The sequence below is a fragment of the Alteromonas sp. KS69 genome, assembly GCF_003989595.1.
GTDB classification, from domain to species: domain Bacteria; phylum Pseudomonadota; class Gammaproteobacteria; order Enterobacterales; family Alteromonadaceae; genus Alteromonas; species Alteromonas naphthalenivorans.
This window is the reverse complement of sequence record NZ_PYHU01000015.1, coordinates 1-57,671: the sequence shown is the minus strand read 5'-3', so window position 1 is coordinate 57,671 and position 57,671 is coordinate 1. Positions and strand designations below refer to the sequence as shown.

Here is a 57,671-nt window from a genome sequence, read left to right as displayed (position 1 = left end):
GTTTTACAAACAAGTTTTGGTCGCGAATGAAAGAAATGTAATTTCCTTTAGGAGAAAGCTTAATATCAGTCTCGAATACGTCGGTATCAAGAAGTTGCTTTGCCCCTTTTTCGCCGAGCTTGTGGTAATACACGTCGCCACCTAGCGGGAAAAGAAGCGCTTTTCCGTCTGCAGACCACTGATAGCTTACAATGCCCGAGCCAGATAAGCGCATACGTTCGCGACGGGCTTTCTCTTCGTCGCTTAACACTTCTTCGCCACTTTGAAGGTCATTAGAGTCAAATAGAAGGCGGGTTTCGCCACTGTCTATATGGTATTCCCATAAATCGAGACGTTCATAATCGGTCTGTTTTCCTTTTAGAAACGTAACTCTTTCTCCATCAGGAGAAACTTTAAGTGCACGAGGCGCATTGCCATCAAGGGAAGGAGAAGCGAAAATACGCTCAATATCGAGCGGTTCGGCCTGTACAGCGGTAGAGAGCATAGCGGCTCCTATTAAAAGGGCTTTTTTCATTTTTATCTGCATATTTTTAACTGTCGAATAGTTGATTGTAGAGAAACTGTCTTAGGATACAAGGTACTAAGTATGAAAACCGCAATGGTGCTAGGAGCGACCGGATTAGTGGGACGAACGTTGGTAAATATACTTTTACAGGACCGTCGCTATAGCGAAGTGACCTGTTTGGTAAGAAAGCCGCTGCAGTCTAATCAATTCGGCGATCCGTATAAAAGGTTGAAACCCGTGGTTATCGATTTTGATAACCTGCAAGACTACCAAGGGTATTTTGGTGTCGATCACGTGTATTGCTGTTTAGGTACCACACTTAAGCAAGCCGGCTCTAAATCGGCGTTTAGACGGGTTGATTTTGAATACGTGCATATTGCCGCTCAACTGACTCGAGCACAGCGAACTGGCAGTTTTGTATGGATCTCGTCGGTTGGGGCTGATGCGAAAAGCAGTAACTTTTATTTACGGGTGAAAGGCGAGTTGGAAAACGCGATAATGCGCATGCCTCAGCTTCCACATGCGGCAGCAGTACGTCCCTCACTGTTATTAGGTGCGCGAAGCGAATCTCGCACTCTTGAAGATGTGGCACAAAAAACTGCACCTGCTTGGAAAATGCTGATGCAAGGGCCGTTGAAAAAATACCGCCCAGTGCATGCTGCCGATGTAGCAAGAAACATGATGACAAGGCAAAAGTGGTAGCGTTAGAGCATCACGTTCTAGAAAACACAAACAAAAACATAAAGAGAACCACCATGTTTCGCTGCAAGCAATTTGTTGTTAATCAAACCAATTGTGCCATGAAGGTAAATACCGACAGTATGATTTTAGGTAGTTGGGCTAAGCCTAATCAAAGTGCGCATATTCTTGATATAGGCACTGGCACGGGCATTCTCGCGCTAATGATGGCGCAACAGTCTTTAGCATCGGCAAAAATCACCGCTATCGATATCGACGAAGGCGCAGCACTGCAAGCAAGCGCAAACGTAGGGGCTTCGCCCTGGCCAACAAAAATAACGGTGCAGCACACCAAGTTGTCCGACTTAGCAGCGGATAACACTTTCGATTTTATCGTGTCTAATCCGCCCTATTTCGAGCAGGTAAAAGGCCATAGTCATGCCTACAATTCGCAAAGTGACACTAGAGAACAGGCTAGGCAAACGGTTTCACTTACTCCAGCGCATCTATTTTCATTTGTCATTGAGCACCTTACCAGTACGGGTGAGTTCTATTGCCTTTATCCTTTTACTCGGGAGAGCGAAATTACAGACTTAGCTGCTGAAATAGGCTTAGCCACAAATCGTATATTAAAAGTGCAGCACAATGACCAACACTCCCCTTATGTGACGGTATTTTGTATGAGTAAACAACACAAAAAAAGCGTCATTGAGAATCTGGTAATTAGAGATGAAACCGGAGATTACTCAAGTCATTTTAAAGCGCTTTGCCGCGATTTTTATTTACGTTTTTAACGCAGGTAGTAAGACATGTTGATTGTAGCTGAAGCGTTCGGTGCTATTGCCGTCGTACTCAATTTTATAGGTTATAGACAAAATAGAGTTGAGCGCTATTTGTTTATCTCTGCCTTTGCTTTGCTGAGCTTAAGCGTGCACTTCTTTATGCTTGATGCCATGGCTGCCGGCGTGGGTACATGCTTAGCGGGGTTACGTAATTTCATTGCTATTAAAAATCGTAGTCGATGGGTTCTGTTTATCTTCGTGGCCGCCAATATCCTATTCTTGCTGTATGAGTGGTTTATTCTGCACCATGACTGGAATGTTTTTATCGCCTATGCGTCATCTCTCATTTTTACGATAGGCTCAATTGTCTTACGTGAAACAGGCAAAATCAGACGATATTTTTTGCTCGCAGAAACACTAGGGCTTATGTACGCCCTCTCAGTAGGCAGTATTTTTGGTACCGTTTTTAATATCAGTAACTTATTTAGTATTGTGACAAAGATGATTAGTGATAAAAAGAAGGTAAACCATTAGTCTAAAGTGGCTGCGCGAGGTTTTTAAAAAGCCTTTTAAAACATTGCTTTATGCTTTCTACTTTATGCTAATAAGCCAAAGTTGAATTTAATCACACCACTTCAATGGGTATAAAGAATCATCTGAGGGTATCAGGCCTCAGATTTTTACCTTGCAAGAGTATTTGTAAACTCTTCCGTAGTCTGAGAAGTGGTGTATTTTATGAATGTAGTGAACTTGCACGCTCATCGAGTGACATCGCTTGCCGATAGTCATATTGATGAAGCAGCCGAGCCCTGTGCGAAGCTGATTGGTGGTCAGTCTAAAGAAGAGACTGAACAGCTGTGGAAAAAACGTCTTAACTTATATGTTAGCGCAGAAAAAAAGTTGTTAAAAATTAAACGACTGCGTAAAGTGACAGGGGTTATTACCTTAGCCTGTATGGGAGCATTATTTTTCTCTTTGTACATGGCTCCTATTCTTACCCCTTTCGTGTTTTTAAGTATGGTAGTGGTAATGGCTTTGGGCGTGGCAACGTACCCTGCTTGGTTCTTATTGGGTCGTAGTAGCCAGAAAACGCGCGACAGCATTTCTCGAATGTTTTACCAGAGTAACCACGAGCTCGAAATTGCAGACGGTAAGGTTACGTTAATCAATAGAGCGAGCTATGCTAACGTGACTCACGTTAATATTATGGATAGTAACCTTGGGCAATTCGTTAACTAACAAGCACCACACTCGTTATCTTTTAATTGCCCTGCTTATTGCATCCACGCTCCTAGGATTATTGCTTCTAGCCCCTATGGACGCAGCAGGTCAACTGGTCTCTTCTTCCATTGTTTTGGTTATCATCTCAATATGTAGCCGTGAAGCCAATTTCGCACAACGGTTTCAATATTTCTTTAGAACACTCGCACTGGTACTCGGCGTCGCTATAACCTTGCGCTATTTATTCTGGCGGGGCTTATATACTCTTTCTGCCACTGATGTATTTTCATTTATTGCCATATGGCTTCTTTTTTTAGCTGAAATTTATGCTGGAATTACTTCAATTCTGGGGTGTATTGTCAATGTGTTCCCACTTAGTCGCCCCCAGCTTTCTCTTGATGATATAGATAGAACGCAGTTGCCCACTGTCGATGTCATGATCCCCACGTACAACGAATCACAAGATATTTTAGAAATCACTATTCGAGCAGCCAAAGTGATGGATTATCCTGCTGACAAAGTCAGTATTCATCTTTTGGATGACGGCGGTACCGACGAAAAAATAAATCAAACAGATGCAAAGAAAGCGCAACTAGCCGTGGAGCGCCGCGCAGAGCTGAAGGCGCTTTGTGAAAGGCTGGGTGTAACCTACCATACACGAGCGCAGAACCTTTACGCAAAAGCAGGTAATGTTAACAGCGCCATTAATAATACTTCGGGTGAGCTCATTGTTATTTTAGATGCAGACCACGTGCCCACTAGCGACTTTTTAAGCCGAACTGTGCCTTGGATGGTTAAGAAAGAAAAAGTGTTTTTGGTACAAACCCCTCACTTTATGGCGAACCCAGACCCCGTTGAGCGAAACTATTTCTCGGCGTTTACCCGTATGCCTTCTGAAAACGACATGTTTTACGGCACTATTCAAAAAGGCTTAGATTACTGGTCTAGTTCGTTTTTTTGTGGGTCGGCTGCGTTAATGCGCAGGGCACATTTAGAGTTAGTTGGGGGGATCTCGGGAGAGTCTATTACAGAGGATGCAGAGACTGCCTTAGACTTACATAAAATGGGCTATGAGTCAGTGTATGTTGACCGCCCGATGGTAAGTGGATTAGCGCCAGAAACCTTTGATGCTTTCATACAGCAACGGATGCGCTGGGCACAGGGAATGACCCAAATATTATTGCTGAAAAAACCCTATAACGCGAAGGGATTGTCTTGGTATCAACGCGTTGGCTACATGAGTTCTATAATGTTTTGGCTGTTTCCCTTCGCACGGGTTGTCTTTCTGCTTATGCCGCTTGCTTATTTGGTGTTTGGACTACAGGTTTACCATGCCTCAATGATGGAAATTCTGGCTTTTACCATGCCCCATGTTATTGCAACCTACATGATTTCTACCATGCTATTTGGGCGAACCCGATGGCCGCTGGTTTCTGAGTTATACGAAATTTTACAGTGCGCATTCACACTGATGGCGCTCATCAAGGTATTTTTAAAACCTCGCGCGCCCTCATTTGTGGTTACCCCGAAAGGGGAGAGTTTAGATAAGAACTTTGTTTCGCCACTTTCTAACGTGTTCTACTGGATAACCGCATTGCTTTCGTTTGCCATGATCATCGGCATTTATAAATTCATTAATGAACCGCTTACCCGAGAGCTCACGCTCGTTGTGCTGCTATGGAATGGTTTCAATTTATTGCTTTTGTTCAGCGCTATGAGTGTATTGCTTGAGCGTAAACAACTGAGAAGCCAATCACGACTACCCGCCACCGATAACGTGGTGATTAGAACGCACGAAGGGCAAGCTTGGGTAGGAGAGCTAAACGACTTGTCTTCTAGCGGGGTAAAGGTACAAATTAGGGGGGATTTATCGATAATTCCATCTAATGTGGTATTAACTTCTTGGGCAGAAGCGCTAAAATCTAATGTAGATTTAAATATGAAAGTCGTCGAATTTGATAGCGATAAGAAGACGTTACGTGCAACCTTCAATCCACAAAGTGATGTGGAACGAAATAACGTTGTGGCCTATTGTTTATGTGACAGTAGACGTTGGCAATCGTTTCAACGACGCCGAACTCGCCCGATTTCATATTGGTTTGGTATGCGACATGTTCTAAATGTAGGACTAGGCCCTATATTTGCTCATTTGTTTTTCTTACTAAAAAAGCTGCTTCTACGAATTAAAATGCGTTCTGGGGTATTGAAGGAATAATAATGATAAAACCTTACTTCTTACTGATGTTTAGCTTGTTTTTCTCTGTAAGCATCATGGCTGAAACACACACTTTTCGACTTAGTGATTTTTATGCTGGTGACAGTATTGCCCGATTAGAAGGGAAATCTAGTAGCGTGGATATCGCAATACCGCTAAGTGCTATTAGTGATATATCGAAAGCCTCTCTTAGAATAGAAATTGTGAGTTCACAGGCGCTCGTTGAGAAACGTTCACAAATGTATGTGCGATTTAACAATGCCACCATTGGGCAAATAGCTTACTCCCCAAACCAACCCACTATTATCTCAACCATTGATATTCCTTCCCAGCTTTGGCGCGAGGGGTTTAATAATTTAACCTTGGCAGTTAGCCAGCACTACGCCATGCAATGCGTAAACGGTAGCGCTCCGGAATTATGGAGCGAGGTGAACCTTTATACTTCTTCGCTTACAGTAGATGCTGATATTGACGTGGATAATTTTGGTATTAAAGATTTATCGGGATTTTTTAGTGCAGGTATAGGCGGGCAACGCAGTGTTCAATTACTTACTGCTGAGGATGCCGATAGCGAGATTATCGAAAAAACGTTGCCGTTAGTGGCTCAAGCGTTAGCCCTTAGAAACCAATATCAACCTCTTAGCATCATGCATACGCCCATTCCACAGGGGTATGTTTTACCTAAAGTTACTCAACAAGATGAGGAGTTTTGGAGTGAAAATAGAATAGGCGCGTATGAAAAAACGGCATGGTATTTAGCTGAAGGCAAAACGCGGGAGGTCCATATTCTGGTTGGGAATAAGCAGGCATTGTCTCCGGTATTATCTGATGCGGTTGTCAATGAAATTAACGGCCCCTTCTTAAAAGTGCAACGCACCGAAGCATTTGTCGCTGTCGATAAAACTTGGGTGCCAGCATCATACCGACTTATTGTTAGCGGAAATAATAACGATGAGGTTTTTGATGCAGCAAAAGCCTTGTCGGTAATGGACGATGCGCTCAACCCTGGTGCTCGTACTATCGTGCGCTCTCAAACGCAAATGGATGCAGTAGCGTTGCAACAAACTGCTGCATTGCAACCCGGTGAAAGTTACACCTTTAGCGATATTGGGGTATCTAGCGATCAATTTGTGGATGAAGGGCGCTTTGAGAAAAATGTATCATTAACGCTACCCGCTGATTTCTTTGTACCTGAAAATGCCAGCGTAGAATTCCTTCTCGATTTTGGCTATGGGGCGGGCATTGGGCCGGGCTCTTCAATGAACGTAAATGTGAACGGTGAACTCGTTCACGGCTTGTATCTTGGCGATGTGAATGGTGAATCTTTTAGGGATTATCAGCTGAAGATCCCAGCACGATTTTTTAAAGGTGGAACGAACAGTGTTAGCTTTATCATTACTATGCGCCCGCCTGTTGCAGGGCTTGCGTGTAACGATGTGCAAAGCTCTCATTTATTGTTCCAATTTAACAACAGCTCTAGCATACACCTTCCTCAAGCAGGCCATGTAGCCGTTCAGCCTGATCTAGGTTTATTTGGTGATACTGGCTATCCGTTAGCACGTTTTAATTCAGCGCCTAAAAGCCAAATATTTATACCGTCTAACGACTATTTAAACAGTGCATTGACCCTTGCTGGCAAGCTTGCTCAAGTTGCAAAAATTCCTCTGCTGAATCTATCAATCACTAAAGACGCATATGAAAATAAGGGATCATTAATTGTATTAGGAAGCCCTGAAACACTAAATAATCTTGAACAAGATAGTTTTGTCACTGCCATTGGGAATACCAAGCGTTGGCCCTACCGCGCACAAAATATGTTGTACAACCGTGTGAGAGATTTCAGCAACGATAAATCTTACCGCCAAATGCTTACCGAAGGCACTACAGTACAGGAAAGTGATTTGGGCGATAATGCGGTGTTTGTCGCGCAGCGCCACCCCAACGGCACGAATTCCGACACCCTATTTTTATTGGTTGCACAAACACCTGAAAAATTGGCCGCGAGAGTGGATGACCTGATTAGTTTATCTCTATGGGGACAAATGGCAGGCGACTTCTTTGTTTGGAATGACAACGAATCACCCTTGTTGGTTATGCAGGTTAACGATAAATATGAAATGGGTGAACCGGATGATGTTTTACTCACTCTTCGCTTGTGGTTGTCTAACAACCCTTGGTATTGGTTAGTCACCTTCATGGTATTAGTATTCTTCGTAAGCTTATTGATTTACTTGTTGCTGCGACGCCGAAACAAAAGAGCACAAGATTCATGGTAGACGGCGGTAGGGGCTGGCGGTTCATTCGACTCGTAGGCCTGTTTGGGCTGCTAGGTATATTGGCGTCATGTAGCAACCCTGAAGAGCGTGAAATACAAGAAGCGTTTCAAGCCTATAAAGCCTTGTTTATCGACAATGGTCGTATCATCGATACGGGTAATGGCGATGTATCTCATAGTGAGGGGCAAGGGTACGGTCTATTGTTCGCGGTTGCTGCTAACGACAGAACCGCTTTTGATAGTATATGGATGTGGACTCACACTGTACTTCAGCGGGACGATAAGCTATTTCATTGGCGCTACCGCCCCTGTGAAAGTAAAAATAAGCAATGTATAGACGACCCAAATAACGCCTCAGATGGCGACCTACTTATTGCTTGGGCACTTCTGCGTGCTGCTGATAAGTGGGGAGACAAAAGCTATCGGCATGATGCCCAAGTCATCATAACGGCTATCGAAGAAAAGTTGTTTATTGAAACCGAAGCGTTCCTAGTGCTATTGCCAGGAGAGTTCGGTTTTAAGAGTGATGAGAGTAATGATGAGGACATACAACTTAATTTGTCTTATTGGGTGTTTCCCGCCATTGATGCGATTACTGAGGTTTCGTCTCGGGCACTACGCTGGAAAGCATTACACCGCAGTGGCACTGCGCTTATTTACAAAGCACGTTTTTCTAAACACAAACTGCCCCCAGACTGGTTAAGAGTGAACGAAGGAGCCTTGTCTTTAACCAATACTGTGTCTCAGGAATATGGTTTTAATGCCTGTCGTATACCCCTTCACCTTGCGTGGGCAGGTATAGATGATGCCGCATTTTATTCTGATTTTGAACGCTGGTGGGACATAGAAAATACACCGGCTACCGTCAATTTACTCACAAATGAAATAGCTGAATATGCGATGACACCAGGGATGAAAGCCGTCGAGTCTGCGGTAAAACATATTATTGATGGTAGTCCACTGTCACTTCCAGCGATTGACAGAAATATGGATTATTATTCGGCGAGTTTAACCTTGCTCTCTATGGTTGCTGTTATGGATGCCAAGTCTTAATGTCATCACAATTTTATTGCAAAAAGCGCCCCACAACATTTTTTTTAGCGGTGCTATCGGCCGGTATTGTGGGCTCGTTGTTAGGCGGCGCCCAAGTCAGCGCCCAAGTTAGCGCAGAAGTCTCTACTACGTATAAAGAGCAGCAAGATAAACCGCTACAAGTAGCCGAATATGGCAAACCTGATGTTACGGGGTTGTGGTATCACATCAACCAAAAGCAAACACAACTGGCAAACCGAGAATTAGGAAGGCTTAAAAGTGCGTTTCCGCAATGGGTAGTACCTAGCGACGTTGAAACAGCATTGTATCAATTAAACAATCCTTCCAAGTCCTCTGATGTTGTTACAAATCAGAAAGCTTTAGAACAGTCTGTTTCAAATCAGGCTGCGGCGCATCCGGCAACATCAAATGCGCCTTCGCAAAACACGGTGGCGAAAGACGCCCCACTTCAAAAATTTGCGCAAAAAACATCAGCGCAACGTGTGCTTATTAGCGCACGTGAGCTTAACCAGTTATCAATGTTAGCTGACAGCCTAGCACGTTACGATTATCACATGTTATTGGGGTGGGCTGCTCTAGACAAAGGCATGCTCAGCGATGCTCAGCATCATTTCGAGCGCGCAGAAGCCTTACATGAAACCGTAGTGCAGAAAAAAGGCGTAGTTGATGGTAAGCGTGCCATTGTGAATGCGCGAATTCAGCAACTCTTGAGCAACAGCGCTAATACTAACAATAAAGATGACAGCATTACCAAAGCCAGTATTACCAGAGAGAGCGCAGCGCAGCTCAAGTCGATGTTGTTAGGGGGAGATGCTGAGCAGGTGAGTGAAACGCTATTGGGAGAGGCTTGGAAACGCTATGACGCCGAGCGCTATCACGCTGCTTATGATTTATTTGAACTGTTAGAAAATCATGAAGGGGTGTGGCTGAGTCTGCGAGGGCAGGGGAAAAATGCCCAGGCGGGCTCTTACGCATGTGAACAAGCAAGCTCGCAAAAATTCCTCACTCGCTGTGCTGACTTTTTAGCTTCCGAACAGGCCGAACATTACAACAACGAGCAATTTCAGCGAAGTGTGGATGCTGGATTAGCATTACGAAATATTCGGCGTTTAAGCGGTGATGAACAAGCACTGTTGGGGTGGAGTGCGTTACAAGCAAGCAATCGTCTTAACGATGAAAATGCGCAAATTGCCAGAGATGCTTTTTCCGCAACGCTTGCATCACAACGAACTGCAGGTGAGGCGAGTAACATCGATATCGCCAATGCGCTTATAGGGTTAGAAAATGACGAGGGGCGTGCTGCATTAGCTGAAAAATACCCTTCGGTTGCACTCATTCTAAAGCAACAAGACGCCGCCAGTGCATGGCCAAGAAAGCAATTTATCTTATCTTATAATCTTGATGATGCTAGAGCGACAACAGCGCAAACTAAAGATGCTTATACCGTGGTGGCGGGTTTGACGACGCGATCTCGAAGCGGTGATGAAGGGCTGGGCAATTTTGATGTATTCACTAGCTATATCGGCGTTGGCGGCATGGTAGACAGTTGGCAATGGCAAGTTGCGCTAGATTATCAACAATTGTATAGCGGTAAGCCTGCAACAAACAGTTGGTTTGCTGATGGGCAAGCTTCAGATGATTTTGCAGGCATTTCTGGTTTTGAAGATAAAGGGCTGCGCGCTGAAGTCATGTATCAACAAAGCGCTTTTAATTTTTACGCTAACCTAGAGTATGAATTATTCGACCAGCCTGTTGACGCAGAACTAACAGGGCAACTTTCAGCAACGTGGTTTTTACCTGAAGTCACGTTGGCGACAACGCTATTTCATTTACCTAAAACCGATAGTCTATTGAGCCAGTCCGGTACTTTTAATAGCGAACAGACCGAACGTTGGGGCTATGTTATAGCCGACGGCGTTTCGGTGTTAGCTGCACACAGCTTCAAACCGCAGTGGTCGATAGCGGGTACATTGACGTGGGCTAGTTTAAGCGGCGATGGGGTTGCCGATAATAACTATTTATCTCTTCGTACGGATGTAAACTATAACCTTGCGCCACAAATATCGCCTAGGTTGGATTACTGGCGCGTAGGACCTTTTTTCAGTTATTTAGGGTACGATGAAAATCTAAGCGGTTTTACTTACGGGCATGGTGGGTATTTCAGCCCAAATTATATGGTAAGTATTGGCGGTTATTCTGAACTGCTGACGATGGAAGCGCACCGTTGGCAATTTAAGTTAAGCACCTCATTAGGACTGTCTAGATTAGCAGAGCCTAGCGATCCTCGGTTTCCCCTATTAACAGCGAGTGATAGCAGCAACCCGCTATCAAGCTTACATCTGCCTTATAATCGTAGTACTGGCTTAAGTGGTAATATGATGTTTGAAGGCCAATATAGATTGTCTAACCATTGGATAGTAGCGGGCTACGTAGGTAAAGCCTTTGCGGTGGAATATCAGGCTTTTGAGGCGGGGATGCAAATACGTTGGCGACCAGGAAAAGGCGAGGGCGTAACCAGTGACGAGCTAATGCGCTCGTCACCACGGTTATCAGGTTTTGCGCTTTAGCTTATTGCGAATGAACACTACCGCGAAAGCGGGAAGCATAAGCAGTATTGAGCCCGGTGCAGATACTTGCGTTACGCCGAAACTATAGTTGTTTACTTGCCCTGTGGGAGCTAAATATTCAACGCCATTATCATTGGTTAGATAAACCTCTGGGGTAAATACGCTACTCGCAATAAGGTTCCCGTCAACATGGCCGTTGTAAAAAGCAATATCGGCATAAGGCGCTAATATGCTTCCTTTAACCCCTATGGACTGAATAGTCACGCTGGTGGCGTCAACAAAGTTAAATAGAATGTTATTGGTATAAGTACCGTCGTGACGGTAATTCGCATTTTGGTCGTTATCTTGATACTGTCCAGCAAACGCAGTATTGAAAAAACCGGTATTAAACAAGTCAACCGCATCACCTGTTACGTTAATGATGTTATAGCTAATGGTTGAGAAGTCGTACGTAATACTCTTGTTCGCCACAGATAACCAGTCGGCATCGATGTCATAAATATTGATGCTGTCATCACCAGAGAACACGATACCGTCTACGTTAGTGCTATCTGCACAGCTTGTATCGCCTTGGCAATAAAAAGTTGTACTGCCGTTTGCTGTCATGTCAGCGAATGCTAACGACTGCGCTTTGATTTCAGATTCTATAGCGTCAAAGTCGATATTATCTATCGATGCAGGTGTTACAGCGTCTGCAATGATGCCGTCACTGGCTGTAGAGTTCAGATCAAGGACAACCGTGCCACCGGCAGTAATGCTGCCATCGGTCACTTCAGAGCTAACTAGAGCAACACTACCAACCGAACTAATATTGCCGTTTTCTACGCTAGTATTGGTTAGCTGTACACTGCCTGCATTGATATCGCCGTCATTGACTTGTGCATTAGCTGAGGTAAAAACACCCCCCGCATTAACATCGCCGCTTAATACCGTACTTTCGGTAATAGTGGCGTTGTCAGCTGCATTAACGGCGCCTTCAAACTCAACACTGTTAGCCACAATATTGCCGCTAACGGTGGTTTGGCCGTTACGAATTTTTCCGTTCGTATAGGCGATATCGCCACCCACAAACAATGAGCTTGTGGTTAAATCTGGGGAAAGTTGCAGGCCTACATCAAAATCGTTTACAACTAGGTTACCGCCAACAGCAAGGCTACCCTCTACATCGGAGTAGTAACCGGTATAGTCTTCGAAGATGAATGCATTGTAGTCGAAGGCTTCTCTTAAGGTAATTTGAGTGGCATGAACAATACCTTGTGCACTAACCGCCAGGGTTAGCGCGCCTAGGGAACTGGCGAGTTTCGTTGAAATTGTGTGTTTACGCATAGTTGACATATTTTGCTCCAGTGAAATCAGCAACTGGAATCAATTTTCAACATGGATTTCCAGGCACACCGAATGGTACGATCAGAACAAAATGTGCGCATTACCACAAGAGATACTTTCGTATAGGGATAGATACGAAAAAGCCGCCCTAGAGGCGGCTTTTTAAAACTTTCGAAAGAACTAGCCTTTCTTAACCAGTACCGACACTTTAGCGATACCAGCTACTTTAACCTGGTTCATTACTTCTACCACTGTACCGTGTTCAGTATCTTCATCAGCTTGGATAGCTGCTGAATCAGTGTTGTTTTCCGCTAAATAAGTTTGCGTGTTTGCAACAACACGGCGGATATCAACTTCACGGCCACCCATCATGATAGTGCCATCAGCAGCTATACGAATAGATAGGGCTTTAGAAGGCTGATCATTTTTAGACTGATTGTCTTCTGGGCGGTTTGTATCTAACCCTTTTTCTTTCACGAACGAGGTCGTTACGATGAAGAAAATCAACATGATGAACACGATGTCCAACATGGGGGTCATATCAATCTGAGCCTCGTCTTCGGCCGAGGTATGCTTTTTTCTTTTCATCTCGTCTTCTTTTTTCTGTTACGTTCGAGCACATTAGTATACTGCCTGTAACAAAAATAAACAGGGTTTTGTACAAAACAGCGTGCTCGTTAACACTTGTTGCTGAAAAATTGCTCAGTTTCCATCGTAAAACAACAAACTTATGATTGTTTGTGGGAAATGGCGACGCCTAATTGGTAAAAATACAACATCAACGACTCATTGAGCGCTATACGCAAATTACCATGAGGATAAATGCCAAGTCTAGCCTCTGTTGATCTTTTTGTTCCTTGAACTAAGAATGCGTTTTTGATCGTATGGTCTTGAACGCAGGCCTCAAAGGCTCTGGCGGCCATTTCTTGGGGCATCGCATAGTAATAGATTTTTAATGCGCGATCCGCCTCTACAGATCGTACAAAATAATCGTTAGGCCGATTATTGTTGTCTAAAAACAACGAAGAGAAGCAATTACTCAGTTTTTCATTGAGCGGATGGGGATTTAGTGGAACATTATCTAGCCAAGCTTGCGAAGCGAAGCTACCAGGGCCCACGTCGGCAAACATTTTGGGCGCAATATAATGATCAAACGCATGAAACCACTCATGAGCTAATGCGCCTGCACCGGCATTCTTAGCCAGTGCGAGCTGTCTTCGTGCACTATTATAATGGGCGCTAGCGCCTTTTTGACCGCCACTACCAAAGGCTAACGACAATGTGCCGTTTAAGGACAGCACTTGTTCGTTAACGTTTAAAATGGTGGCCAGATCATACAAGGCGTCGAAGAAAAGGTTAGCCGCTATTTGTTGTTCATCAGCCGTTACCCATTTTCCAATGGTGATACTCGAAAAATTAAACAGTTTGCGAATATCTTGAAAAGTGACATCGGCACCATCCCTATGGCTAGGTCCATTGCGATAGAAGTCTTGATGTATGCGCCCTTGGGTCACAGCTAACCCGCTAACGATATAAGCAGTTGTTCACACCATGCAGCAATACGTTCTTCTGATTTGTCGTACTGGTTTTCGTCGTCTAGTGAGAGCCCTAAAAAGTGTGACTTGTCTTCAGTTAACGCTTTAGACGCTGTGAACTCATAACCCTCATTGGGCCAATAACCAATGATAGTGCAGTTGGAAGGGGCGATAGCATCGTGCAGCATACCCAAGGCATCTTGAAACCAATCAGCGTAACCAAGTTGGTCGCCCATGCCATACAAGGCTACGGTTTTACCTTCCAAATTAAGCTGGTGAGCTTCTTCCCAATGAGATTCCCAGTCTTCTTGCAGTTCACCAAAGTCCCAGGTAGAAATGCCAAAGATAATGACGTCGTAGTCGGCGGTCCTGCCTAAGCTCACATCTTTAATGTTGTGAACATCTACAATGTTTTCATCGAACAAGCTATTTAATTGTGCCTGAATTTTTTCCGCTGCCATTTCCGTATAACAGGTTGTTGAACCGTAGAATAAGCCAATCGACAGGGCATTATCACTCATGAAAACCTCTTTCCGTACACACTAATCATCTTTTATGGGCGGGAATTCTACCTCTTTACCGTTGCTCAACAAAGCTTTGCAGCCAACAACTGTACTATTTTGTGAAATTTGTAATATACCGATGGCGCAGCCGTTATAGAGCTCACCGTATCCTGATGATGGTTCTCTGGCGGTAACCGACATATTTCTGCGCCTTGTGAACACGTTAAGCACAGATTTTGGCCCGTAGAAAACACGGTTAAGCCTATCTAACCAGCGAATTAAGCCTTCGGGAAACGCATTCTTTAATCCGCTACAGGTAAATTGGGTAATGTGAGGGCTATTACGCTGAAAACGTAATCGTACATCGTATACAAACGAGTAGTGAACATCACCTGACAGAATAATAAATTCAGGGGGCGTTTTGTAATGTCGAAAAATATTCAACATAACATTCGCCGTGCCTTTGTGCGCCATCCAGTTCTCGGCATCCACAGTAAGTGCTTTGCCAAAGAAGGTGAAAGTCTTTTGGATGGCTTCAATAAACTTCACCCCGTAAATAGGGGCGGCCGACACCACTATCACCGCTTCCTTTCCAATAATGTTATGCTGAAAGTCGCATAAGGCTTCCCAGTCCATCAAGCCTGACGGCTTTTTCATACTCGATTCAGAGCGCCAACGTCGCGTTCGGGTATCGAGTACCTCAATAGGGGGCGTGGTGTCTAAGCGGTAATTCCAATGTTCAAAGTCTAACAATTGGTCAATGAGTTCATCTTGCTTGACCATGCCATTTTCGGTAAAGGTTTCACTGGCTTTAGCCATTAACGGCGTGCATTTTTGCGGCGCATTGCCCCATCCTTGGCAAAGTAGGTAACCGGTTAGGGCGTTACCAATCATACGTTTAGAAAAAGGGTGTCCATAAACTTCTTGTTCCCAACCGCGGGTTAAGTTCCAGTCGTCGGTAACATCGTGATCGTCAAAAATCATGTAAACGGGAATATGCGCCAGTGCACGGCGGACTTTGGGCAACGTTTTCACAAATCCTTCAATGGCATTTTGTTCTTTTTCAAAGGTGTCTTTGTGTTGCGTGGCTATGTCATTTACTTGAAAAGTCACATTGCGCCACAGGGCAGGCGACCACACTAAGAAATACATGGCCATTACTTCGGCGCAGCTTATTAAGTGATTTTGCGCATTCACCGAGGTGAAAATAGGTTTTCTTTTGGCACCAAAGAAGAGTGATGAAAGAGCGGTATTCGTTTGTGTTTGTGGTAGTAACTGCTCACGTTCATAAAAACCATGAGGGTGAGTAGGGAGCTCTGACGAGTTGTCTAATACCGCGCCATCAAGGGGCTCTTCAAAAAGCCCAAGTAATGCAATGACTTGGTGAATGGCTTGCAAAGTAGGGCCGGCTACATCATCGGTGTATACCTGATCGCCTGTCATCATAAGCACATCAGGGCGAGGGCTGTTTGATGTAATAGCGCTATCGAGTAGATTATCAACTTGAGCAAGGGCATCATCACCATCAAAATGAGGCTTTCGACATGAGCCATGCAATAGGGTTTCTGGTTTATTTGTCCAGCAAAAGCTTAATGCAGTTTGATTAGCATAAAGTAAGTCTGCTTGCTCTTGTTGCCACTTTTCTTGGCATTCAGTCGCTGTAAAGGTGAGTTGGTAGTAAATGGGTACATTGGCGGTAAAGCTTTCATCAACAGTGGCAGATAATAAATGAATGAAGGCGTGCTTACCGACTTGTACGCAGGTGCCTGTCACCTCTGCTTTAAGCGTTGCACCATGCTGTGTTAGTGCAAATGCTGGCGCATTAGCTTCAGGTGTTACCAACCAAACATGACACGCACTTTGTGTGACTCGCCTAACGATTGGGCCCGCAATCACCGCAGGAATATACTGCTCAGAAATAATATGCTCCTACCAAAAGCAACAAGAAGAAAAATGTACCTTACTCTTTTTTGGCTTTAAACGGTATGGTAGATATACTCGCTTACATTTTTTACCCTAATGGGCTTTACTCGTGACGGTTTTCGCCCATAAATTTGCCTTTGTCTGACTATTTACGATGTAGGTCAAAATGTAGGTCAAAGTGCAGGCGGTATCGTAGATGGGGTAGCCAATAGAATTATAGGCTGTGAACACGTTGTCGGGCTGATTTGTTGCTAGCGGTTTTTTATAAGCGTGCTGGTGCTTGCAGGTTTTGCTAGGCGTGAGTGATAGGGGCATCTTAACGTTGAAGGAAATGAAAAACATGTTGAATAATTGGCCGGTTGCCGCGTTTATTGTCGTAGCGTTAAGTGGTGTTGTGGCAGGCTGCAGCGATAACAAAGATGCCGCATTTGACGAAGAAGCGCCTAGTGCCACAACCAGTTCAGTTTTAACCTCTGTTGGGCGCTGGATATCAACCGACACCAGCGACGTAATACAAGACCCTCAAACCTCGGGGCTAATTGAAATTAATGGTCAATTAGTCACCATTGCAGATGGTAGTGCCGCGTTCGAGCAGCAAAGAAAACTGCACTTTATTGATAAAGACACGGCGACACTGACCACATCAAGCAATGCATTTAAGCTAGCTACACGCGTGCGCCGAAGTTGTTTTAGTGACTATTTAACCAATGCGCCAGATTTAGAAGCGCTTGCTAGCGATCCTCGTAATCCGAATGTGATTTACACTGTAACCGAAGATGCTACCCGCACAGGCACACTCTCTACCCGCTGTGAAAAGAAATATCAAAATACGGGCTCTACCGATTATCCCACCTTATTGGTTCGTTTAGAGCGTGATGAAGACAACACTGTGACAATGACCTATGTTCGTCCTTTGCAGTTTCCTACTGAATTTGAAGTGGGTAACTTCCCTAACGACGGTATTGAGGGCATGGCCATGGCAAAAGATGGCACCTTATACTTAGGCCTAGAAAAAGATAAAGCGGGGCAGCCGCGAATTTTCTCGTTAAACATAGCGGATGACTTTTGGCAAAGTGCGGATTTCGCTGTGGTAGATGAACCTGATTTGTCGTTACCTATGTTTGAAACGGGTAGCCACCCCATAAATGGCTTAGCACTTTATAATGCTGCTGATAGCGGTAATCGTTTTTTATTGGCCGCAGCCCGAAATGATAACGAGGTTTGGGTTATTGATGTTGCTGGTAAGGTAGAAACGAAGCGTATCTCCATGCAGTTTAATGTGAGTGCAGATAATGAGTGTGGCGAATATGTAATGGATAACGCCTCAATTGAAGGACTGGTTGTGGTAGAAGATACTTTGTGGCTAATAAACGATCCGTGGAAAGTAAACTACTTGAAGAACATCAAATGTGAAGCAGAGACACCACGTTACGAAGCCATGGCACCTTTGTTGTTCTCAGTGCCTTTAAATGACGCATGGTTTCAGTAGCTCTAGGCTTTAACAATATTCTGTTTCAGAAACCCGGGTTTCTAAATCGCTATGTTTCAGAAGCAATAAACGGCAAAAACCCAGAGATTCAAAGCACTGGCTATTTACAGAGATAAAAAATGCGGTTGCAGATATTACGCTGCAACCGCATTTTTTTGTTAGGGTCTTCAAGCCTTAATTAAGGCTTTTTATGCTTGCTTACGTAGACGTGAAGCAAATGTCTTTTTAAACTTCGCTAGTTTGGGTGCGACTACCATAGAACAGTATTGGTTCTGCGGATTATTTTTAAAGTAATCCTGATGGTAGTCTTCAGCCTGATGGTAGTTATCAATTGGCACAACTTCGGTGACAACCGGATCAGGCCAAATCTCTTCCGTAGTGATTTCTTTTATTATGGCTTCTGCAGCGTCTTTTTGCGCATCGTCATGATAGAAAACCGCACTACGGTATTGTGTGCCCACATCATTACCTTGACGGTTCAATTGCGTAGGATCGTGCAGTGCAAAGAAAATCTCTAATACCTCTCGATAACTGATGTTATCGGCATCATAGGTAACTTGAACGACTTCAGCGTGACCAGTACCGCCACCACAAACTGATTCATAAGTTGGTGAGGCATCTTCGCCGCCCGCATACCCAGATACTGCTTTTTCAACACCTTCAACAGTATTAAATGCTGACTCTATACACCAAAAACACCCGCCAGCTAGGGTGGCTACTTGTAAATTTGCCATTGTGTTACCTCAGAAAAAACGTATGACATCAGTGTGGGTGTGAGTGTACCTAAACTCAAGTCATCCAAGTGCATTTTTTTAGCGTATAAAAGCATAATAAATAAAAAGCCCAGAACACAGAAAGACAGAACACAGAAAGCACAGAAAGCTACTGCTAAGTCTGAGGTGACTACATTGATAATTTTTTACGATGGCTATTGCCCGTTGTGCAAAACAGAAATGCGCCATTTACAAAAACGGGATAAGCAAGGTGCATTAACCCTTGTTGATATTCAAACACCAGAGTTTGCTGCGCAGTACCCTGAATTAGATTGGCATGCACTCAATGCTAGAATTCACGGGTTATTACCCGATGGCACACTTATTACCGGACTAGATGTAACCCATCAGGCGTGGAAAGCTGTAGGTGTAGGTTGGCTATACGCCCCCCTGCGCTGGCCTGGTATTCGTATTATTGCCGATTGGTGTTACCTCAAATTCGCTAAACACCGTTATACCATTTCGTATTTATTGACCGGTAAAAAGCGTACTTGTGACCGATGTGTACCTGGTGACATTCAGCAAGAATCACCCAGTGATGCGAATGCTGCGCTTACTAAAAGCACCGCTGGGGCGGAACATATTAAGAATATCGAAAGCACAAAAGGCAAAGGTGGCGACAGTGGCAGATAACCCCAAAACTGAGCAAAATACGGCTGAGCAAAGCGCTAATACGGTGTCTCTCGTGATAGGGGCGTCGGGCGGAATAGGGAAGGCACTGGTTCATCTATTGGCAGGCGCTGAGCCGGATGAAGGTGAGAATCCCAATAAGGTAATCGCGCTTAGCCGCAGTGGTTATAAAGACGCCGCTTGGACTGATAATGTGACGGCGATTAGCTTGCCGGAACACAATGAACGCAGTATAGAGGCGTTTGTTAAAGACCTTCAAGCGCAAGGTACACGAGTGAAGTTAGCGATTGTCGCGACCGGCGTACTTCACAACGAATCGCAGGGGCTTCGGCCAGAAAAACGGCTTGAAGATATTAGTGAAGAAGCGCTAGCAACTTACTTTGCCGTCAACAGTACGCTGCCAGCTTTATGGATGAAGTACTTAGTGACTGTAATGGTGAAAGAAAACCCGTCTATTGTCTGCATTAGTGCGCGGGTGGGCAGTATTTCTGATAACAAACTGGGCGGCTGGTATGGATATCGCGCTTCAAAAGCCGCGCTTAATATGTTGGTAAAAACAGCCGCGGTAGAGTACACACGGCGTTTAAAAGAGCCACTTTTAGTGTGTTATCACCCAGGTACCGTCGATACAGGTTTATCAGCGCCGTTTCAAAAAAACGTAAAAGCAAAAAAACTGTTTACGCCTGAATTTACGGCTAATCAACTGCTTACTCACTTGTCGACGCTAAGGGCTTCTCGTCATTCAAACCATGACGAAAGCTGTCACTTCATTGACTGGGACGGTAAAGTGGTAACTTGGTGATACGCCAATTGCCGCTTTCTGTAAGCCCAATATCAAGACTTTTTATTACACTGCTGTTACCATGCATTTTAGGGAATGGTGCAGTGTTTTGACTCGCTTAAAAAAGGCGAGCAATACGACGTAGTCGACGCCATTAGCACGATGAAATAATCATAAGTTATCGCCATCCCAGAAAACATAAAAATAAACTCAACAAGAGGAAGGGATATGAGCGGGGCCAGAGAACAGTTCGGATCGCGCATAGGTTTTATTCTAGCAGCGGCAGGATCGGCAGTAGGTATTGGTAACCTAGTGGGCTTTCCTGTTGGCGCGGCAAAAAATGGCGGTGGTGCATTCTTATTAATGTATGCCATTTTTGTATTCGCTATTTGCTTACCTGTGATGTTAGCGGAAATGTCAGTGGGGCGTCATGCCAAAAAGGATCCATTAGGCGCATACAGCGCAATCAGTGGCAATTCAGCAAAGTGGAAAATCGCCGGTTGGTTAGCCATTGCTACGCCATTTATGATTGCCGTGTTCTACATGGTGATTACGGTGTGGATTTTCGGTTATCTTTTTGAAACCGTCAGCGGTAATTTAGACACTTTAGCCAACCCAGATACCTTTGGGTTATTTATTAATTCATCGTCTATTTTCGCTTATATGGCCGTGGTTGTTGGTGTGGTTTATCTCATTCTGCAAGGCGGTGTTAAAGAGGGTATTGAAAAAGCAGCTAAGCTGCTGATGCCAGCCCTTTTTGTTATGTTAATTGGCTTAGTGGTGTTCGTACTCACCCGCGAGAATGCTATGGCAGGGGTGAAGTTTTATATCGTTCCTGACTTCTCAAAGCTGACAGCAAGTGTGGTGAATGGTGCGCTCGCACAAGCGTTTTTCTCCCTCTCGCTAGGTATGGGGATTTTGATTACCTACGGCAGTTATATCGACAAGAGAGCGGATGTACCTACGTCGGCAAAGCTAGTGGCAATAACAGATACCGCAGTGGCCTTCACAGCAGGCTTAATGATTCTGCCTGCGATATTCTCATTCAACCCTGATATTAATCCTGATGAACTTAGTGAATCATCGGTGAGTATGATTTTCACCTATCTTCCTAATATATTTTTAGCGCTGCAAAGCTCTATTGGGTATGTGGGGGCGTCTATCGTGGCAAGCCTGTTCTTCTTATTAGTGTTCTTTGCTGCCATCACGTCTTTAGTGTCTATTTTTGAAGTGCCAGTAGCGGCGCTAATGGACGAGAAAGGGGTAAGCAGAAAGTGGGCGTTAGCATCACTTGGTAGCGTGATGCTTGTGCTAGCGGTACTGTGTACTTTGTCATTTGGTAAAGTTGATGCACTTACGCAGTTCGCCAGCTATGCAGGTGTCGATAAGTCGTTGTTCGACGTTATTATTGACGTATTTTACGAGACTATTTTGCCATTGAACGGCTTCTTGATTTGTATCTTCGTTATCTATCGTTGGAAAAGTGCAAACTTCAATGCATCCCTTGAAGAGGGGAGTTCGGGCTATCGTGGTGGATGGTTTGAAAAGTATGTCGATGTATCGCTTAAAACGTTTATCCCTGCCATCTTGTTAGTTATTTTCATCAATACCGTGGCGGTTAAATATTTCGGCTTCAGCCTGTTTGGCTAGTCGTTGTTCTCGATTGGTATTTGCACTAGGCTAGTTGATGTAAAACGTATATCAATAACAAGGCGCTCAAATGTGAGCGCCTTATTTATAACCCTATGCGTGTAACGTCATCATGTCACAACATTCTATCTCACTAAATCATGTCATCAGGGTTAGCATAGTCAGGCACTATTCCTAGTAAATCCCAACTTGCTTTTGCATCTATCACTTTGCCCGTAGGCGGTAAGTCTGACTCACTAAACGTGGGTGCAGGTATCCCTTTTTTGTTTGCAGCTTGGGTGTAGTATTCGCCTCTTTTCGGGTGCTGTAAGCTACATAAGTGATATAAGTCTGTGCTGTCAGTCTTGCTAGTTTCACTGTTGCTACTATCAGCCTTGCTACTGGCGGCTAAAATAAGAGTCTTTAAAGCGGCAACCACATCACGAATATGCACTAAGTTAATTCTTTTATTGCCTGCATTCAGGCTTCTGCCACTTAACGAATTTACTGGGTGACGATCTGGTCCTGTTAACCCCGCAAGGCGAACTATCTTAACGTCCACCTTGGCATTCGTTTTCAAATCTAATAGGTGCTGTTCTATCGCGACATGGGCTTTCGCCGACGCGGTTTCAGGTTGAGTGCTGACGTGTTCATTCAGCTCATCGTCCCTAGCGTCGCCGTATACCGAGGTGGTGCTTATAAAGATAATTCGGGCTACATTGGCCGCCACTGCGTTATCAATAAGGGCAAGCATGCTATTTGTAAAATCATCTAACTGAGTATTTCGACGGCCAGGTGGAATGTTTAGCACCAGTGTTGCATCGCTAACTTCATCACATAGCGTGATAGTGTCGTCACCCAAATTAAAAACCAAGCCTTTAATGTGCTTGTCGCTTATCTTCAACGCTTTTTCTTTGCTTCGCGTGGTGGCAATAATAGTATGGGTAGCTGACATGGCTTTGCCTAGGTAGCGACCAAGCCAACCGTAACCACATATAACTAGCTTATTATTCATAACGTCTTCTTAGATGATGATGGGGCGTGAGAGTAAAAGTATCAAAAATACGCGGTAAGGCGCAAAACGGATTGGTCTATGGGGTAAGCGAGTACACAAATGCTGGTTGTTAGGTGAACAGTAATGGGAATAAGGTGCAAAGCGCGATGTGCTAATTGATAAGGGAGAAAATCGATTACAATGGGATTAGTCAAAAAACAAAAAAACGCTAGCGGGAAAGCTAGCGTTGTAAGGTTATTAAACGTAAATTAAATGTGGTTTGAATGCAGTTTGGGAAGTCATTACACCAATAGAACCACAATTACATTTTCATTTCGCCACTGCGCATATCGATTAAGTCTAAGCCACCCAACCCAGGAATGCTGGCTTGCATTTTGTTTTCTGCATAATTAGCTTCTTGTAACACTTCACACAGGGCATCGCCTTTTTCTTCAAGTGCTGCGGCTTGAGTTTCAACACGGTGTTCAATAGATTCACCAAAGTGTTCCATTTTTGCCTCGAACGCTTCCATGTCGCCACCATTCCATAGCATTTGCGTACCAACAGCAATCAGAATGCGGCCAATTGATTCACTAACTAGCGACTCGAACTGCGCTTCAAATTCGTCTTCCCAGCTTGCGTCGAAAAAGCCTGGTTCGTCAAACTTAGTTGTATCCACTTTGATATTGCCGTTGTCGTCGTAAAAAGACGTTGCTAACTTTTCGTTAAGCGAAGCGAACATGGCATCAAAGTCTTCAGTAAGCTCATTGTCCCCGCCAAGTAGTTCACCGAATACTTCAGAAACGGCAACACTCGCAATCTCTAACCCTTCACTTGCGATATTAAGGGTCATGGGGATGGCAGTATCGATACGGTCGTAATAGGTATTTACCCATTGTTGTTGCTCGTTGTTCAGCGCAACACTGTCACCGTTAATGACTAAATGGTAAGTGTCATCAATCGACATGGTAGAACCATTTTGCATGTCGACAGTAATGAGGCCCTGGTGGTATTTAAGGTGGCCATCCAATTCGATGTCGCAGCTAGTCTCAAACGCAAACGCTGGCACGCTAAGTAAAGATGTAGTTACTAAGGCGAGTGGAAGAAATTGTTTAATTTTCATTTTTGAAATCCTATAAACCATGATACTGTCTAGCGTGAACAACTCACGCGGTTTTTATAACCTGTTATAAAAACTCCAGTTCTAATCTCAGGATTGCAACCTCAGTGCCATTTTAATAAATTACAATATTTCAATGATTTACAGTTCTACGGGTAAGCTGTGACATTCGCTATTTACCAAAAGTTAGTAATTAGCTTAACTATTTGGCATTTTTGACTAAGATCAAAGAGGTAAGAAAAAGAGCGCATTACTCGTATTTAATGCTTTTTGAGGCATGTTCATCTAGATTGATTTCATGCATAATAACGCCAGAAAAATTAATGGGTTTAGAGAATGACTGATTGGATTAACGCAATTGTATTTGGTGTTGCGCTAATTGCCTTCACTCTGGGGCTTAGCAGCATCGTAATGGGTTTCATGACAGCTGAAACTGGCGCTAAAGGCATGCAAGAAAAAATCGAGTATGGTTTCTTTGGTGTGTCTGGGCTAGTGGTTTGCTTGCTAATGGGTTATGCGTTAGCTTAAGTAATGATTTCCATAAAAAAACCGGCTTAGGCCGGTTTTTTTATGTCTAGCGTTTAAATTTCGTTGCTACACTAGCAAGCGCTAGTCTTGTTCGCTTTGGCTTATATCCATGGTACTGGATAAATAACCCAAGTGGCCGTCACGCTGGTAAGCAACTAGGTCAAACAAAGATAGCATGGCCATGACATGGTCAAAAATATCCGCTTGAACCTTTTCATATTTCACCCAATCTTTTTCAATGCTAAAACAATATAGCTCTAGTGGCAGTCCAATTTCGTTAGGGGGCAGTTGACGCACCATTAATGTCATTTCTTGGTTCACACTTGGGTGTTTACGCAAATAAGACTCTAAATACGCTCTGAAGGTGCCAATATTGGTTAACTTTCGGCTATTCAATAAATCAGACTCATCAATAGAATAGTCTCTATGGTAAGCACGCAGTTCATTTGTTTTCTTCTCGATATACTCGCTGATATAACGAATTTTAGAGAAGCGTTCTAGCATCTCGTTGTCACATAATTTAATAGAATGAACATCGATATACACAGAGCGCTTTATCCTGCGTCCACCAGATTCTTGCATGCCGCGCCAGTTTTTAACCGCTTCGGTGGTCAAATTATAGGTAGGCAGCGTTGAAATGGTTTTATCCCAGTTCTGCACTTTTACGTTGGTTAAACCTATTTCTTTAATTTCACCATCGACTTCGTATTTTTGCATGGTGATCCAGTCACCAGTGTTAAACATGCGGTTAGCAGCAATTTGAATACCCGCCACAAAACCTAATATCGTATCGCGAAAAATGAGTAACAGAACTGCGGCAATAGCGGTTAAGCCAGACACCAAGAGTAAGGGGCTTTTATCAACAATTAACGAGATGCTGAACAAAATGGTAAGAATGGCAAAACCGAGTTTGGTGACTTGAATAAAGCCAGTAATAGGTGCACGTTTAGACAGCGCAGAGGCGTTGTAAACATCTTCCACCGTACTCAAAATGGCGTAAATACCCAAAAGCCCACTGTAGAGCATGTACAACAACGCACTTTTTATTAATAAGCCATACAGCACTGAAGCTTCTTCAATAAGTACAGGAGTGGCAAGAAATATAAAAAGGGCTGGGAATAAGTGCATCAGGCGGCGGAAGAAGCCATGCTCTTGTAATGCGTTATCCCAAATGTTGGTGGTTTTTGACACCCATCTTGCTATTTCAGGGCGAACAATCAACCTTGCAAAGACATAAATGACAATCGCTATCGTCAATATGGTGCCCAATGCTAGCGCATTATATAGCGGGTCGTGCATGGTCAGTGATGGAAAAAAATCCTTCACTAGATGCATGAAGTTATCACGTACAGTTGAGCTTACTTCCACAATTACGACTCCAAAAGACGTTTGATACGGCTATCTTTATTTTTCCACATGGCATTAAGCCAATCTTGAAAAGTGGTGCGAAACTCAGGTTCACTCAATGTGGAGTGTTGCTGAAGCGCGGGCACAGGCATCACATTAACATCGATTATGATTTTGGTCATGGTGCCACTTAGCATAGCCATCATTGGGTGGCGCTTATTCTCTGGATACAACAATGAAATATCGAGCACATTAGTAAATAATTCACCCATTGCTGCCAATGTGAAAGAGACGCCTCCCGCTTTAGGCGGCAGTAAGGTTTCATAAGGGCTTCGCTTTTGATGATGTTTTTGCGTGGTAAAGCGGGTGCCTTCAACAAAATTAATAACAGTGGTGGGCACCGTACGAAACTTTTCACAAGATGCTCGTGTTGTCTCTAGATCTTTACCCTTTTTCTCAGGGTACTTTTCTAAGTAGGCCTTGGTGTATCTGTGCATAAAAGGCATATCTAACGCCCAGGCCCCTAAGCCTACAAAAGGAAGCCAAATTAACTCCTTTTTAAGAAAGAATTTAGGGGCAGGTATGCGATGAGTGGCAAATTCAATCAGTAACACAATATCAAGGTAACTAAGATGATTGGCGATAATTAAATACCATCTGTCTTTCGACAATTCGCCATGAACCGCACACTCAATATTTACTTTATTGAAGAGGCGAATAAGCAATACGCTAACGCGGCCAAAACTAAACAAGCAAGCGTGCATGACGCTATTCCACGCTTCGGTAATTCTACCTGATGGGAGTATTAGTTTAACTACGCCGAACAAGATGATCAGCCCTCCCCACAGCGCAAGGTTAGCAATTTGAAGCGCAGTGTGAACAACGAAAGTTACAGGGGAAAACAAGGTACGGATCATAGTGGCTTCTGAGTTGCGTTAATTGATTCTAATTGGTCGTTTTTATCTTGCCAGCGGCTATTTAACCAACGCTGAAATTGGCTTCTTACCTGCGGGTCTTCAAAGTAATTATCATTAAAGTAGCCATTTTCGGTAATATCCGTGATGGGGGTTACTTTAATACTCACGCGAATATCACGTACTTTGCCGCTGACGAAATCCCAAAATGAGGGAACGCCGCCAGGGTAATCAATCGTTACGTCAATTAGCTTGTGTAACTGAGACCCCATGGCAGAAAGAACAAACGCTACGCCGCCCGCTTTAGGCTTAAGCAGGTGGCTAAATGGTGAGTTCTGTCGGTCATGTTTTTCTTGGGTAAAGCGAGTGCCTTCCACAAAGTTCATGATACTTACCGGCTTGGTTTGAAACTTTTCGCATGCTTTGCGGGTAGTTTCCATATCTTTCCCTTTTAAATGCGGGTTCTTTGCTAAGAAAGATTTTGAGTATCGACTCATAAAGGGAAAGTCGAGGGCCCACCAGGCTAGCCCTAACATAGGGACGTAAATCAGCTCTTTTTTAAGGAAGAACTTTAGAAATGGGATTTTTCGGTTGAAAACGCGTTGTAAAACTAAGATGTCGACCCAAGATTGATGGTTGGCAATCACTAAGTACCAGTCATCGCGGGTAAGTTGATCAAGACCGGTCACGTCCCATTTTGTTCTACTACTTACTCGCTGATTAAGATTATTAATCGTAATCCATGCGGTTGCGCACGCGTCCAAAATGTACGATATAAATCGCCTCCATGGCGCAAGCGGAATAAGTTTGAAAAAAGACAAAATAATGATGGGCGTTGCCCATAAAACCGTATTTAAAAAATAAAAAATTACTGAAATGGTGCCAACCAGATGATGCATTAGGCTTCTTATCATCGTACTTACCTCAAAAATTAGGCACTTAGTGTAAACGAACTTGATTTAAAATCCGATAGACCCTTTACTGTTTGCTACAACAAAGTGGTTATTTTTCTAAATTTATTAGTGTACAGGAGTCATTATGGAGCTTATTAGTGAAAATCGTGCGTTTGGCGGCAGGCATTTACGCTACCGTCACGATGCAAAGAGCACCAATTGCAGTATGACATTTGCAATCTACCTACCACCGTTTGCCTCCGCTGAGAAACCAGTGCCGGTTTTATACTGGCTTTCAGGGCTTACCTGTAACGACCAAAACTTTATGCAAAAAGCAGGGGCGATGAAATTAGCTGCAGAGCTCGGCATGGCCATTGTTGCACCAGATACTAGCCCTCGTGGTGAGGGTGTTCCTGATGACGAAAACGGCGCTTATGATTTTGGGCTAGGTGCTGGATTTTATGTTGATGCAACACAAGCACCGTGGAACGCCAATTATCAAATGTACAGCTATGTCACTGAAGAGCTGCCTAGCGTTGTAGAGGAACACTTCCCCGTGACGAAAGAGCGTGCAATTAGCGGTCATTCAATGGGCGGCCATGGCGCACTTGTTGCTGGTTTACGTAATCCAAATCGCTATGTATCTGTTTCTGCTTTTAGTCCAGTGTCGAACCCTTCTGATTGCCCATGGGGCCATAAAGCATTGAGTCAGTATTTAGGAGATGATCAATCAGCATGGGATGAATACGATGCTGCAAAGATTATTGCTAGTAAGAACCACGCCATTCCATTATTGGTTGAGCAGGGTAATAGCGATGAGTTTCTGTCTGAACAATTAAAACCACTGGCACTGGTGCAAGCGGCTCAGCAATCAGATACGCAATTAACGCTGAATATGCATGAAGGCTACGATCATAGTTACTTCTTTATCGCGTCGTTTATTGAAGACCATTTAGAATTTCACGCTGGACATCTCGGCCTAATTTAAGCGCTAGGGTCCCGTATAAAGTGCGTTAGTTAGCTGCCTGACCAAGTCTAGTACGCAGCTTTCTAATGCGGTTTTCTAGCGCAGCTTTTCTACGAAGTCCCTAATCGACATTGGTTTGTCAAAGTAGTAACCCTGAGCATAAGTACAGGCGTTATCTACCAAAAACGTCTGCTGCTCTTGCGTCTCAACACCTTCAGCGATAATGCTAATATTTAAATTTTTGGCCAAGCCCAAGATAGCTTGAATAATAGCCTGATCGTCGGTATTTTCTTCTAAATCGCTCACAAACGAACGGTCTATTTTGAGTTCATCAATAGGCAGTTTTTTAAGGTAAACCAAAGAGCTAAAACCCGTTCCAAAGTCATCAATTGATATAGTAATGCCCATGGATCTAAGTTCGTTCAGCAACACAGACACCGTATCTAAACTGTCTATGAACACACTCTCGGTGAGTTCTATCGATAAATGTCTTGGGTCAATGGCTCTGCGCTTTAAAGACGATTGTATTTGATGAAGCAGCACAAGATCGGTGACTTGTCGGCCAGAGATATTAATTGCCAATCGAATATCTAAATTCGCCTCAGTAAGCTTATCGATAGCATTACACGCTTCTTCTACTAACCATTCACCAAACGGAAAAATCAGCTCCGTACGTTCTGCAAGTGGAATAAAAACATCCGGTGGAATGTAGCTTCCGTCTTCTGTCTTCCACCGCGCCAATGCTTCGCACTTAACAATTTTTCCGGTTTGTAAGTCAACAATAGGTTGTAAGAAAAGCGCTAATTGGTCGTTTTCAATAGCGGTGCGAAGTTTACTTTCTAACTCAGACATACTCTGATGTTGGCGATGCAGCATATCACTGTATTCAAGAATAACGTTTTTACCTTGAAACTTCGCAATTTGGAGCGCGATATCTGCATGACGTAGTAGTACATTCGCTTGCTCTCCATGTTCGGGATAGCACGCGATGCCAATATTAATCCCAAGGTTCGATTCAGTGCCATGAAGTGAGGTATAGGTGTTCACCAGTTTCTTCTTCATATCCTGCGCGTAATCTAATGGGTTAACACCACTGAAGGTATCGGTGCGTTTTACTATAGAAAATTCGTTGCTCCCTATTCTGGCGATAAACCCACTATTGCCAACAAAACCTTGTAATCTTGATGCAAAAGACTTGAGTATTTCGTCACCTGAATGATAACCAAGTTTTTCGTTAATCTTCTTAAACTCTCGTATATCTATGATAAACAAAGCAAAATTAACTTCCTCTTGAACCAACTTCTGAACATAGCTATTGAAAAAATTACGGTTTGCAATTTTAGTCAAAGAATCCATGCCCGTGGCAGATAATACGCTTTCTTCTTTATTTCGAATGTGACTGATATCGGTGAGAAGATATACCCAGTGGGTGAGTTCATTATCATGGATAACGGGGTGAATGGTTACCTGTAACCATACTTCATAATTTTCCGTGGGCTGCCAATAGAGCTCCCCCTGCCATGCGGAACGCTTTTCAATTAGCGTTGGAAGGAAGGTGTCTGGAACGCTAACATCTTCGAGTAAGTGTTTTAGCCTATTGGCACTATCATTTGACCGGCTACAGGAAAGCAACTGCCTAGCTGATTTATTGTCTAGCACCGTTTCACGGTCTTTATCTAAAATAACGACCCCAGTGTCAAGGTGGTGGATAGCTTGTTTTATTGGTGGGACTAGCTTTTCATAATTTTTGTTTTTAAGTAGTGTTTTATCTAGTCGCTGGCGGATGTATTCGTGCTGACCTACTATTTCGTGATGGCTTAATAGTAACTCTCTAGCGGCTTGTAGGGTTTTTTGTTTTTCTTCGTATTGGCTTTCGACATTTTTTATAACTAGGAAATGCTCACCTTTGCCGCTATTAATCGCGAGAGCTTCTAAATGGAGAGACTCGTTTTCGACTTCTTCAGTCCAAAAACCTGAAGATAGGGTAAAGACGCTGTCATTTTGCCAAATGTCATTGGCGTCAGTCATAAAATCGTTTAGAAAAATGGAAGAGAATGCGTCTGGCTTAATCTTATCGTCATCGTCCAGGGAGACGATTTTATGAAGCCACGAAACATCAGGTGTAAGACACAGAAGGCTCGTTGTACTCTTAAATATAGCGCAGTCTGTAATCCCTAGCGCATTAAGAAGATGTATATCCATATGTAACTCCTACCAAAACGCAATTGTACTGAAGAGTTCTTCAACATTTTCGCCTGTCTTCGCACTGGTTTTAGTCAGTGATGTAAACTTCTTCGCATAGGAATCAAGCTCTTCTTCGCTCCAGTGCCAGCTTGAAGGGAGGTCGGTTTTATTGACCACGAAGAAAGCCGGAATATCAGGGTAGTGTTCCCTAGCCATCTCGAGGATTTCTATACCTTCTAATAATGACTGAGAGCGAGTTTGATCGACCACGATGATATAGGCACTTGCGCCTCGCAAATAGCGTGGGTTGAACCCGCAATATCTATCAATACCTTCAAGATCCCACAGTAGCAACTGCACACCTCGGCCATCTTTGTTAACTTGTTTTTTATCGATTTTAACACCGATTGTCGTTTTATATTTTTCAGAGAAAATACTTTCGACGAACTGTTTAACAAGGCTCGTTTTACCAACACCGGTAGGGCCTAAGATGCATACCTTTTTTTGAATCACTGTGCGTCGACCTCTGAAGTCTGCGAGTCAGATAGCAAAACATTCATAAATACAGTTCGTCCCATTGAACCCTCACTTAAAGATAACTGGCCAAGCCCTATTGGAAAAAGAATGCTAGGGTCAACCTTCATGGGTAGCAGCGCTTCTTTCACGTTGTTAGCTCTTAATTTGCTTAAGGCAAGATTGCGTGCAGAGCTACCTGAATTATCACTTGCACCCAAAATAAAGACCGCAACTGACAGATTAAGCTGCTTCGCGAGTAGCTGCAACTGGAACAACTCTTGACCTAATTGTTCTATTACTTCTAATTGCTCAGAATCTAGGTTCTCTTGTGCAATTGCAAACGGTAAATGTGTTGAAGAAATTCTTGCCACAAGGTCATTTATAACCGCAGTATTAAGTTCTTCTGTATTTGCACGTACCCCATCGACAATATCAATACCAGAAAGATCAGGTTTTAACTGAGAAATACCAGGTATTGCTCGAAGATCACGTGTGAATGAACGTAATGCATCAATCGTCATCTCACCGCTCAGAAACAATACATCATTTTCACTATAAATGGCGGTGAGAGCGTTATTCGTTGTTGCCATCAAGGATGATACTTTGTCGATAACGACATTTTTTTGCAGCGACACAAAGGGCTCTTCGTAAATAGTCACTTTGCTGGTGTTGATTTCTTGGCTTTCTAACCACGCAAGGGATGATTGCATATGAGGATCGCGTAGTACGCGCACTTGCACCTTGCCATCTTTTACGGCTGTGTCAGTAAGCACTATACCAGCTGGAGGAGGTAAATCTCTTATCATGCTTTGTAGTATCGATAAATCTATTCGTAAAAATGCAAGATAAGCTAAAAGCAGCAGTACGATGCCGATAACAACACCACCAATAAGTCTTTTTTTCTTACCTTTCGCTTCACCTTTCTTCGCGCTAATTAAACAGTCGTTCAGTAAGGTTTCACAACCCGCAAAAGGCGCGCTGTCGCCTTGATACTCTTGCAATGGAACCTGATAAAACTGATGGAATTCTTCTAGTGCTTGCTGCAATCGACTTCTAATATCTGGCGGAACACTGCCAACAACTGCGGCAACTAAAATGGCCTGCGGCCCTATTTTTATAAGCAGTGTGAAATCACCGGTTTTGATTTCACCTAATTCGTTTTCGGCTTCATTCTCTTGCGACTGAAATGCATCAGCAACAAAATCATTAATGGCAACCAGCATTGATGAAATAAGATCAGCGTCTTTACTACGCTCAGGATCAGAGGAAATAGTATGCAGCAGCGTACCGGTTTCTCGATGAATGACAAAAAGCTGCTGAACTTGGTATTGATAGACTTGAGATGCGACGTAATCAGAATATCTAATACCAGATTGCCACGCTTTAAAACGCCACGAAACACTTTTAGGGCTAAGGCTGTTTTCGATAAGTGCGTTGGTTCTTTCTACGAAATCGACTAAGAATGACGATACTGCTTTACGAACCAAGGTGCCGACAAGGGGGTATAACGTGCCTACGATTTTATCGCTGTTTGCTTCAATTGAACGATGCAGTGACTTTTCAACCAGCGGCACCAGCACTTTATTCACCGAGCCGTCTTTGCTTTCCCTTTCGTGTAATGCTTCAGAAACAATACCGCCTACCACTTCTTTGGCATTGCGTTTTACTATTTCTTGAACATATTTGTCATCCTGGCCAAGTATTAATGCTCTGATTTGATCAAGAGAATTATCCTTCGATTCAGGAGATAGCTCGTTGTCTTCCATTTACAGCTACTGGTCAGTTGCTAAGTTCGAAGCCATGGTGGAAAGCAAGTTCGCCAGCGTCTTTCTATCAGTTTTCGTTTCTGATAGTTCACTTGTAACCTGCTGCAGACGCTCGAGTAGCTCTTGATGACGTTTACTAAATACATTCTCTAAGGAATCTAGTTCTTTGACCACATGTGCTTCTAGGGCATCGTTATCATTCTTGGCAGAGGTTTCGGCTATTTCAAGTTCTGATTGCAGTTTATCAGTGGTGGCTTGAAGCTGATTTTGAACATTACTGTTCGAGCTATTCGCCCCTTCAAGTCGATGTGACAAATCTTGAACTTGGTTATCGATGAGCTTTCTAATGTCGTTAAACTGAACTTCTAGCTGATTATTCAACGTAGCAAAGTTGTCATTTATGCGAGATTCTAAGCTGGCCAAATCTGCCTTGAATGCTCGATTAGTTTGACCAAAAAGTATCTCTCTTAACTGAGTAAGCTCGTTACCCGCTTGCGAATCGTCGGGTTCGGCTTCCACATTTTTAGATGGTTTATTTGCCATGCAAAAAATCTCCCTTGGGCATAAACATAACTGCGTTCACATCAAACCTCTGAACTGGGCTTAGTAAATAAGCCCATTAAATAGAAAAATAGGATGCTTTTTATTCTTTTCTCTACCATAGCGTGTAAAGGTGCGATTTGAAATAACACATTAGTTTTAAATGTGTTTTTTACTTTGGCGATAAAGCTTGCTGCTGATATGACCGAACAGCTTTAACCTTTACCATTACAGTAGTAAAATAACGGGATTCAGCGAAATGTTTATAGACTAAGTATTAGTCTCTAAAACAAGCAAACGCTACTTATCTATATAATATTGAGGTGACTTCTTGTCTTTCGCTCCACTAAATCGTAAGTTCTCCATTGCCCCAATGCTCGATTGGACTGATAGCCATTGTCGATACTTTCTTCGGCTGCTCTCAAAGCACTCATTGCTTTATACCGAAATGGTAACTACTGGCGCGATTATTTATGGCAAAGGCGACTACCTTGGATTTAACCAAGAAGAACACCCTGTAGCGCTGCAACTTGGCGGTAGTAACCCAGAGCATATGGCGAAATGTGCAGTACTTGCCCAAGAACGCGGTTACGATGAAGTGAATATCAATGTGGGTTGCCCTTCTGATAGAGTGAAAAATGGCAGCTTTGGCGCATGTTTAATGGCGCAACCTGAGGTGGTTGCTGACAATGTTAAAGCTATGCAGGCTGAAGTTGATATACCTGTTACCGTAAAATGCCGCATTGGTATTGACGACATGGACGAGTATAAAGATTTTGCTCGTTTTATTGATATCGTCGCTACCGCTGGGTGCGATACTTTTATTGTGCATGCAAGAAAAGCTTGGCTGCAAGGGTTGAGTCCAAAAGAAAACAGAGATATTCCGCCGCTAAATTACCCTAGAGTACATATGCTAAAAGAATCTCATCCAGAGCTCTCAATTAGTATAAATGGGGGGATAAAATCGCTTGCTGATGCTCAAGAGCAGTTAAAATATGTAGATGGAGTAATGATTGGAAGGGAGGTTTATGCCAATCCTTATATTCTGTCTACCGTTGATGCCGAAATTTTTGGCGATAATTCAGTTCAACCCATTAGCCGCCGCGATGTCGTATTAAAGATGCAGCAATATATAGAAAAGTGTATTGCGCGCCAAGACGACCCTTATTTCAAGCCTTGGCACGTAGCGAGGCATATGCTTGGCTTGTATCAAGGTCAAGCGGGTGGGCGTATATGGCGTCGTTATCTTAGCCAAAATGGTACCGGAAAGTCTCCAGATCCTCATTTATTAATGAATGCGCTTGAAGCTGTTGAGTCAGCGCAGCAAGAAATCAATGACTACAATGCGCAAAAAGCGGCGAATAATATTTCTTAAATGAACGGTAAGGTACTGAGTGGTCAAATACACTAAGCGAATTAATTAATTTGACCAAACCTTGGTGTTGTACGAAAAGTGGCCGAAATGTCGCGGGTGTCGTGATTTCTAATATCTTATATTAATTCAGTAGCTTACCTATAATTTTCCTAGATGGCACGAGTTTAGCTATCTATTAATCAAAGCAATAGCGAAGGGCTGTTGCAGTGATTACCATCAAGGGAAATTATGAAAACTTCACTTTTAGCAGCATCAATCGTTTCTATCACTTTATTTAGCGCTGGCGCCAATGCGCAAGAATCAATCCTTCAGTCAATATTGACGAATATGGTTGATCACGCCGTGAGTATCACTACCAACGAAGTAAAAGCAAATGTGTACCAAACGGTGGCGAATACGGCATATCACTTTGAGTTAGAAGGTGAAGCTACAACGGGTAAAGTAGAAGTTACCGATATCGCAGCAACATCAACTGCCGATACTGAAAAAGCTAGCTCTAGTGCTGAGTAAGCCATCGACGGTTCTACCCTATTTATGAAAAACGACCTAATAAGGTCGTTTTTTTTTGCCTTAATTTTTAAACGTAACGCTGATTTTGTCACTGGTTAAATTGACGAATAGTGAGTGGTTAAATTTGCTAAAAAGTTGGTTTATAGGAAAGCGGCGGAGCACCAGTTATTTTTATTTTTAAGTTTTAATTAATAAAAACAGCACCTTACTGATTTGGCACGCCAATTGTAATGTATTTGATAAGCAAAGAGATGTAAGCGACAAGATTGGTGTCAGCATAGTTAATCGCCAACCGTAGCATGGCCACTGCCTAGTCTACGTTATTAATCACACTGAAACGGAGCAATAACAATGGGTATGTTTTCAAGAATAAATGACATTGTGCAATCAAACTTAAACGCCATGCTAGATAAGGCTGAAGATCCTGAAAAAATCATTCGTCTAATTATCCAAGAAATGGAAGAGACCTTGGTTGAAGTACGCACTGATGCAGCACGTTACTTAGCCGACCAGAAAACCTTAGCTCGCCATATGGCTTCAGCAGAAAAAGATATCAACGGTTGGCAGGATAAAGCGCAGCTTGCCATGAATAACGACAAAGAAGGTTTGGCTAAAGCCGCGTTGGTAGAAAAGCAGAAATATGTTGCCAAGCTAAGTCAGCTAGAGCAACAGCAGGTACAACTGGCTGAAATTATCGAAAAGATTCAGGTTGATACAGGCCGTTTAAATAGCAAGCTAAATGAAGCGAAGCAAAAGCAAAAGTCGCTTGTTAGCCGCAAACAAACGTTAGAAACGCGCCTTAAAGTAAAAAGCGTGGATAACAGCAACAAAATCGATGATGCCATGATGCGTTTTGAGCATTACGAGCAGCGCATTGACACACTAGAAGCGCAGGTTGATGCCTACGATCTAACGAAGGATAGCGGCAGTGTTAGCTCTTTAGCCGCAGAGTTCGACGCCCTAGAAGCCGATGAAACGATAGAGAATGAACTGGCTGCGCTTAAGAAAAAAAAGGTAGCGTAAATATTAAGTGGAGTGCGGCGTAGGCTAGTACCTGCGCACTCTCACCGTACAGCCCTAAGTAAATCTGAAATGAATTGAGGAAATGAAAATGAAAATGCCATCACAAAAACGTATTTATAGAGATTTAGACAGCGCGGTTATTTCAGGTGTTTGCGCAGGCGTTGCACGGCACTTAGAGGTAGATCCAATTTGGGTTCGCGTTGGCGCAGCAACGGCGCTTATCTTTATGCCAGCTATCGCCGTAGTCTCTTATTTCGCGGCAGTCATGCTATTGCCAAGGGCAGTGTAATGAAAAACTTTCTTATCGCTATTGTGTTAGCTGTGATCTTGGTTAATTGTTTAGGCGGTGTTATTGACGACTGGTTTGGTATGCATATCGTAATGTCAGATGAATTACTTAGTCCTTGGGAAAACCTTGCTGCACTATCTGTGATAGGGGTTCTGTTAGCGGTAGTCGGTTTTGTCGTGGCAGTCAGTGTTCTTGGCACGCTATTGTTGGCTGCTGGTGCGGTGTTCTTAGCATTACTTGCTGCAGGTATTGGCGCGTTTTGGCCAATCGTTGTTTTAGCTATACTTATCTATGCATTTAAGGACAAATCCAAGCGTGATCAACACCTAAATCGCCCTGTATGATGATTATAAGTTTATTTAAGTTGTGTTATTAGGTCGTTAAATGGTGATATAACTGCAACCGTCATAAAGGTTTAGTAATTCTCGCGTATTTATAATTAGTTATACATTGCCGGTTAAGTCCGGCTTTGTGTCATTTGAAAGGAAGGTTGGCATTGATATGAGAAAATCAATTAGCACAAAACGAATAGCCATTGTCATTGCAGTGTTGTTTCTGATTTTTTGGTTAATAGGTCTGTATTGGAGCATGGCACCAGACGCCTATGACGTTAAAAAGCGGGTGGCGCAACAAGCACAAAATATTAATCCAGAAGACGTGGCCGGCTATACGCTTACTGCAACTATGATTGATGTCTCTGAAACCTTGCTAGATAAACCGGGTGGTTACCTGTCGAATGATGTAATGCCGCCGGGTGTTTTCTTAGACAATATGCCGTCTTTCGAATTTGGCGCGCTGGAAATGATTCGTGACCTTGCGCTTTCTATGCGTAAAGACTTTAGCCGTTCGCAATCTCAATCGTTAGAAAACCCTTATCTCACTAAAGCGCATCCTAAATTTAATATGGATCATAAAAGCTGGATGTTTCCGTCGTCTGAGTCTAGTTACCGAGACGGCATAGAGCTTCTTAAGCTTTATCGCGATCAGCTTGCGAACCCGCAAAATTCTGACAGCCAATTTTATACCCGTGCTGATAATTTACGTGAGTGGCTTAAGCAAGTTGAAAAGCGTTTAGGCAGCTATTCTCAACGTTTAAGTGCCAGTGTTGGTTCTGCAAGAATTAATACAGATTTAGCCGGCGATTCGAAAGCGAAACAGTCTACGTCGGTAGCGCAGCAGCGTACGGTTAAAACCAGTTGGTTCAAATTAGACAATAATTTTCATGAAGCGCGCGGCGCGACGTGGGCGCTACTACACTTTCTTAAAGCGGTAGAAGTTGAATTCTACGATGTATTAGAAGATAAAAACGCATTGGTTAGCTTGCAGCAGATAATTCGTGAGCTTGAAGCAACTCAGCAGTCTGTGTTCAGTCCTGTTATTCTAAATGGCAGTGGCTTTGGTATGCTGGCTAACCATTCTTTAGTGATGGCGAACTATATTTCTCGCGCTAACGCTGCTTTAATTGAACTTTCAGAACTTCTCAGTCAAGGATAACAAATGAAAAAGTGTCTATTGGCAACCCTAGTGGGTTGTGCTCTTTTCTCCGCATCTTCGCATGCAGACACAATTGCAGGAGTGTACGCAGGTGCACAAGTTTGGCAGACGGATACAACAGGTGGTTTCGCCGATAGTTCGTCTACTGCTGATTTCAATTTTGATGATGAAACAAATACTGCGTTATACGTTGCATTTGAGCATCCGTTGCCATTTGTGCCTAACGTGAAGATAGGGCATACCACCCTTGATAACTCGGGCACGACTACACTAAATACTAACTTTACCTTCGACGGCGATTTGTACACTGCCGATAGTCAAGTGGATACCATTGTTGAGTTAGACGCTACAGATATTATTTTGTATTACGAGCTATTCGATAACGACTTAATTAGTTTCGATGTGGGCTTGAATGCCAAGTATATCGATGGCGCGTTTTCAGTTTATGATACGGCCAGCGATACGCAAGGCTCGGGTGATTTCTCAGGTGTTGTGCCAATGGTGTACTCGAAAGTGCAAGTAGGCTTGCCGTTTACGGGGTTAGCGGCTTACGCTGAAGGTAGCTACTTGTCGTTTGACGATCACGAACTAAGCGACTACCAAGTAGCAGTGACTTACTCATTTATAGAAAGTCTCGCGGTTGATATGACCCTTCAGGTGGGCTATCGCAAAGTGACGGTGGATATTGAAGATCTTGACGATATCTATGCAGACATGGAATTTGATGGCGCGTTTGCAGGGTTAGAAGTCCACTTCTAATTGTTGCCGACATCTATCTATTAAACAAAAAAACCGACATGCGTCGGTTTTTTTGCTTTTTTATATTAGTACTATTGCACTAGTGGCCAAATTTAACTCTTATTCCTGAATTGGCAATGAAGCCATCGTTGCGAGACCATATATCAGTAGTCCACTGCCCACTAGCCGCTCGGCTAGGTAACAGTAGAGGATGTTCGTCGTGCTCTGCATGCTCGTCATGTTTTTGTTCCTCAATGTCATCTTTGTGCCGCTCTTGATTCAATGGCACATCTGAATACTCAAATGTGTCGGCATGGCTAGATGAAATTGCGCTAAGAAAGAACAGAATGATTAACGAGGTGGTTGATCTAAAAAACGGAAGTTGGGACATAATGTAGCAATTAGAAAATTTGGTTGATTACAACATATTTCCACATGCTAGTCTTTGTGAATTTAAGCATAAAGCCCTTTATTTATTAATTGCTTAGGTGCTTTTTCTTTTCCTTCAGAAAGTTATCTTATACCTAAAAATTTACTTTAAACACTTTAGGTTTGTGCTTAATTTCAGGCGCTGATATCTAAAAATTCTTTAGGGAAGCTACCTAAAATCAACTTTACTGGTAGTGTTATCATCGAAAACAGCGTGTTTATACTCCAAAACACATCCTTAATCACTTTCAGTAATAAAAAAGTCTCATTTATTCTTTTCTCTTCTTGTAGAAAGCCGTTAGCCTTATGCCCATCGAATTAAGGCTAAAGAATTATGTCACAACAATCGAACAATCCATCGGCTACTGGTGCCGTACTAAACGAACAACAGTTCAATGCAATTACCCAAGCGATATCTGGGTTAAACCGCGACCAACTGACTTGGATCAGTGGCTATGCTGCGGGTATGGCCGCTGCACAAGGCGGCGTCGTTGCGCCAACCACTGCCGGTGCAGTAGCACCAGCGCAGACTGATGCTCCCACGCTTACCATTTTATTCGGTTCACAAACCGGTAACGCGAAAGGTGTGGCTCAACAGTGTCAGGCAAAAGCGGAAGAAGCGGGCTTCAACTCAAAGTTAGTTAGCATGGCAGATTACAAGCCTCGTTCGCTTAAAGCTGAAACCCATGTTGCGCTTTTTGTTAGCACCCATGGTGAAGGCGATGCGCCAGATGATGCCATCGAGTTGCATGAGTTTGTTAGCGGTAAAAAAGCACCTAAGTTAAGCAACACTAAGTACGCGGTGTTAGGGTTAGGTGATAGTAGCTACGAATTCTTCTGCCAAACGGGCAAAGACTTCGATGAACGCTTAGGCAAGCTTGGTGGTACCGAGCTAGTGGCCCGTGCCGATTGCGATGTTGATTATGAAGCGCAAGCTGAGGCGTGGCTGAATGACTTAATCGCTTCTCTTAAAGATGACTTTACAGCGTCAGCGCCTGTTGCCCAAGCAGTGCAAACTGGCTCAGCCGTGCAAGGCGCACCTGAACAAGCGTATACCAAAAAAGCGCCGTTTACGGCAACCTTGCTTGATGCTCAAAAAATTACAGGTCGTGATTCAGTAAAAGACATTCGCCATATTGAAATTAGCCTTGAAGATTCTGGTATTACCTACAAAGCGGGTGATGCATTAGGCGTGTGGTTTAAAAACGCGCCAAGTCTTGTTGATGCGTTCATAGATACACTTTCTCTTGATGGCGATGCAGAAGTGAAGGTTGCTGATGCAACGCTGACGTTGCGAGAAGCATTAACCAGCAAGCTTGAGCTTACGCTTAGCTATCCTAACTTCATTAAAGCCTATCAAGCGGCTACCGGCTCTGAAAGCTTAGCCGCGATGATGGAAGATAAAGCAAAACTGCGCACTTATATGGCCGAGCGTCAGTTGATTGATATTGTGCGCGACCATCCGGGCAGCTTAACCGCGCAACAACTGGTAGAAGCGTTTCGACCGCTAACACCGCGCTTATACTCTATTGCGTCTAGCCAAACCGAAGTTGAAGACGAAGTTCACCTAACGGTAGCTCACGTAGACTATGAAGCCTTTGGTCATCGTCATCAAGGCGGGGCATCTGGTTTCTTGTGTGAATATTTAGAAGAAAACGGTGAAGTAGGCGTGTTTGTTGAAAACAACGATCACTTCCGTTTACCTGAAGATGGAAATACACCGGTTATCATGGTTGGCCCAGGTACGGGTATTGCCCCTTTCAGAGCCTTTATGCAAGAGCGTGATGCTCAAGAGGCTGAAGGTAAGAACTGGTTGTTCTTCGGTAACCCGCATTTCACCCAAGACTTCTTGTATCAAGTGGAATGGCAAGGTTACGTGAAAGACGGCCTACTAGATAAGATTACTTTGGCTTTCTCTCGCGACCAAGAAGAGAAAGTTTATGTGCAACACCGTTTGCTTGAGCATGGTAAAGAAGTGTACGAATGGCTTCAGCAAGGTGCACATTTTTATGTGTGTGGCGATGCAACCTATATGGCCAAAGATGTAGAAAATGCACTTATTAGTATTGTGCAACAGTACGGCGAAAAATCAGAAGCCGATGCTAAAGCGTACTTAGTTGAATTACGCAAAGCGAAACGTTACCAGAAGGATGTCTATTAATGAGCAATGAAAAATCACCATTTATCGTTGAGGGCAAACTGGCTGACAACGAGCGCTTAAAGCGTGAAAGTAATAACTTACGCGGCACTATCGAAACCGATTTAAAAGACGATTTAACCGGTGGGTTCACGGCAGATAACTTCCAACTTATCCGCTTCCACGGTATGTATCAGCAAGACGACCGTGATATTCGCGCCGAGCGTGCTAAGCAAAAACTAGAGCCATTGCACAACGTAATGCTACGTGCCCGTTTACCGGGTGGCGTGATTACCCCTGACCAATGGTTAGCTATCGACAAATTTGCCGCCGATCACACTATGTACGGCAGTATTCGTCTTACTACCCGTCAAACATTCCAGTTTCACGGTGTATTAAAGCCGAAAATCAAGTCGATGCACCAAATGCTTAATAAAGCAGGAATCGACTCTATTGCCACCGCTGGTGACGTAAACCGAAACGTACTTTGCACCTCTAATCCGGTTGAGTCTGCCTTGCACGTTGAAGCATATGCATGGGCTAAGAAGATAAGCGAGCACTTACTTCCAAAAACCCGTGCTTATGCTGAAATTTGGTTAGACGGTGAAAGAGTGGAAACCACCGAAAAGCCAGTAGAGCCAATTTTAGGCGACAATTACTTACCCCGTAAGTTTAAAACTACCGTGGTTATCCCACCGCAAAACGATGTAGATGTTCACGCGAATGATCTTAACTTTGTGGCTATTGCTGAAAACGGCAAATTGATTGGTTTTAACGTACTGGTAGGCGGCGGCCTTGCCATGACGCATGGCGATAAGAGCACTTTCCCACGTAAAGCCAGTGACTTTGGTTTTATTGGTTTGGATGACACGTTAGCCGTTGCTGCCGCAGTAGTAACGACCCAGCGCGATTGGGGTAACCGTGTTAACCGTAAGAATGCTAAAACCAAATACACCCTAGAACGTGTTGGCGTAGATAACTTTAAAGCCGAAGTAGAGAAGCGTGCAGGCGTAACCTTTGGTGAAACACGTCCTTATGAATTCACGACTCGTGGCGATAGCTTCGGTTGGGTTGAAGGTATTGACGGTAAATATCACTTAACGCTATTTATCGAAAACGGCCGAATTTTAGATTATCCAGGCAAAACCTTAAAAACAGGGTGTGCTGAAATTGCAAAAATTCATACCGGCGACTTCCGCTTAACCGCGAATCAAAACTTGATTGTTGCAGGTGTACCGGCAGAAGATAAAGAAAAAATTGAAGCCTTGGCTCGAGAGCATGGCCTTATTGCGCCAGAAACTTCAAACCAACGTCTTGATTCTATGGCCTGTGTTGCATTGCCAACTTGTCCATTAGCAATGGCAGAAGCAGAACGCTATTTGCCTGATGCGGTAACGGAACTTGAAGGCTTGCTAGCGAAGCATGGTTTAGCTGACGACAGTATTATTTTCCGCGTAACGGGCTGCCCGAATGGGTGTGGTCGTGCCATGTTGGCCGAAGTTGGTTTAGTGGGTAAAGGCCCAGGTAAATATAATTTCCATTTAGGTGGTGATCGTGAAGGTACCCGTATTCCTAAGATGTATCGTGAAAACATCAGTGAAGAAGAAATTATGGCCGAACTTGATTCATTAATTGGCAAGTGGGCGAAAGAGCGTAGCGGTAACGAATCGTTCGGTGATTATGTTATTCGCGCTGAAATTGTCGCGCCCGTTGTCGATTCAGCTAGAGACTTTTATGAGTAATTCGACGCTAATTAATAGCAGTCCGTTAGCATTTGATATCAGCAAGGAAGCCCTTGCCGATATCAATGTTGAACTAGAAGAGATGAGTGCTCAAGCCCGCGTTGCGTGGGCGCTTGAAAACTTACCTGACAGTCACATTGTGTCATCAAGCTTTGGTGCCCAATCTGCGGTTATGCTACACATGCTTACCCAAGCTAAGCCAGATATTCCCGTAGTATTAACGGATACTGGCTATTTGTTTCCTGAAACTTACAAGTTTATTGACGAGCTGAAAGACGCATTGAATCTAAACTTGCACGTGTATAACGCAGATATTTCATCTGCGTGGCAAGAAGCTCGCTTTGGTCGATTGTGGGAACAAGGTGTTGAAGGCATTGAGCAGTACAACCGAATGAACAAGGTTGAACCTATGCAGCGTGCTTTGAAAGAACTTAACGCAGGTACATGGTTTGCCGGTTTACGCCGCAGCCAATCTGATACCCGCGGCAAATTACCTGTGCTTCAAAAGGTAGGCAGTCAGTTTAAGCTCTATCCTATTATTGATTGGAGCAACAAAGATCTGCACTACTATTTGAAAGAGCATGGTCTGTCTTATCATCCTTTGTGGGATGAAGGCTATGTATCTATTGGCGATTGGCATACCACGCAATCATTGCAAGAAGGCATGAGTGAACAAGATACTCGTTTCTTCGGACTTAAGCGTGAATGTGGGTTGCACGAGTTTGGTGACGGTATTTAATCTGTCACCCCGTTCGCCTAGCTCACCGAAACAGTGGGGCTGGCGAACCATGTCTGAGTAGCCGGTCTAAAAAAGGCGGTGCTAAAATAGGTGAGGCTCAAACTGCGGGTTAATGAATATTAAAGACTTCGCTTAATACGCCCTTAAGTGCCGATAGGTAAGCTGGGTTTTGTTTTCTTGGTACGAGCTTATAAAGCTCACTACCTACTGCGGTAAACTTAAAATACACCAAGGCGACACCTGGCTGCTTACTTTCTAGTGTGAATTGCTCGGCACCACAGCGCCAACTTGTTTGTTGACCTTCGGCATACTCACCGCTTTCAATCTCACTGGCATAAAGTAGCTTCATATCTTGAAGGGCAAGTAAATCAGGATAGGAAAGACCCACAGAGGCTAAATTTAACTGTTCCGGCACCGCACGTTTGAAAAAAGACAGTATGCCTTTTTTCCTATGGAAACCGACTAATATACGAGGGATGGTATCATGTTGCCGTCTACTGGCTATACTAACCGCCTTCGCAAAGACTTTCGCATCTCTGTGAGTAAGCAATTTTAGCATTTGTAAGCTGCGAAGAGAAAAGCTGCCGGGTTTACTTACCTCAACGGCAAAAATCTTGCCCCAAAGTTCCTGCATTCCCGGGCTGTGGATCTCTTCTGCCATGTTGCTGAAGGCAAAAAACCAATCTGGATCAAGTCCATCGTTTTCAGATTCGGTTATGTTGACATTTAGTGCTATATTTAATACAGCTTGGAGGTTTGCAGCTTTTTGTAATTCTATTATCTGCTTTCTTCGTTCTAACGTGTTGCGTTGGCTTTTAGGATCTTTCGCCATTGAAGGAGAAATGCCGACACGAGAGAACCAAGAGAGTATCTTTTGCCGTACAAAATGCGTCGGTGTATCTTGTTGCACATTTTGAGTCGCACTTTGGTTTGGATTGTCGTTACGGCTAGCCGGCGTTGGTTCAGTAGGGCGCTTGGTCTTAGGAAGTGAACTAGTATAAGGATCAGGGGTTATCTTCATTTTAATATGTAGATTGCCATTCAAAGCATGAACAATAGGTTACCACTATTGCATTGCAGTATCGATTTAGCAATTCTGATAAACAGCATACAGGCAAAAAAGTATGTATGAATCAGTGACGAGGGTATAAGCAGTTATGTCGGCAACGGATTACGATAACGATGAACTTATCTTCTTAGATGATGATGGAAGTTCTGATATCGATACTACTTTTTATAAAGAATGGAATATTCTTATTGTCGATGACGATGAGGAAATTCATACCGTTACGCGACTCGCACTCTCCGACCTTATTGTTAATGATAGAAAACTTAATTTCCTTCATGCTTATTCGGCTAAAGAAGCCAAAACACTTCTGCACGATTACGGTAAAACGATAGCTATCATTTTATTGGATGTTGTCATGGAAACTGATGACGCCGGTTTCGATGTAGTGCGTTATATCCGGGAATCCATGGGGCTAACCGAACCACGTATTGTTTTAAGAACAGGGCAACCTGGTTATGCACCTGAAGAAGAGGTGATTAAGCTTTACGACATTAACGATTACAAAACAAAGACAGAGCTTACCCGCGCCAAACTGATGACGACGGTTATCTCTTCTCTGCGCTCTTATCAGCAAATAATGACAATCAATCAAAACCGTATTGGTTTAGAAAAAATCATTACATCGTCGGCCAATTTATTTGAAGAGCATTCGGTAAAAGGGTTTTGCGAAGGGGTTGTTACTCAAATTAGCTCGTTGATTGGATTAGATGCTGAGGGCCTTGTTTGTGCTAGAGCTGGTTCGGTTCTCGATAAAGACGACAACGGTGTGTATATCTTAGGGGCCGCAGGCGAATATGCTTCTTTTATTAATGAGTCTATCGATAACATTAATAACAGTGAAATTGTCGAGCAAGTAGGTCGCTGTCTTCGCCTTAAACGTCATATTTTCGAATCTGATTCATCTGTGCTGTATATAAACCGTTCTGGGTTTGAAGCGGCAGTTTACGTAAATATGGTAAGTGAAATTACTAACCTAGATAAAAGCTTGTTAGAAGTGTTTTTATCCAGTATTTCGGTAGGCTACGAAAACGTAAACTTGTTTCACCAACTAAGAAACGCAGCCTTTAGGGATTGGCTTACGAGACTTCCCAATCGTAATGAATTTATCAATATGCTCGATAAGCCGCATATTTTTGCCTGCGAAAACTGCTCAGTTGCGCTTATTGATGTAAATCATTTTTCAGACATCAACGATGGTTTAGGCCAAGAAGCTGGAAATGAGCTATTGCGTGCTATCAGTGATAGGTTTCAAGCGTGCTTCGATGACTCAGTTAAAATTGGGCGCATTGGCGCGGATGTGTTTGGGCTTATTGGCCCTTCGAGTGTGGTTAACCCCGACAATATTAATTCATTGTTTCAATCGTCGTTTAAGGTGAGCGACCACACCTTGCCTGTCAGCGTGACGATGGGGCTATGTCAACTCGATGACAAACGAAATATTGGCTTAGAAATTTTAAAGCGCATTAATATTGCCCTAAATCGCGCGAAAAAGAACATAAGCGACAACTTCGAGTATTTTGCTAAAGATATTGAAGACAAAACCACGTGGCGCCTAGAAATGATACGCCGCTTACGCAGCGACTTCATGGCACGTAAGCTAGAGTTGTGGTTCCAACCGCAAGTAGATTTGGTCAGTGAAAAAGTCGTTGGCATGGAAGGTTTGCTACGTTGGCCTGATGGGAACAACGGCTATATTTCCCCCGCGGTGTTTGTGCCTCTGGCAGAGTATTCAGGTCTTATTGTTGATATTGGTGAATGGGTTCTTGAAGAAGCCTGCCACCGATTGAGAGATTTAAAAGAGGCAAACTTCGGCGACTTAAGGGTGGCGGTAAATATATCAATGCCTCAGTTTAGAGATAGGTCGTTTGTTAATAAAGTGCTTGGCACTATTAGCACATCTAAATGCGATCCAAGTTTACTCGAGTTAGAAATAACAGAAAGCGTGGTGATGGATGAACCGCAAATTGTGATAGATGCTCTTAGAACGTTAAAAGAGCATGGTGTTGCCATAGCAATAGACGACTTCGGTACGGGGTTTTCGTCTATGAGTTACTTGCAGCAACTTCCATTAGACAGGCTTAAAGTAGATCGCTCGTTTATTCGTGATATTGAGCCCGGTAAAAGCGCTGTGCTTGCTGAGACTATTGTTACCTTAGGAAACAAACTAGGGCTACTCACTATTGCTGAAGGGATTGAAACCAAAGAGCAAGCTGAGTATATGATTGAATTAGGATGTAATGAAGCGCAAGGCTTCTTTTATGCTAAACCCATGCCATTTAATGAATTGATGGATTACCTCGTGTCCCAAAAAGACGTGAACTAACGTTTCACTCAAGTAGTGGTGTTAAGCGCTCTACCACGTGGGGTAAATATTCAGTTTCAAACCAAGGATGCTGTGCAAGCCAGCGGTTGTTTCTACCAGACGGGTGGGGCAGCACAGCAAACTTCTCGTCACAATTGTTCTTTATAGCGTCTGTTAATGTTCGGTACTTAGGTAAGTAGTATTGCTGAGCATATCTACCGACAAGTAGAATTAATTCTGGTTGAATGGCGTGTAACATCTTCTCGTGCCAAGTGGGCGCGCATTCTTTTCTAGGCGGCGCATCGGCCCCATTTTTGTAGCCTGGAAAGCAAAACCCCATAGGCATAATGGCTAATTTGTTTTCATCATAAAACGTTGTAGTATCGATGTGTAACCACTGCCTTAGCCTTTCACCACTTTTATCGCTGAAGGCTTTTGTGTTTTGATGTGCGATCAGGCCGGGCGCTTGACCAATTAGCACAACTTTTGCCTGTGGCCCAATTGAGAAAATTGGGTTCACGCCATAGGGAAGGTGTTCAATACACAATGAACACTGTTTCGCCTCTTTTACTAAATCCTCAAAAATAATTGGCAAATTTCTCATAATATTTCACTTTGTAATATTGCTGTCATATTTACGTGATCCGATTTGACATTAAAACGTATATACATTATTATTGGATCATCGCAGTAATGAACTGCTGAACAGGAGAAAAACCATGCGTAAAGTAGTACTAGGATTAACCTTAATGTCCGTCTTTGGTATTGCGCATGCGGGCTCTGGCGAAAACCAGCTTTTCGATTGTATGGACGCAAAATCGTTCGAATTGAATAATGAATGTATAGCTGAGAACATCAACAACAACATTCATTTCCGTGATGCACAAACTGATTTGGTCAACGTTGCCAGCGAAAGTCTTGGAGACTACGCAATTGCAACAATGACATTCGACCAAGAAAAGATGCAGATCGATATCGTAGCACATAGAGATGCGCTTTCAGCGCTAAATACTCTGGCTGCAAACCGAGATTAATCGCACTAAAAAAAACCGGCATCAAGTGCCGGTTTTTTTGTGCCCAAATTTCCTTAAAATATCCTATTTAGTCCATTTATTGCTGCTACGCGATAAGCTTCGGCCATGGTGGGATAATTAAAGGTTGTATTAACAAAGTAGTCGATGGTATTTCCTTCGCCTTTTTGCTGCATAATCGCCTGCCCAATGTGCACAATTTCAGATGCACGTTCTCCAAAACAATGAATACCTAAAACTTTCTTCGTTTCTCTGTGAAACAGAATTTTTAAGCTACCCACCTGTGTTGACGCAATCTGCGCACGAGCCAAATGCTTAAACTGGGCTCTACCCACTTCGTAAGGCACTTTTGCGGCGGTAAGCTCTTGTTCTGTTTTACCCACCGAACTAATCTCTGGAATGGTATAAATGCCAGTGGGAATGTCAGCCACTAATGCGGTGTGTGTGGTTGCCCCTAACATGGCTTCAGCGGCAAATCGGCCCTGATTGTATGCGGCAGACGCCAAGCTTGGGTATCCGATAACATCCCCTACAGCGAAAACGTTATCTACTTGGGTTTGGTATTTCTCATTCACACTGAGTTGCCCGCGATTATCTGCTTTTAAGCCAATGGCTTCTAAACCCAGCATGTCAGTGTTACCGGTACGACCGTTGGCAAATAACAAGCAATCAGCTTTCATTCGTTTACCAGACTCTAAGTTCAACACTACGCTGTCTTCTTTACCTTCCACCGACTTATAAGTTTCGTTATGCCTAATAAGTACGCCGTTGTTCCAAAGGTGGTAACTTAGCGCATCTGAAATTTCGGTATCAAGGAAAGACAGAAGTCTGTCTCGCATATTCACGAGGTCAACTTTTACGCCCATGCCGCGAAAGATACTGGCATATTCCGATCCAATAACCCCAGCGCCGTAAATAATGATGGATTTAGGGTCGTGATCAAGAGATAAAATCGTGTCGGAGTTATAAATACGAGGGTGACCAAAATCGATATCGGGTGGCGTGTAAGGGCGAGAGCCAGTAGCGATTGCAATCTGTGCTGCTGTTAAAATATCTTTCGAACCATCATCACGGACAATTTGTAAGGTGTTGGCATCAAGGAAACTGGCTTCACCATGATACAAGTTAACGCGGTTTCTATCATAAAATGACGATCTAAGACGAGTCTGACTTTTTACGACCCCACTGGCATGACGCATTATTTCTGCAAATGTGAGGCTTCTGCTTACATGGTTATCAGCAAAAAGGGGAGAGCTATTATATTCAATTAAGCGGCTTACTGAATGCCTTAACGCTTTAGATGGAATAGTGCCCCAATGCGTACACCCACCTCCCACGGCTTCGTACCTTTCTATTACGGCGACTTTTTTGCCAGCTTTAGCCAATTGCATGGCTACACCTTCGCCTCCAGGTCCTGTACCTATAACAATGGCATCGTATTGGTAAGAAGGGGTTGCTGGTTTATCTTTTTGCTTTGTCGCCATAACTACATCCTATTTTTGAGTGGCCGCGCTTGTCGTAAAATAACAATGACTAATATTCTACGTTACTGGGTTTGTAACTCTAACTCTAGTGCTAATCGCCAAATAAACAAAACCCACATGAGCAAAGCGCATGTGGGTTTTTAAAATAGTATAGAGGGTGTGGACCTTTACTGTACATCAAATGTCAGTAGTCCCTAAGCTGGAGCCAACAATTTATGCGGCTTGAAGCGATAGACTCTGTAACTGAAGCCACTTTTCTTTTTGTACAGCGAACGCATGCTTAAGCTCTTTATACTTATAGGTAAGCTCTAAGCCTTCTATGGTACGTTTGAGTGATTTTTGTTTTACTTTCATCAAACGCTTTTTCGCCGCGTAGTAATCAGACATACGTTGCATAAGTAGCTCATACTCTTGCTCAATGGTGTGCATGAGCTCTTCTGCATTCGGTAATACAGAGACCTGTTCGCTAGCACGTTGCAGTTGCATCGCCGCTCTCGCTTTTTCAATACGCTCTTCAGGTACACGACGCAGGTTGTGCGTAAGCCCCACGTAAGAAAGCCCGCGGATTAACCATTTTGTTGGATCAAACTGATACCAACGAATACCGTTACGATAGTCGTATTCAAAAATATGGTGGTAGTTATGATAACCCTCGCCGAAAGTGAAGAATGCTAGTACACCGTTATCTCTGGCCGTATTTGCATCAGTATACGGCTGGTTTCCCCAGAAGTGCGCGAGGGAATTAATGAAGAAAGTAACATGGTGAACAAGTACTAAGCGTAGTACACCAGCCACTAAAATCATGCCTAGGATGTCGCCATTTAACCAGCCCAAAAAGCCAGTAACGCCAAAGTTAGCAGCAAGAACGATTGGCAGGTAGTAGTTGTGTTGCCACATAACCACTTTATCTTTCTGCAAGTCTTTACAGTTTCTGTAGTCGTCATATCGCTTTTCTTGATACTCGCGAAGCATCCAACCAATGTGTGCAAACCACAAACCGCGCTTTGCTGAATAAGGGTCTTTGTCGTTGTCATCTACGTGACGGTGGTGAATTCTATGATCTGAGCTCCAGTGCAAAATACTATTTTGCAATGCCATTGCGCCGCCGATGGCAAGTATTACGCGCACGACAATATTCGCATCATAGGTTTTATGTGACCAAAGACGATGGTAACCGGCAGTAATTGACATACCAGTGAAATAAAATAAGAAGATCGCAGTGCCTATTTCGGCCCAATCAATTCCATGATTGATAACCCATACAGGTACGCCAATAAAGGCGATGGCGCCGGTAATTATGAACACTAAGACATTCGTCAGGATAAGAGGTGGTTTTTTCATTTTCTACAACTCAGCTTACAACTGTGCGCTAATTTATCGTTTTATTGCTCATCAGGCAAGCAGAATGGACAGAAGTTCTGCTTACGTGTGTAAACTTTAATTATAGTAAGCTTCAAGAAATTGCCTACTACACTTTATGCTTAGGGAGCCTTATCGCTGTTTATAAAGGAAATTATTGAATTACTAATATCGGTAGCCGCTTCAAGTTGGGGACTGTGACCCATATCTGGCAGTCTTACAGTATTTTGCTTCGTGAGGATTGCGTCATAACAATTGCTTCATATTGTTGAACTCTACCTGGTGCAAGTTAGTTTAATTGTCCACTTCATTCATCTTGTGAACTACCTACTGCTTGGCGAATGTCATGCATTGCTTTATCAATAGGGGCTACTTTATGCAGGGTAAGGTTTTGTCGAATGACATCTTCTATAACGAATAACCTATCTTGGCCCCATACCTGAATATCTTTATATCTGAAAACGGGCACACCCCAGCTGCCGTTTTGGTAAATGTCTGATTGGTTTGCAGTGACCTCATTTTTCCAGTCAGTATTGGCTAAGTGTCGCTTTGCCTCCTGCCAAGATAGCCCAGCGTCTTCTACTATTTTTTCCATTCCGCTGTCTGTATCTGCTCTAACACCGTGTGCATTTACCGACTTCGCAAACGAGAGTAAATAATCTAGGTATTTATTATTCGCCCGAGCATAGGCTAGCAACGCATAGCATCGCTCTACACCTTCACCTAACGGATCAGCTAGAAACCCATAATTAATCCCCAGTTTCTGTGCCTCGCGTTTTGTGTCTAGAAAAATATAAATGGCTTTTTTAGGGGGAACATATAACCCACGCATCATCATCGGCAATACAGGTTTTACTTCAATGGGGATGCCATAGTGTGTGGTTAGTTTTACGGCCTGCAGCAACGCAATATAAGAGTAGGGGCTACGGGCAGACCAAAACAGGGTTAAAGGTTCGGCGCACTTTTTCGTATCTATCGAAAAATTGAGAGGCTGTAATAGCGAAGCATAGGTTTTATCAAATTCGATTTGAGGGTTGGGTTGTATGCCATAGCCTTCATCAATAAGTCGACGTTCTAAGTGATCAAGCCTATCTACACCCCAATACCATTCACCATCGTAAAAAATCGTGGCGGGCAGATAGTGACCATTCGAGGAAAGCTGATGTAGGTGTGCTTCAAAGCGTTTTTCTAATGCCGCCTCATCAATACTAGACGAGGCATCAATATGATCACCTTTCCAATAGGCAAGTAGCAATTCAGCAATGCCTGTCCATGAAGCGCCTTCATCTATTTTTTGCTGAACGGCACAGGACGCAGTAAAAACTGAGCGAGCTTCGTGGGTAATCTCAGTAGCAGAGCACGGAAAATGAAGATGGTAAACGTTGGCTAAATGCATCGCATCATTAATTGAATGCTTATTCCACATAGTTAATTCAGGAAACATCACGGGATCTGAATTGATAATGACGCGAGCTGTAATGGCTACGCGATACTTTTTTTCGAGTGTCGGTAATGCTTGAACAAGTAGGAATGAGTAGGGGTCATCTACTTTTATGAAAATTTCTAATTTAGGTACACCACGCTTAAAAAAGCGTGCACAAGTATAATAGCGGCGTTTAATACTTAGTAGCGTGTTACTCGAAATGAACCGTAGCACGTAGGGCTGAATACTTTTTTTCATTATTGGGTCAGCTATTTTTGTTCATGTAGGCCGATAGTCCTATAACCCCATAGTCCATCATTCCCACAGGAAATAATGAGATAAATTAATTCTGGCTATTCACTCTGATAAAGTCCCAGTAATGCCTTACAGGAGAATAGCGGCTACATAGTTAACAACTTGTTAAGAATAAAATGTACAGTAACAACAGTTACTATAAAACGCTATGGAGATAATAATGAGTAAGTGCTAATAGCGTTTATGCCTAGAGCCGAATTAATTTAAGCTTCTCCCCATAGGCACTCATGCGATAGACTAGTGAAGACTAACAAACTGGTACTATTGTGACTCGTCAGGAACAAAAGCTTAAAACCCGCCAAAATATCATTCATGCGGCATTCCTATTACTGGATGAAAATCGCAGTTTGTCTGCTATTAGTTTACGTGAAGTTGCTCGAGAAGCAGGCATTGCGCCAACGTCCTTCTACCGACACTTTAAAGACATGGATGAATTAGGGCTCACGCTGGTGGATGAAGCTGGGTTAGCTCTTCGCCAGTTAATGCGCCAGGCTCGCCGTAGAATTGCTTCAGGTGGCGGCGTAATTCACACGTCAGTTGAAACTTTTATGGAGTTCATTTCTGCAAACAAGAATGTATTTAGATTATTGTTGCGGGAACATACAGGCACATCAGCGGCATACCGAATGGCGGTTTTTCGCGAAATTCAACATTTTATTGAAGAGCTAACCGATTACATCATCGAGCAACAAGGCGTGGAGTACAATATTGCGCAGCTCCAAGCTGATGCGATGGTTAGATTGGTATTCAGTGCTGGTGCAGAAGCGTTAGAAGCTGATACAAAGTTGAAGATAGAAATTGGCGAAAGGGTTAAAGCCCAATTACGTTTCGTGCAATTGGGCGCAATGTCGAAGCTTGCATCACAGACATCTTCCGACGCATCTTAAGCGTTAAAATCTAAAGTTGCTGCAAATCCATTTGCAAAATATAGCTCGTTACTTTTTAGTAAGTAACACACCCGCTTCTATATGATGGGTGAATGGAAATTGATCGAACAGTGCCGCATTTGCTATTTCGTGAGTTTCACAAAGCAGGCTTAAGTTTTCAGCTAAGGTTTCAGGGTTACAAGAGATATAGATAATATTATCGTACCCTTGAATCATTTTTAATGAATCTACGTCTAACCCTGCTCGAGGTGGGTCGACCAATACAGTAGTAAAATTGTATTCAGTTAAGTTGATACCTTCTAAACGAGAGAAGGTTCTTTCCCCATTCATTGCTTCAGTAAACTCTTCTGCAGAAAGCCTAACAATTTTCACGTTATCTAAGTGGTTTGCCGCAATATTGTATTGCGCCGCTTGTACCGAAGGCTTTGCTATTTCGGTTCCTATCACGTTGTCAAAATGAACTGCCAATGGCATTGAGAAGTTCCCTGCACCACAATACATTTCGAGTAAATCGCCAGTTAGGGGAGCAGAGCATTCAAGTGACCACTCAATCATGCTGCAATTCACTTCTGCATTAGGTTGAGTAAAGCTGTTTTCGATATGTTTGAATTCGAATTCACGGCCATTAATAGGTAGACGTTCTATAATAAAATCGTTACCCACAATGCGTTTTTGCTTTCTAGCCCGCCCAATAATACTCACAGCCGTAAATTGGGTAGCTAAAAAGGTGCGAAGTAGTTCAGCTTGTGCTTCCCATTCGTCATCTAGTGGCTTGTGATACAGCAAGCTAATAACCAATTCACCGGATAATCCAGTTAGATAATCAATTTGAAACAATTTTTTGCGCAGCAGCTCGTTTGGCTTTAAATAATCAATTAATTGCTGCATTGCCTTGTTAATGGTTTCACTAGCCGGTGGAAATGTATCTACGCGGTACTTCTCTTTAGAACCTTGATCGAACATGATGTGATAAAGATCGTCACCGTCGTGCCATACACGAAACTCAGCCCGCATACGGTAGTTTTCAGGTTTAGACGGATACACCGACAGACTCGGTACGTTAAACGGCGTAAGAAGAGTACCTAACCGATCCACTTTCTCATCGAGTTGAGCTTGATAGTCTTTTGCAGTGGTGGTTGTCATGTGGTTCTCCGAACATCATTTAAATAAGGCTGCGAATTGTAGTGCCTTATATTATATGTGCAACGGATAAAACTCACAGAAGCAAAAATTTCGTATTAAAATTAAACAATACGTGATTGGTGCCGATAACTTGATTGAGGATAGTGAGGATCAAATTATGAACGTGAGTCAAATTAAGGCTTTCATGGGCGACCAGAAAGTGGATGAAAAGGCATCGGTTCACCCGAATGAAGCTATAAAGAAGCAGCTTCAACAGGAAGGCTTACAGCAAGCAGCCGAGTTTACCAAACAGCATTCAGCAACGGTCACCGTGAATAGCACGCAGACCAGTATCGGCTTAAAGGTCTTCAGTGGTAGCTTAAGTCAAAATGTGGTTGTTGATGGTAAGCGCCCTAATGAAAGCAAGCAGTCTGAAGACGGCGAAGAAAATAAAAGCTTATTCGATTTCGAAAAAGTTGCCCGTAATGTACTTGGGTTCGTGACCGGAGTCATTCAAGGTGCCGCTGATGGTGGTGCGGATGACGATACCCTAAAAGGGTTATTTGGTCAGGCCCGTGAAGGCGTAAGTCGTGGCTTCGCTATGGCTGAAAAAGATCTCGAAGGTTTTATGAATGATGAGATTGAAGAAGGTGTTACTCGTAGCCGTGAAATGATAGACGGCGGCATTAACGATTTAGAACAGAATATCTTCAATCCGAATCCAGTGAGTGTGAGCGAGCTTAACGCGGTATCTGCATCTGATGCTAAATCAGGAAGCTTGCTCATTCGAACCAAAGATGGGGATGAAGTAAACCTTAGCTTTGAAAGTATCAGACAGTTTAGTGCTGCTAGTCAGGCTTCGCTATATATACCCGCGAATGACGATGCTGAAGCGTCTAGTTCGAATACAGATTCAGTTGTGGCGCAGCAGTCATCTCAATATGAATACTTTGAGCGAAGTGGCATCAGCTTTTCGTTAAAGGGTGAAATAGACGAAGATGAAATGACAGCTATTGCAAACCTTGTGGGTGAAGCACAAGACTTAGCCGATACCTTTTATAGCGGGGATATGGATAAGGCGTTCGAACAAGCGTTGAATTTAGGTTTCGATGACAAAGAGTTAGTTGGGTATGCGTTGCAGTTAAACCGCACTACACAAACCGAAATGGTCAAGGCTTATGAGAACGTAAAGCACTACAGTGAAGAAGGTGAGGCTGAAAACCAATACGGTAATGTAGTAAGCCCAATAGCACAGTATCTAGAAAAGATGATGTCTACGTTCGAAAATGCCGAGAATACCTTAGGCGCTGGAGATGACTACAATACATTGCTTGCAGGTATTATTAGTGAAATGAAAGATGTACAAATACCTGATTTAGTTTCAGCTATAAATCGTTTCCATACGTTTAACCAAAACTTATTAAACGCGATGCCACAGCAAGCGGCTTCAGAATAGAGTAAAAAAAACCTGGGTCATGCCCAGGTTTTTTAATTTATACTTGTTCTACTTTGTCTTTAGCTGGTCTAACTTTTAATGTTCGCTCTTGGAACACTGAGTCGTTAGTCTTCGCTATTACTGGGTCAAGGTCGCTAGTTATCACTTCAATAAAGCCATAACCTTTTCGCTTGCCAGTTTTTCTATCCTTCATGAGTCGGACAGACTGTACTTCGACAAAACTACCAAAATACTCTTTAACCGCAGATTCGTTTGCACGATACGGTAGATTACCCACATAGAGTGTTTCAGTGGTTGTGCTGCTGGTGGAGGGCGCAGCTGTTTCAGAGGGGGAATTGTTAAGGAGTGAAGCTAGCCACGGGGTTAATATACCGCTTATTAATAAAGACGCTGAAACCGTTAACGGAACGTGCGCTTCTATACTAGCTGATGAAAACAACAGATATCCTGCGATTGCAAAGATAGCACTAATAACAGTGCATTGAATAAAGCCTACTTTCATATACCTACCTTTCTAGTGTTTATTATCATAATAATGAAGGCTGGTTATAGTTTACTCATTTGTAACAATTAGAACAATAAAATGTGAAAGAACTATCCTAAAGTCCAATGGAATACACCTAAATGATGTAAAAATAAGCGTTTGAGGGTGAAAGTGTTATTAAATGCAAATAAGTGCCAAATAACGGTTGATCTTTTACGCCACCTATCTATAATGCGCTCCACGTTTTGAGGGGGCTTCAGGCATTCACAAGACACAGTGCGCAACCTTGAATTAAGACTGATTAAAAAGTTAAAAATCTAGGTTGACATCGTAACTTAACGATGTAGAATGCGCGCCTCGCTTCAAGGAGTTGGTAACAACACTGGAAAAGCAGTTTTCATTAACTCTTTGGAGTTAACAGCGCTTCGAAAAGAAATTTACGAAAAACGTTGACACTGAAAACGAAACGCGTAGAATGCGCATCCGCTTCGAAGAGAAGCAAAGCAAGAAAGACGCTAGCAACTATATGTAGCCTGAGTCCTCCTTGCGCAGAAGTCACGACCAAAAAGCGTCGAGATTCTGCACCACGTTCTTTAACAATTTATAACA

Annotated in this window: 51 protein-coding genes and 1 pseudogene (1 of these 52 running past the window's edge); 28 read left to right on the top strand and 24 right to left on the bottom strand. The window is 43.2% G+C overall.

Features of this window, described 5'->3' with window-relative positions:
- Positions 1–514: the 5' end (the start) of a S9 family peptidase gene (locus C7Y69_RS11760; protein ID WP_126872837.1), read on the bottom strand. The gene continues 1,694 nt to the left of window position 1, outside the view; the window shows 514 of its 2,208 coding nt (coding positions 1–514); the start codon lies at positions 512–514; the stop codon falls past the left edge of the window.
- A gap of 72 nt (positions 515–586) precedes the next feature.
- On the opposite strand from C7Y69_RS11760, the gene C7Y69_RS11755 reads away from it, so the two are divergent.
- The 8 genes from C7Y69_RS11755 to C7Y69_RS11720 all read left to right on the top strand — a co-directional run bounded on the left by C7Y69_RS11755 (position 587) and on the right by C7Y69_RS11720 (position 11,296).
- Positions 587–1,207, top strand: a complete 621-nt coding sequence (locus tag C7Y69_RS11755) for an NAD(P)H-binding protein (RefSeq protein ID WP_126872836.1) — start codon at positions 587–589, stop codon at positions 1,205–1,207.
- Between the two features lie 53 nt (positions 1,208–1,260).
- Positions 1,261–1,977: a tRNA1(Val) (adenine(37)-N6)-methyltransferase gene (locus C7Y69_RS11750; protein WP_126872835.1), complete on the top strand. Its 717-nt coding sequence runs from the start codon at positions 1,261–1,263 to the stop codon at positions 1,975–1,977.
- A 15-nt stretch (positions 1,978–1,992) separates the two neighbouring features.
- Complete coding sequence (locus C7Y69_RS11745; protein WP_126872834.1) at positions 1,993–2,499, top strand: YgjV family protein; 507 nt, start codon at positions 1,993–1,995, stop codon at positions 2,497–2,499.
- Between the two features lie 201 nt (positions 2,500–2,700).
- Positions 2,701–3,204 (top strand): hypothetical protein, encoded by a 504-nt coding sequence (locus C7Y69_RS11740; RefSeq protein ID WP_126872833.1) that lies wholly within the window; start codon positions 2,701–2,703, stop codon positions 3,202–3,204.
- Positions 3,185–5,401: a UDP-forming cellulose synthase catalytic subunit gene (gene bcsA, locus C7Y69_RS11735; RefSeq protein ID WP_126872832.1), complete on the top strand. Its 2,217-nt coding sequence runs from the start codon at positions 3,185–3,187 to the stop codon at positions 5,399–5,401. Before C7Y69_RS11740 ends, bcsA begins: the two co-directional genes overlap by 20 nt.
- A 2-nt stretch (positions 5,402–5,403) precedes the next feature.
- On the top strand, positions 5,404–7,677 hold the full coding sequence (locus C7Y69_RS11730; RefSeq protein ID WP_126872831.1) for a cellulose biosynthesis cyclic di-GMP-binding regulatory protein BcsB: 2,274 nt from the start codon (positions 5,404–5,406) through the stop codon (positions 7,675–7,677).
- Positions 7,671–8,729, top strand: coding sequence for a glycosyl hydrolase family 8 (locus tag C7Y69_RS11725; protein WP_126872830.1), 1,059 nt, complete (start codon positions 7,671–7,673; stop codon positions 8,727–8,729). Before C7Y69_RS11730 ends, C7Y69_RS11725 begins: the two co-directional genes overlap by 7 nt.
- Positions 8,729–11,296, top strand: a complete 2,568-nt coding sequence (locus tag C7Y69_RS11720; protein ID WP_126872829.1) for a cellulose synthase subunit BcsC-related outer membrane protein — start codon at positions 8,729–8,731, stop codon at positions 11,294–11,296. Before C7Y69_RS11725 ends, C7Y69_RS11720 begins: the two co-directional genes overlap by 1 nt.
- On the opposite strand, the gene C7Y69_RS11715 is transcribed toward C7Y69_RS11720, so the two are convergent.
- From C7Y69_RS11715 to C7Y69_RS11695, 5 genes are all read right to left on the bottom strand, one after another.
- A complete protein-coding gene (locus C7Y69_RS11715; RefSeq protein ID WP_244360974.1) occupies positions 11,279–12,631 on the bottom strand; it encodes a choice-of-anchor A family protein in 1,353 nt (450 codons plus the stop codon). The two genes, C7Y69_RS11720 and C7Y69_RS11715, sit on opposite strands and share 18 nt — an antisense overlap.
- A gap of 171 nt (positions 12,632–12,802) precedes the next feature.
- Positions 12,803–13,210, bottom strand: coding sequence for an ExbD/TolR family protein (locus tag C7Y69_RS11710; protein ID WP_057789357.1), 408 nt, complete (start codon positions 13,208–13,210; stop codon positions 12,803–12,805).
- Positions 13,211–13,350: 140 nt separating this feature from the next.
- On the bottom strand, positions 13,351–14,136 hold the full coding sequence (locus tag C7Y69_RS11705; protein WP_126872828.1) for a CLCA_X family protein: 786 nt from the start codon (positions 14,134–14,136) through the stop codon (positions 13,351–13,353).
- A 2-nt stretch (positions 14,137–14,138) separates the two neighbouring features.
- Complete coding sequence (gene fldB, locus C7Y69_RS11700; protein WP_013782623.1) at positions 14,139–14,678, bottom strand: flavodoxin FldB; 540 nt, start codon at positions 14,676–14,678, stop codon at positions 14,139–14,141.
- A 21-nt stretch (positions 14,679–14,699) separates the two neighbouring features.
- Positions 14,700–16,565, bottom strand: coding sequence for an isoleucyl-tRNA synthetase (locus tag C7Y69_RS11695; RefSeq protein ID WP_041452450.1), 1,866 nt, complete (start codon positions 16,563–16,565; stop codon positions 14,700–14,702).
- A 358-nt stretch (positions 16,566–16,923) separates the two neighbouring features.
- Between C7Y69_RS11695 and C7Y69_RS11690 the strand changes: the two genes are divergently transcribed.
- The gene (locus tag C7Y69_RS11690; protein WP_126872827.1) at positions 16,924–18,072 is read left to right on the top strand and encodes a hypothetical protein; all 1,149 of its coding nucleotides are present in this window, start codon (positions 16,924–16,926) and stop codon (positions 18,070–18,072) included.
- Between the two features lie 188 nt (positions 18,073–18,260).
- Here C7Y69_RS11690 and msrA read toward each other — a convergent pair whose 3' ends face one another.
- Positions 18,261–18,806: a peptide-methionine (S)-S-oxide reductase MsrA gene (gene msrA / locus C7Y69_RS11685; protein WP_126872826.1), complete on the bottom strand. Its 546-nt coding sequence runs from the start codon at positions 18,804–18,806 to the stop codon at positions 18,261–18,263.
- Positions 18,807–18,980: 174 nt separating this feature from the next.
- Between msrA and C7Y69_RS11680 the strand changes: the two are divergent.
- The 3 genes and pseudogenes from C7Y69_RS11680 to C7Y69_RS11670 form a co-directional block, all read left to right on the top strand.
- Positions 18,981–19,373, top strand: a pseudogene (locus tag C7Y69_RS11680) (thiol-disulfide oxidoreductase DCC family protein); the annotation flags it as partial.
- Between the two features lie 94 nt (positions 19,374–19,467).
- The gene (locus C7Y69_RS11675; RefSeq protein WP_126872824.1) at positions 19,468–20,277 is read left to right on the top strand and encodes an SDR family NAD(P)-dependent oxidoreductase; all 810 of its coding nucleotides are present in this window, start codon (positions 19,468–19,470) and stop codon (positions 20,275–20,277) included.
- A 207-nt stretch (positions 20,278–20,484) separates the two neighbouring features.
- On the top strand, positions 20,485–21,906 hold the full coding sequence (locus C7Y69_RS11670; protein ID WP_126872823.1) for a sodium-dependent transporter: 1,422 nt from the start codon (positions 20,485–20,487) through the stop codon (positions 21,904–21,906).
- A 133-nt stretch (positions 21,907–22,039) separates the two neighbouring features.
- On the opposite strand, the gene C7Y69_RS11665 is transcribed toward C7Y69_RS11670, so the two are convergent.
- Together C7Y69_RS11665 and C7Y69_RS11660 are read right to left on the bottom strand one after the other, a co-directional pair.
- Positions 22,040–22,900 carry an NAD-dependent epimerase/dehydratase family protein gene (locus C7Y69_RS11665; RefSeq protein ID WP_126872822.1) on the bottom strand — a complete coding sequence of 287 codons (861 nt, stop codon included), beginning with the start codon at positions 22,898–22,900 and terminating at the stop codon, positions 22,040–22,042.
- Between the two features lie 301 nt (positions 22,901–23,201).
- The gene (locus C7Y69_RS11660; RefSeq protein WP_126872821.1) at positions 23,202–24,002 is read right to left on the bottom strand and encodes a DUF2884 family protein; all 801 of its coding nucleotides are present in this window, start codon (positions 24,000–24,002) and stop codon (positions 23,202–23,204) included.
- Between the two features lie 333 nt (positions 24,003–24,335).
- On the opposite strand from C7Y69_RS11660, the gene C7Y69_RS11655 reads away from it, so the two are divergent.
- Positions 24,336–24,527 (top strand): hypothetical protein, encoded by a 192-nt coding sequence (locus tag C7Y69_RS11655; protein WP_013782633.1) that lies wholly within the window; start codon positions 24,336–24,338, stop codon positions 24,525–24,527.
- A gap of 81 nt (positions 24,528–24,608) precedes the next feature.
- Here C7Y69_RS11655 and C7Y69_RS11650 read toward each other — a convergent pair whose 3' ends face one another.
- The 3 genes from C7Y69_RS11650 to C7Y69_RS11640 are packed head-to-tail and all read right to left on the bottom strand — an operon-like array spanning position 24,609 to position 27,702.
- A complete protein-coding gene (locus C7Y69_RS11650) occupies positions 24,609–25,895 on the bottom strand; it encodes a mechanosensitive ion channel family protein (RefSeq protein ID WP_126872820.1) in 1,287 nt (428 codons plus the stop codon).
- A gap of 2 nt (positions 25,896–25,897) precedes the next feature.
- Positions 25,898–26,791, bottom strand: a complete 894-nt coding sequence (locus C7Y69_RS11645) for an acyltransferase (RefSeq protein ID WP_126872819.1) — start codon at positions 26,789–26,791, stop codon at positions 25,898–25,900.
- Positions 26,788–27,702, bottom strand: coding sequence for an acyltransferase (locus C7Y69_RS11640; RefSeq protein WP_126872818.1), 915 nt, complete (start codon positions 27,700–27,702; stop codon positions 26,788–26,790). The genes C7Y69_RS11645 and C7Y69_RS11640 overlap by 4 nt, the downstream gene beginning before the upstream one ends.
- Positions 27,703–27,826: 124 nt before the next feature.
- Here C7Y69_RS11640 and fghA point away from each other — a divergent pair, with 124 nt between their 5' ends.
- The gene (gene fghA / locus C7Y69_RS11635) at positions 27,827–28,669 is read left to right on the top strand and encodes an S-formylglutathione hydrolase (protein WP_126872817.1); all 843 of its coding nucleotides are present in this window, start codon (positions 27,827–27,829) and stop codon (positions 28,667–28,669) included.
- A gap of 75 nt (positions 28,670–28,744) precedes the next feature.
- Here fghA and C7Y69_RS11630 read toward each other — a convergent pair whose 3' ends face one another.
- The 4 genes from C7Y69_RS11630 to C7Y69_RS11615 are packed head-to-tail and all read right to left on the bottom strand — an operon-like array spanning position 28,745 to position 33,657.
- Positions 28,745–30,850, bottom strand: a complete 2,106-nt coding sequence (locus C7Y69_RS11630; RefSeq protein ID WP_126872816.1) for an EAL domain-containing protein — start codon at positions 30,848–30,850, stop codon at positions 28,745–28,747.
- A 9-nt stretch (positions 30,851–30,859) separates the two neighbouring features.
- Positions 30,860–31,345 (bottom strand): Rab family GTPase, encoded by a 486-nt coding sequence (locus C7Y69_RS11625; protein ID WP_126872815.1) that lies wholly within the window; start codon positions 31,343–31,345, stop codon positions 30,860–30,862.
- Entirely contained in the window at positions 31,342–33,114 is a 1,773-nt protein-coding gene (locus C7Y69_RS11620) for an OmpA family protein (RefSeq protein ID WP_126872814.1), read from the bottom strand. The genes C7Y69_RS11625 and C7Y69_RS11620 overlap by 4 nt, the downstream gene beginning before the upstream one ends.
- A gap of 6 nt (positions 33,115–33,120) precedes the next feature.
- Positions 33,121–33,657, bottom strand: a complete 537-nt coding sequence (locus C7Y69_RS11615) for a hypothetical protein (RefSeq protein ID WP_013782641.1) — start codon at positions 33,655–33,657, stop codon at positions 33,121–33,123.
- Positions 33,658–33,985: 328 nt separating this feature from the next.
- Here C7Y69_RS11615 and dusA point away from each other — a divergent pair, with 328 nt between their 5' ends.
- The 7 genes from dusA (at position 33,986) to C7Y69_RS11580 (ending at position 39,104) form a co-directional block, all read left to right on the top strand.
- Complete coding sequence (dusA, locus tag C7Y69_RS11610; RefSeq protein ID WP_126872813.1) at positions 33,986–35,029, top strand: tRNA dihydrouridine(20/20a) synthase DusA; 1,044 nt, start codon at positions 33,986–33,988, stop codon at positions 35,027–35,029.
- A 228-nt stretch (positions 35,030–35,257) separates the two neighbouring features.
- Positions 35,258–35,539, top strand: a complete 282-nt coding sequence (locus C7Y69_RS11605; protein ID WP_126872812.1) for a hypothetical protein — start codon at positions 35,258–35,260, stop codon at positions 35,537–35,539.
- Positions 35,540–35,890: 351 nt separating this feature from the next.
- Complete coding sequence (pspA, locus tag C7Y69_RS11600) at positions 35,891–36,562, top strand: phage shock protein PspA (protein ID WP_126872811.1); 672 nt, start codon at positions 35,891–35,893, stop codon at positions 36,560–36,562.
- Positions 36,563–36,650: 88 nt separating this feature from the next.
- Positions 36,651–36,851, top strand: coding sequence for a PspC domain-containing protein (locus C7Y69_RS11595; protein WP_013782645.1), 201 nt, complete (start codon positions 36,651–36,653; stop codon positions 36,849–36,851).
- Positions 36,851–37,195: a hypothetical protein gene (locus C7Y69_RS11590; protein WP_126872810.1), complete on the top strand. Its 345-nt coding sequence runs from the start codon at positions 36,851–36,853 to the stop codon at positions 37,193–37,195. The genes C7Y69_RS11595 and C7Y69_RS11590 overlap by 1 nt, the downstream gene beginning before the upstream one ends.
- 157 nt (positions 37,196–37,352) lie before the next feature.
- A complete protein-coding gene (locus tag C7Y69_RS11585; RefSeq protein WP_126872809.1) occupies positions 37,353–38,345 on the top strand; it encodes a DUF2333 family protein in 993 nt (330 codons plus the stop codon).
- 3 nt (positions 38,346–38,348) lie between these two features.
- Positions 38,349–39,104: a TIGR04219 family outer membrane beta-barrel protein gene (locus C7Y69_RS11580; protein ID WP_126872808.1), complete on the top strand. Its 756-nt coding sequence runs from the start codon at positions 38,349–38,351 to the stop codon at positions 39,102–39,104.
- A gap of 79 nt (positions 39,105–39,183) precedes the next feature.
- On the opposite strand, the gene C7Y69_RS11575 is transcribed toward C7Y69_RS11580, so the two are convergent.
- The gene (locus C7Y69_RS11575) at positions 39,184–39,474 is read right to left on the bottom strand and encodes a hypothetical protein (protein WP_126872807.1); all 291 of its coding nucleotides are present in this window, start codon (positions 39,472–39,474) and stop codon (positions 39,184–39,186) included.
- Between the two features lie 372 nt (positions 39,475–39,846).
- Here C7Y69_RS11575 and C7Y69_RS11570 point away from each other — a divergent pair, with 372 nt between their 5' ends.
- From C7Y69_RS11570 to C7Y69_RS11560, 3 genes are read left to right on the top strand one after another with little or no spacing between them, the layout of a single operon-like run.
- Positions 39,847–41,673 (top strand): assimilatory sulfite reductase (NADPH) flavoprotein subunit, encoded by a 1,827-nt coding sequence (locus tag C7Y69_RS11570; RefSeq protein ID WP_126872806.1) that lies wholly within the window; start codon positions 39,847–39,849, stop codon positions 41,671–41,673.
- The gene (cysI, locus tag C7Y69_RS11565) at positions 41,673–43,391 is read left to right on the top strand and encodes an assimilatory sulfite reductase (NADPH) hemoprotein subunit (RefSeq protein ID WP_126872805.1); all 1,719 of its coding nucleotides are present in this window, start codon (positions 41,673–41,675) and stop codon (positions 43,389–43,391) included. The genes C7Y69_RS11570 and cysI overlap by 1 nt, the downstream gene beginning before the upstream one ends.
- Positions 43,384–44,130, top strand: coding sequence for a phosphoadenylyl-sulfate reductase (locus tag C7Y69_RS11560; protein ID WP_126872804.1), 747 nt, complete (start codon positions 43,384–43,386; stop codon positions 44,128–44,130). The genes cysI and C7Y69_RS11560 overlap by 8 nt, the downstream gene beginning before the upstream one ends.
- Positions 44,131–44,239: 109 nt before the next feature.
- Here C7Y69_RS11560 and C7Y69_RS11555 read toward each other — a convergent pair whose 3' ends face one another.
- Positions 44,240–45,151, bottom strand: a complete 912-nt coding sequence (locus C7Y69_RS11555) for a TIGR03899 family protein (protein WP_126872803.1) — start codon at positions 45,149–45,151, stop codon at positions 44,240–44,242.
- 136 nt (positions 45,152–45,287) lie between these two features.
- On the opposite strand from C7Y69_RS11555, the gene C7Y69_RS11550 reads away from it, so the two are divergent.
- Positions 45,288–47,522 carry an EAL domain-containing protein gene (locus C7Y69_RS11550; RefSeq protein WP_126872802.1) on the top strand — a complete coding sequence of 745 codons (2,235 nt, stop codon included), beginning with the start codon at positions 45,288–45,290 and terminating at the stop codon, positions 47,520–47,522.
- Positions 47,523–47,526: 4 nt separating this feature from the next.
- On the opposite strand, the gene C7Y69_RS11545 is transcribed toward C7Y69_RS11550, so the two are convergent.
- A complete protein-coding gene (locus C7Y69_RS11545) occupies positions 47,527–48,105 on the bottom strand; it encodes a uracil-DNA glycosylase family protein (RefSeq protein WP_126872801.1) in 579 nt (192 codons plus the stop codon).
- Positions 48,106–48,220: 115 nt separating this feature from the next.
- Between C7Y69_RS11545 and C7Y69_RS11540 the strand changes: the two genes are divergently transcribed.
- Positions 48,221–48,535 (top strand): pyridine nucleotide transhydrogenase, encoded by a 315-nt coding sequence (locus C7Y69_RS11540; RefSeq protein ID WP_126872800.1) that lies wholly within the window; start codon positions 48,221–48,223, stop codon positions 48,533–48,535.
- Between the two features lie 53 nt (positions 48,536–48,588).
- On the opposite strand, the gene sthA is transcribed toward C7Y69_RS11540, so the two are convergent.
- The 3 genes from sthA to C7Y69_RS11525 form a co-directional block, all read right to left on the bottom strand.
- The gene (gene sthA / locus C7Y69_RS11535) at positions 48,589–50,016 is read right to left on the bottom strand and encodes a Si-specific NAD(P)(+) transhydrogenase (protein WP_126872799.1); all 1,428 of its coding nucleotides are present in this window, start codon (positions 50,014–50,016) and stop codon (positions 48,589–48,591) included.
- 213 nt (positions 50,017–50,229) lie between these two features.
- The gene (locus tag C7Y69_RS11530) at positions 50,230–51,357 is read right to left on the bottom strand and encodes an acyl-CoA desaturase (protein WP_126872798.1); all 1,128 of its coding nucleotides are present in this window, start codon (positions 51,355–51,357) and stop codon (positions 50,230–50,232) included.
- 325 nt (positions 51,358–51,682) lie between these two features.
- Positions 51,683–53,056, bottom strand: a complete 1,374-nt coding sequence (locus C7Y69_RS11525; RefSeq protein WP_126872797.1) for a DsbA family protein — start codon at positions 53,054–53,056, stop codon at positions 51,683–51,685.
- 323 nt (positions 53,057–53,379) lie between these two features.
- Here C7Y69_RS11525 and fabR point away from each other — a divergent pair, with 323 nt between their 5' ends.
- Positions 53,380–54,000, top strand: a complete 621-nt coding sequence (gene fabR, locus C7Y69_RS11520; RefSeq protein WP_126872796.1) for an HTH-type transcriptional repressor FabR — start codon at positions 53,380–53,382, stop codon at positions 53,998–54,000.
- 48 nt (positions 54,001–54,048) lie between these two features.
- Here the strand turns inward: fabR and trmA are convergent, their stop codons facing one another.
- Positions 54,049–55,143 (bottom strand): tRNA (uridine(54)-C5)-methyltransferase TrmA, encoded by a 1,095-nt coding sequence (trmA, locus tag C7Y69_RS11515; RefSeq protein WP_126872795.1) that lies wholly within the window; start codon positions 55,141–55,143, stop codon positions 54,049–54,051.
- 157 nt (positions 55,144–55,300) lie between these two features.
- Between trmA and C7Y69_RS11510 the strand changes: the two genes are divergently transcribed.
- Complete coding sequence (locus C7Y69_RS11510) at positions 55,301–56,578, top strand: DUF5610 domain-containing protein (protein WP_126872794.1); 1,278 nt, start codon at positions 55,301–55,303, stop codon at positions 56,576–56,578.
- A gap of 37 nt (positions 56,579–56,615) precedes the next feature.
- Here the strand turns inward: C7Y69_RS11510 and C7Y69_RS11505 are convergent, their stop codons facing one another.
- Entirely contained in the window at positions 56,616–57,080 is a 465-nt protein-coding gene (locus C7Y69_RS11505) for an RNA recognition motif domain-containing protein (protein ID WP_013782662.1), read from the bottom strand.
- Positions 57,081–57,671 lie beyond the last annotated feature (591 nt).

Excerpts from the sequence above, each read along its gene's own strand:
- C7Y69_RS11755 (WP_126872836.1), top strand. The coding sequence starts at position 587 with ATGAAAACCGCAATGGTGCTAGGAGCGACCGGATTAGTGGGACGAACG.
- C7Y69_RS11750 (WP_126872835.1), top strand. The coding sequence starts at position 1,261 with ATGTTTCGCTGCAAGCAATTTGTTGTTAATCAAACCAATTGTGCCATG.
- C7Y69_RS11745 (WP_126872834.1), top strand. The coding sequence starts at position 1,993 with ATGTTGATTGTAGCTGAAGCGTTCGGTGCTATTGCCGTCGTACTCAAT.
- C7Y69_RS11740 (WP_126872833.1), top strand. The coding sequence starts at position 2,701 with ATGAATGTAGTGAACTTGCACGCTCATCGAGTGACATCGCTTGCCGAT.
- C7Y69_RS11730 (WP_126872831.1), top strand. The coding sequence starts at position 5,404 with ATGATAAAACCTTACTTCTTACTGATGTTTAGCTTGTTTTTCTCTGTA.
- C7Y69_RS11725 (WP_126872830.1), top strand. The coding sequence starts at position 7,671 with ATGGTAGACGGCGGTAGGGGCTGGCGGTTCATTCGACTCGTAGGCCTG.
- C7Y69_RS11720 (WP_126872829.1), top strand. The coding sequence starts at position 8,729 with ATGTCATCACAATTTTATTGCAAAAAGCGCCCCACAACATTTTTTTTA.
- C7Y69_RS11715 (WP_244360974.1), bottom strand. The coding sequence starts at position 12,631 with ATGTCAACTATGCGTAAACACACAATTTCAACGAAACTCGCCAGTTCC.
- C7Y69_RS11710 (WP_057789357.1), bottom strand. The coding sequence starts at position 13,210 with ATGAAAAGAAAAAAGCATACCTCGGCCGAAGACGAGGCTCAGATTGAT.
- fldB (WP_013782623.1), bottom strand. The coding sequence starts at position 14,678 with ATGAGTGATAATGCCCTGTCGATTGGCTTATTCTACGGTTCAACAACC.
- C7Y69_RS11690 (WP_126872827.1), top strand. The coding sequence starts at position 16,924 with ATGTTGAATAATTGGCCGGTTGCCGCGTTTATTGTCGTAGCGTTAAGT.
- msrA (WP_126872826.1), bottom strand. The coding sequence starts at position 18,806 with ATGGCAAATTTACAAGTAGCCACCCTAGCTGGCGGGTGTTTTTGGTGT.
- C7Y69_RS11670 (WP_126872823.1), top strand. The coding sequence starts at position 20,485 with ATGAGCGGGGCCAGAGAACAGTTCGGATCGCGCATAGGTTTTATTCTA.
- C7Y69_RS11665 (WP_126872822.1), bottom strand. The coding sequence starts at position 22,900 with ATGAATAATAAGCTAGTTATATGTGGTTACGGTTGGCTTGGTCGCTAC.
- C7Y69_RS11660 (WP_126872821.1), bottom strand. The coding sequence starts at position 24,002 with ATGAAAATTAAACAATTTCTTCCACTCGCCTTAGTAACTACATCTTTA.
- C7Y69_RS11655 (WP_013782633.1), top strand. The coding sequence starts at position 24,336 with ATGACTGATTGGATTAACGCAATTGTATTTGGTGTTGCGCTAATTGCC.
- C7Y69_RS11645 (WP_126872819.1), bottom strand. The coding sequence starts at position 26,791 with ATGATCCGTACCTTGTTTTCCCCTGTAACTTTCGTTGTTCACACTGCG.
- C7Y69_RS11640 (WP_126872818.1), bottom strand. The coding sequence starts at position 27,702 with ATGATAAGAAGCCTAATGCATCATCTGGTTGGCACCATTTCAGTAATT.
- fghA (WP_126872817.1), top strand. The coding sequence starts at position 27,827 with ATGGAGCTTATTAGTGAAAATCGTGCGTTTGGCGGCAGGCATTTACGC.
- C7Y69_RS11630 (WP_126872816.1), bottom strand. The coding sequence starts at position 30,850 with ATGGATATACATCTTCTTAATGCGCTAGGGATTACAGACTGCGCTATA.
- C7Y69_RS11620 (WP_126872814.1), bottom strand. The coding sequence starts at position 33,114 with ATGGAAGACAACGAGCTATCTCCTGAATCGAAGGATAATTCTCTTGAT.
- C7Y69_RS11615 (WP_013782641.1), bottom strand. The coding sequence starts at position 33,657 with ATGGCAAATAAACCATCTAAAAATGTGGAAGCCGAACCCGACGATTCG.
- C7Y69_RS11605 (WP_126872812.1), top strand. The coding sequence starts at position 35,258 with ATGAAAACTTCACTTTTAGCAGCATCAATCGTTTCTATCACTTTATTT.
- pspA (WP_126872811.1), top strand. The coding sequence starts at position 35,891 with ATGGGTATGTTTTCAAGAATAAATGACATTGTGCAATCAAACTTAAAC.
- C7Y69_RS11595 (WP_013782645.1), top strand. The coding sequence starts at position 36,651 with ATGAAAATGCCATCACAAAAACGTATTTATAGAGATTTAGACAGCGCG.
- C7Y69_RS11590 (WP_126872810.1), top strand. The coding sequence starts at position 36,851 with ATGAAAAACTTTCTTATCGCTATTGTGTTAGCTGTGATCTTGGTTAAT.
- C7Y69_RS11585 (WP_126872809.1), top strand. The coding sequence starts at position 37,353 with ATGAGAAAATCAATTAGCACAAAACGAATAGCCATTGTCATTGCAGTG.
- C7Y69_RS11580 (WP_126872808.1), top strand. The coding sequence starts at position 38,349 with ATGAAAAAGTGTCTATTGGCAACCCTAGTGGGTTGTGCTCTTTTCTCC.
- C7Y69_RS11575 (WP_126872807.1), bottom strand. The coding sequence starts at position 39,474 with ATGTCCCAACTTCCGTTTTTTAGATCAACCACCTCGTTAATCATTCTG.
- C7Y69_RS11570 (WP_126872806.1), top strand. The coding sequence starts at position 39,847 with ATGTCACAACAATCGAACAATCCATCGGCTACTGGTGCCGTACTAAAC.
- cysI (WP_126872805.1), top strand. The coding sequence starts at position 41,673 with ATGAGCAATGAAAAATCACCATTTATCGTTGAGGGCAAACTGGCTGAC.
- C7Y69_RS11560 (WP_126872804.1), top strand. The coding sequence starts at position 43,384 with ATGAGTAATTCGACGCTAATTAATAGCAGTCCGTTAGCATTTGATATC.
- C7Y69_RS11555 (WP_126872803.1), bottom strand. The coding sequence starts at position 45,151 with ATGAAGATAACCCCTGATCCTTATACTAGTTCACTTCCTAAGACCAAG.
- C7Y69_RS11550 (WP_126872802.1), top strand. The coding sequence starts at position 45,288 with ATGTCGGCAACGGATTACGATAACGATGAACTTATCTTCTTAGATGAT.
- C7Y69_RS11545 (WP_126872801.1), bottom strand. The coding sequence starts at position 48,105 with ATGAGAAATTTGCCAATTATTTTTGAGGATTTAGTAAAAGAGGCGAAA.
- C7Y69_RS11540 (WP_126872800.1), top strand. The coding sequence starts at position 48,221 with ATGCGTAAAGTAGTACTAGGATTAACCTTAATGTCCGTCTTTGGTATT.
- sthA (WP_126872799.1), bottom strand. The coding sequence starts at position 50,016 with ATGGCGACAAAGCAAAAAGATAAACCAGCAACCCCTTCTTACCAATAC.
- C7Y69_RS11530 (WP_126872798.1), bottom strand. The coding sequence starts at position 51,357 with ATGAAAAAACCACCTCTTATCCTGACGAATGTCTTAGTGTTCATAATT.
- C7Y69_RS11525 (WP_126872797.1), bottom strand. The coding sequence starts at position 53,056 with ATGAAAAAAAGTATTCAGCCCTACGTGCTACGGTTCATTTCGAGTAAC.
- trmA (WP_126872795.1), bottom strand. The coding sequence starts at position 55,143 with ATGACAACCACCACTGCAAAAGACTATCAAGCTCAACTCGATGAGAAA.
- C7Y69_RS11510 (WP_126872794.1), top strand. The coding sequence starts at position 55,301 with ATGAACGTGAGTCAAATTAAGGCTTTCATGGGCGACCAGAAAGTGGAT.
- C7Y69_RS11505 (WP_013782662.1), bottom strand. The coding sequence starts at position 57,080 with ATGAAAGTAGGCTTTATTCAATGCACTGTTATTAGTGCTATCTTTGCA.